Raw genomic sequence first — 56,670 nt, forward strand, 5'->3', positions numbered from 1 at the left:
AAGCTCCCTCAGATTCGCTCGACTTGCATGTATTAGGCACGCCGCCAGCGTTCGTCCTGAGCCAGGATCAAACTCTCCAATAAAGTGTTTGATTAGCTCGTTTGCACCTATGGTGCTTTGTTGCTGATAAATCAGCTTTTTTCAGAATTACGCTTGACGTTTTACGTTCGTTCAGTTTTCAAAGAACAATCTCGTTCGCTTCAGAAGCGACTTTATTAATTTAACATTTAAGCTCGTTTTTGTCAACAACTTTTTTGTTTTTTTATTAAAAACTTTTTTAATAGTTGATGTCACTAACGACTGCTTTAATATAATAACACCATATCTTTTAAAACGTCAATGACTTTTTTTTATTTTTTTATTCTTTTTTTCATTTAATTTATAATGAGCATATTCATCTGCTGGAACAACCCTTTTGAATAAGCTTAAAAGTATCTCATACTTCTCTTTCATTGCAACTTTAACAACATCTGCAATTCGCTCATCTTCTAAATCGAACAATATTTCATCCATCTCTCTCTTTAATAAGTATTCAATTTCTTGTTGCTCTTTTCCATTTAGTAATAACCCGATCAACGATTGTTCCACCCTCTCTTTGACAAGCTATCACTATATTACCCATCCCCACTCATTTTATAATGATAAATTCATCATGTTTTTAATTTTTTTGCATAGATATAGGACAAGGATGTATTTGGGACGAGGTGAATAAGAATGAAGTTCTTTTATGTATTTCATGCAAAGAGATTAAAACAAATGACTTTAATTTTGGTAGCTGCATTTTTTACAGCAATGTTTATGTTTATGGAAACAACGATTCATTTACCTGTTTTTTCTACAAAAGACGCACCGAAGGCATTATATAAAGGGGAGAAAGGAGTAGCTCTCACTTTTAATATTGGTTGGGGAGATGAAAAGGCGGAGCCTATTTTAGATTTATTAAAGAAAGAAAAAGTCACTTCTGCTACATTTTTCTTATCAGGTTCATGGGCTGAGAGCCACCCTGATATTGTCGAACGTATTGCTAAATCTGGATATGAAATCGGTATACTGGGTTATAATTACGAAGACTATACAGAGCTAGAAGAAGATAAAATCAGACAAGATTTAGCTAGAGCACAAACCGCGTTTGCTAAGTTAAATATTAAGGATATTAAATATGTTAGACCACCTACTGGTCACTTTGACAAAAAGACCTTAGCAGCAGCAAAACAATTAGGCTATACAGTTGTGCATTGGAGTTTAGATTCTAAAGACTGGACAAATCCAGGTACAGATAAAATTATTCAAAAAGTACTCGAAGCTGAAAATGGAGAAATCGTATTGATGCATGCATCTGATTCAGTGAAACAAACATCCAAAGCATTGCCTTCTATCATAAATGGGTTCAAAAAGGAACAGATTGAGTTAGTTACTATTTCAGAAATGATGGCCAATGCCAATGCAACGGCAGAAGAAATTAATTAAACAACAAAAAGTCGCCTGGTTAAACAGACGACTTTTTTGCTTCCAATCTTTCTCTTTGACGGGCAGATTCTGCATTATATTTTGGTAACACGAGTAATTGATAAGCATTACAAATGATTAAAGGTAGAACCATTAACCATAACCAACTTTCTTCGTTTACTCTTAATACCGGCACCCATTCAATCGTTGTCACGACCACCATAAAAAACAACGCTGGTACAAAAGCATGTTTATTCGTAGTGGATACTTTCAAGGCCGCAATTACTACACCGGCTATTAAAACAAAACCTGCAAGTCCTAAATAAGGAAGAATACTATCTCCTGCATCCGCAAAAGCTTTATAACGGAAGTACACTAAATCAAATAGCACAAATAAAACCAACACAATTTGCACAGCATTCCATAATTGATGAGACTTAAAAATACCCAACCCAAAACGATGCACTGTTAAATATGCGAAAAATCCCATTTGACTAATAATACTAAAAATTAAACCGACACCGAATAACCAAAAAAGAACAGATAGTATTTCCAACGCATCAAAATTGGTAAATAAATGAGAAAATTCATCCCAACGCACGACAAAACCAATAACCCCTGTTGCAACGCCACCGACAAGTAATGTGGTTATAAAAAATTTGATCCAAGCACGGCTAGTCAATTCCTTTTCCCCCATAACGTTATTATCACTTAATGATTGTACCAAATCTTTACTTGAAAAATCTAGGCAATCCGCAATTTACGCATAATATTGACAGATTTTCTTCATTCTATTAGTACGGGATATTTATTTTAGGAGGCAGTTTAACATGAAAAAAAGCCTTTTTATTATTCCATTGCTCCTCATTCTAACCTTAACAGCATGTTCGCAATCAGGTAGTGAGCACATGGACTATGATCAAACAAAGAAAATGATTGTAGATATACTAAAAACGGATGACGGAAAACAAGCATTACAAGACTTAATGGCTGATGAAAAAATAAAACAACAACTAGTAATGGACCAAAATATGGTGACAGAAACAATCGAGAGTACACTGACATCTGAAAAAGGCACAGAGTTTTGGAAAAAGTCATTTGAAGACCCAGCGTTTGCTGAAACAATGGCTAAAAGCATGAAGTCAGAGAATGAGGAGTTACTCAAGGACTTAATGAAGGATCCAGATTATCAAAAAATGATGATGGACATTCTAAAGGATCCTGAAATGGAGAAAAAATTAACAGAAGTGATGAAAAGTCAAGAATTTAGGGCGCATTTGCAAACAGTCATTACTGAAACCTTTGAAAGCCCGCTCTTTAAGGCAAAATTACAGGACGTTCTTATGAAGGCAGCCGAAGAATCACAATCAGGTAAAGAAGGTAAAGAAGGTGGCGGCAGTAGTAGCGAAGGTGGTGGCGGTGAACAAGGTGGTGAAGGTGGCGGTGAAGGAGAAAGCGGCCAAGAAGGTTCTGGAGAAGAATAAAAATATAAAAAAGCATTTGGATTTAACATCCAAATGCTTTCTTATTATGCTTTTTTAATTACTTGTTGTGCAATTTCTGTATAGATTTTTCCTAAACGATGATCTGCGTCGTAAATAGATGGTGCGAAATCTTCTTCGCTCCAATCAGGCTGCTGCAGTGGTAATTGACCAATTACCTCTGTTCTTAGTTCTTCTGCAAGTTTTTCTCCGCCACCATGACCGAAGACATACTCTTTTTCACCTGTAACTTTACTTTCAAAGAAAGCCATGTTTTCAATTACGCCTAAGATTTCATGTTCAGTACGAATAGCCATCGCACCAGCACGTGCAGCAACAAAAGCTGCCGTAGGGTGAGGAGTAGTTACGATGATTTCCTTACATGATGGAAGCATTGTATGAACATCTAGCGCCACATCACCTGTTCCTGGTGGTAAATCTAATAGAAGATAATCAAGATCTCCCCACTCTACTTCATTAAAGAAGCTATTGAGCATTTTACCAAGCATTGGACCTCTCCAAATAATTGGTGCATTATCTTCTACAAAGAAGCCCATAGAAATAACCTTAACACCAAAACGTTCTACAGGAATTATGCGCTCACCTCTTACTACAGGACGCTTCATAATACCCATCATATCAGGGACACTGAACCCATAAATATCTGCATCTACTAGACCGACTTTCTTTCCTTGCCTAGCAAGAGCGACAGCCATATTGACAGATACTGTTGATTTCCCAACGCCACCTTTACCACTAGCAATAGCAATAAATTTCGTTTTACTATTCGGTGATAGTAGACCCTTATCTTCTTCAGGCATTGCTTGTCTATGTTTTTCTAGTGTTTCAGCCGGTAGTTCATTAAAACGGATACCCACGGATTCTGCACCAGCTGCTTTAATTCGATTCACAATCTCAGTTTGCAATTGCAATTGTTCAGCTGTTGCAGTCTTGGCGATCAATATTTTTACACTGACATGAGCCTTCTCCTCTTTTACTTTAATCTCTTCAATCGCTTGAAGTTCCCCGAGTGTTTTATGTAAAAAAGGTTCTTGTAAGCCCTCAATGGCTTCTCTTACTTTTTGTTCATTAATCATCTATCCTACACCCCTTTAAAATCGTTTCTTCATTAGAATAACTCTAATTGTCATTCTAACACATATTAGAATATCAGTCTTTATACAATGCCTAAAATATCTTAAAGATCTATTTGTATAAATGTTTATATTTTCCACGAAGGGATTTTTAGAAAATAAAAACACGAACAAATCTTTTGTCCGCGTTTAATCTTCAATCACAATCTCTTTCTCATTAGAGTAATGGCGCATTATGCCATTGTAAATGGAGGCTGCTATTTTATTTTGATAATCGTCGCTTTGTAGTAAGGTCCGCTCGTTCTGATTAGATAGGAAGCCTACTTCTACAAGGACACCTGGTTTTTTTGAATGATCAAGAATATAGACATTTTCTAATTCCTTCGCCCGTCTTGTCGTATTTTCTAAGTTAGCGATGAGTTCATCTTGGATAAATTTAGCCGCTCGTGCATTTCCATCTATATGAGAAGCAAAAAAGGTTTGTGCTCCTCTCCATTTAGGAGAAGGGATTGAATTCAAATGTACACTCACGTAAAAATCAGCATCACTATGGTTAATCATATTTAAGCGCTTTTTCAAATCCTCTACTTTTCGCCTACTATAGCCTTTAGTATCTTCTGCAGCTAAGTCCTTATCATCTTCGCGTGTCATCATTACCACGGCTCCTTGTTCTTGAAGGTAATCACGCAGCTTCAAAGAAACTTCTAGGGCAATATCTTTCTCTAACACATTTCCATTATCTGCTCCACCATCCGGACCGCCATGACCAGGGTCAAGAAGGATAACCTTTCCGGATAAAGGAAGATTCCAAGCGTTCCAGGAATCATCTTCAGAAAAGTCATATTGCAAAATAAAGAATAAAATAGCCAGTCCAGTTATAAAACCAATTACTTTTAATTTCTTCTTCACCGATTACCACTCCCCGCTCGTCCTCAAAATATATATATGGGACAAGGAGAATGATTAGAACGATTTAATGCAGTCTTAATTTATGCCTTTTTCGACCATTTTCAAACCCTTCCATCCACCAACTATAGATATACTGTTCACAACTGTAGAATAGGGATTCACTATAAACCCCTTCTTCATTTTGCGCCCAATATAAGAAAAAATGATACAGAGTATTCGTAAAATGCGTAAGTTCCCCTTTACATCTATGTTGAACAGTAGTAGCCGTCTCACCGCTAGTACCAAAATGACTATAATGTGCGCCTAAAAGATACGCTTCGATTGCCATATCATAGCAAGCTTCCTCTATTCCCGCATGGTTCATTAAACCTGTTAATAAACGAGATGAACCGAATAAGTGCTTGACTTGTTCTTTCAGATCCTTTACTGAGATCTCCTTTAGCACTGATTTTTCATATTTTAACTGCTTCTCTCGCCGCTTATCTTCAAATGTAGTAATAAGTGTCACTTGTTTTCACCTCTATCTCTATTCTTTAACTTCCTGTATAGAGGCATACAAAAAGCAGCGGTGATTTCCGCTGCCAATTTTTCCACTATATTAATGTGCTACTTTTTCTAACTCTTCTCTAATTTCCTTCGAACGTGCAGCAGCTTGTTGAACAGCTTCGGAAATAGCTTCTCCGCCGTGATGAGCTTTTAGTGCTTCGACACCCGAATGAGTTGTACCATTAGGTGAGGTCACTCTCTCACGTAAAACAATCGGTGCTTCGCCTTTTTCTAAAACCATTTTTGCTGCTCCATATATCGTTTGAGCAATAATTTTCCGTGCTTTTTTGGCCTCTAATCCTTGTTCTACACCCACCTTCTCCATCTCTTCCATTAGATAGTAGAAGTAGGCAGGGCCACTTCCTGCAAGACCTGTGAAAACATCCATCTGCTCTTCTTCAATGATAAATACTTCTCCCATACAAGCAAGTAAATCTTTCACATCTCTCTCATGTCGCTTCTGTGTATAAGAACCGAGAGACATCGCTGTAGCCGATTCTTGAATCATGCTAGATGTATTTGGCATCACCCGAATAACTTGCTGCTCATCATTTAGCTTCTCTTCCATATATGAAGTAGAAATACCTGCTAATACAGAAACAACCACTTGATCAGGTCTGATTTTATCTTTTAAGAAAGCAAGGGCTTCTTCTGCGCCATAAGGTTTCATTGCCATAATAAAATAATCAACTTCTTCATACGGTAGATCCTTTTGTAGCATCGTATGAACACCGTATCTATCCTTTATTTCTGTCAACCGATCCCCATTGAATTTATTCGTTACATAAATTTGCTGTGCTGGTACCTTCTCCGCATGAATCATTCCTGAAATCATTGATTCCGCCATTGAACCTGCACCAAAAAAAGCTACTGTCTTATTCTCTAACATTTACACAAACACTCCTTAAAAGTTGTGTCTTCGTTTCCGTACCTTTTTCAACGTTATCTATCTTAACATGTCACTATTTAGAATCAAGGGTTAACGATTAAGTCATAAGCATATGAGCGAGATAGTGAAAGAAAGCGTTACCATTCAATTCCTGATGTCCTCTAACCTCGCTCAACGGTCTGTATGCAGGCTCAATCTTGAATATCGTGTTTTCATCTTTGTTGTAAAGTAAGGACAACCATCTGCACATACTTCAATAGTAGCTTCATGTTAAATTATTCTTTTATTCTGGGACACAAAGCAACAAATAATGGAAAAGACGAAGTAAAACGGATGAGGAGAACTATTCAGATTTTATGACGATGATAGGTATGAGCCACATCAACCGAAAAGAACTGCTAAACATTTACGCTTCCACTAAGGAACGTCACAAATCTGTTTTGCGCTACTTATCCCTTTGCTTTCCCTTGTAACTATGTACCACTTCACATTTTCAAACAGAGCGACTTGCCTAATTACCAACCTCGTAAAAAGATCTGCCCCCACTCCCTTTAAATTATCGCCACCAACAATCACTGTTCTGTAAATTAAATCACCGAAAAAATTTGATGTACATCATCAAAAAAAGCTTTTCGCCACGATAAGTGACAAAAAGCTCTATATTAATCAACTAATCGACTAGAACGAGATTTCTCCGCTGTCTTCTTTAACCAAGGCGTTAATGGTTTTTTTAGTACAAGCCCTAAGATTAAAGAGGCTACGAAAAAGAGAAATAAGTATAGAAAACTCATCCAGACGACATGAGGGACAATGCCTCCAACTGCTTCTCTCAGAATATTAATCGCATGTGTAAATGGTAAGAATGGATTAATCGCTTGGAAAAATGCTGGTGCAACTTGAATCGGGAAAGTACCGCCTGCACCTGATAACTGCAATACCATGAGTATAATCGCTAACGCCTTACCAATATTGCCAAAGATTGAGACAATCGTATAGACCATTGTCATAAACATCATCGCAATAATGACAGTAAATATCACAAACCAAACCGGATTTGCTGCGTAAGTTCCAAGAATCAGAAGATCACCAACACTAACAATTAACCCTTGTAGAAAGCCAACGATTAAAAATAGGACAAGCCTGCCAAGGTAAACATGACGAATAGAATACTCCTCTTTCATATCTTTTGGGTGGACATCTGTTTTTAATAAGTTCGCTAATAACAGTGCACCTACCCATAAACATAACACAGTATAAAAGGGTGTATTCGCTGAACCGTAATTTGGGATTGGATATAATTGATCCTCAACAAGCTTTACCGGCTCTTTAAAGAATTCACTTTCTTTTTGAATATCATTTTTTAATAACGCAATGATTTCTCCCAAATCATTATTTGCCTTAAAATCTCGAATATCATCGGCTGCTTTATGGACCGAATCTTCAAGCGCAGGAAGATTCCCTTGAATGAACGCGGTAACTTCAGAAAGTCCTTTTTCCACCTCAGGAAGGTTTTCATTCACTAAGCCCGCTATTCGCGAGAATTCTGACTCAATTTTAGGGAGGTCATTACGGACAAAGTTACTTGCTTGATGAACTTTTTCTTCCACACCTGGAAGGTCATTTCGTATAAAGTCGCTTGCCTTATGAACGGCATCAACTGCTTTCGGTAAATCCGTCTCAATCTTGGCAACAATCTCACCTATGCTCTCCTCGATTGCCGGTAAGTCAGCAATGATTTGATTGAGCTGTGCTTCACCTGTCTCAGCAATTCCTTCTGCATTTGTTAGCACTTCTTCTATATTAGGCATTTCTTGTTGAATTTTCTCTAAATCGCCCGCAGCTTTTTGTGCTGTATCATTCAATTGTTGCATGGCATTTAAGATCTCTTGCTTTCCACCATTGTTCATAAAACCAACAAGTCTTCCCGCTTGAGCAGCGGTATCTTGAGCCTGTTTCCTAAGTACTTGGATTTGCTCTTTTGATAACTCACCTGAGCCCGCTTGCGCTAGGGAATCATTAAGTGCTGTTAACTGCTGTGATAATTGTGTTAATGAATCAATCACCGTTGTAAATTGACCGTTTTGATTTAACGCCGTAAACATATCAATCGCATGATTAACTGATGTAATATTTGTTTGCAATTGTTGCTGTAAATCTTTAATCGATTGATTGACCGAATTGTTCATTTGGTCATTTTCGAGTTGTTTAAGTACTTGGTCAATGGAATTGGCCGTATTTTCAATGATAACTGCATTTTGAGTAATAACATCTAATATGGGCTCAATTGCCCCTTCATTTGCTGATAAAAAGCTATTTAGACTTTTAACATATTCTTCAGCATCAGCTGCCATTTGATTGGCTTTCGGTAAAGCTTCCTGCACACGCTCAATCACCTCTTGCGCTGTTTGAACACCTTTTAACGCTCGATTTAACTGATCTGATACTTCTCCAAACTGCTGACTTGCTTCTGTTAATCGCTCTGCTGCCTCTTCAATTTCTGGTAACCGCTCTTCTAATGTCAATACTTGATCACCTAATTGATTGATGAGCGGAAGCTTTTCTTCTAATGTGAGTATGTGCTGTGCTCCTTGATTTAATTCAGGAAATTTCTCTTCCAGGGCAATTACTTTTGTGATTGTTTCCTTCATCTCTGGCCAGTCTTCATTTAACGTGACAATCTTTTCACCTAGTTCATTTAACTCCGGAAAACGTTCTTCTAATGCAAATATATTATTCTCCACTTTAAGAATGGTCGGTAGTTCTTCCTCTAACTTAATACCGATATTGTTAAATTCCGTGAATAGGGCTTTTGATGCTTCGGCTAAGAAATTCTCACTAATCTGTTCAACTAATGCGGAAGCGCCTGCAGATGTCATCTTTGGTGCAATCGCATTTAATTTTTCATTTACCTCATACCTGACTTCCGGTGCCTCTGGTTCACCATCCACCACACTTGTTAATTGTTTCGAAAAATCCTCGTCAATATAGACCGCAGCATAATAATCTCCATCTCTTACTCCTTCTTCAGCTACCTGCCTATTCACAAAGGTCCAACCCATTTGATCATTATCTTTTAATTGATCAACGAGCTCTTGCCCTATATTCATTTCTTTCCCTTCAAGCTCTGTGCCACTATCTTCATTGACAATTGCTACCTTAATTTGACTCGTCTCGCTATATGGATCCCACGATGCAGCAATATTAAACCATGCATACAATGACGGCAAAAAGGCTAAACCGATTAGTAGTAACGCAACTAACGGTACCCTGCGTAAATTCCTAAAATCCTGCCTGACAATGCTGAAAATCTGCTTCAATCTTCCACCTTCCTTATTCATGATGGGCCTTCTAATAACAGAAAACCCCAATTCAATACCTATAAGAATACAACATCCTTTTGGAAGTTTCCATTTAAAAGTCACTGGAAATTTTAAATTACAAATTAATGGTTGCTTATCGAGAAGACGTCGCTTTAAAAAGGGGCAATAATTGGTACATTGTAAACATTTTAAAAGCATATAAAGACTTTTTATCAACGCCAGATGAAAGCATATGGCATTTAAGAAACCACATCATTTACTGTTAGGTTTAAATAAAGCTCCTAACAAGTTAATGATACGATTGAAATTGGATTTAAAAAATAGAGAGTTGGGTTCCTTTTTGTAAATGTCACATCAATCAGTGGTTGGGATAATGATATCAGATGCATCCGAATGATTAGGGTTCTTTACCTTCTATTAGTTTGGATTATTTTATATGGTTTTTATACTCATTTTAAAAGAATAGTGGAATGAACCCTATTAATAAGTAGATATTATCCAATGTTGCATGTTGAGCAGTAAAATATACACAAGTCGTACCCTTGCCCTATAAACATCACTTGCTTTGGACTCTGTTAAGCCACGGAATCCTTCGGCTCATATTTTAAAAAATATATTCAAGGAATAAAGTAAAAGTGGAACTGAATGGACTATATCTATCTAATCGCATATTCGAAAAGTATGCCAATGTAATACAGGCATTTTGGGGAATCTATTTAAAATGAGGAGGGTGGATAGGTCATATCTCGTGTCAATTTACCGGTAAATCACGCTTAACCGCCTTATATTTGGGCTAAGGCGGCTAATTTTTATATCCCATTCTTATTAAATACTTATTGGGATAAATCTTTCTTTATTCTTCATCTTTTACTTTATTAAATATTGCTTCTGGAATCATTTCAAAGCCTTCAATCACTGTGTTCTCTTCCACTTCAATCATTAGACAAAGCTTACCATCCACATGCATTTGACGGACATAGCGCAAATCCTGCGGACAAACAGAAATATCTGCTACTTTTGTTTTGATTTTAATTGACTTAGACGTATACTTTGGCACAATACTGGTTGCTTTCAGCTCATAATTTTCATCGTCAATTACCTTTTTGAAAGCTGATTCTACCTTTTGGCGATCGACATCCTGCACACCGCTAGTTGTTAGAACCTTCTCCACATCGCGATAGTCCAGTTTCGGGGCATCAGGCTCTTCATTCTCTTCCACCACTCGTTGGATTTCATCGAATACATTGGCAAGTATCGACGTATTAATCTGGTTGCCTGCAACATCCTTTACAATTTCCTCAAACACAATCTTATCGTCTTGTGCTGTCATAGCTTCTTCAGCATTTAATACTTCTTCAATGAAATGATAATCCAGCTCATATGCCTTTCCTGCTGAATAGAGTACATGATTCACATCTGCAGCATGATCAGTAAAGCTAGGAAATAGAAATCCGCCAACTGGTACTTTCAAATTGATAACAGGATCAACGACAAAGTGATACTTGAATTCTTTCTCCACATAGTCAAACAGTAGCTCTTTTTTGGGATCTATCGTCTTGTTGATACTGCATAAGATAAAAGGATTGGCATAAACCGCATCTCGGCTGCTTTCTTCGGTCTCTTCGTTACTCCGTTTCGTAGGCTTTAAATATTCACCATGTATAAACGTAACGACAATATCCATTTCGTACTGTTTATCCTTCAACATCTTTTCCACAAGATCCAACATATGCCCTTTCCATTCATCCGTATCATTCGTAAGTATCGCTTGATGAAGTATCAGTTGGCTACTATTCTCTATATTTCGCTGGAATTTCAATTCAAACAACTTCTGATCCAACTGGCCTGTCAGTACTTTTTTGAAGTTGGTTAAGAAAAGTTCCTGCTGTTCTTGTTCAAGCATTTCAAATGGCGTGCTTTGATGGTGATAAACTTCACTAGATTCTTTCATTATATAAACATTAAAAATATCTTTAATCTTTAATAAATCATTATTCATCTTAAATTGTTTTTTAAAGTCAGCTATATCTTTTTTATTCAAAAATGGATTCTCCCTTAATTCATTATGCAAACCATGGATCAATCAACTGAATTTTATCTTTTCATTTTAACATAATTAAATGGGCTAATGGATGACTTAACTCCATAGATTGTTTCCAAACGAATATCAATTAAAATTAGTTTGTGAAAATGTGCACAAGCGGTTATACTAGAACTATAACCCGATTGTGAATCATTGAACATGATGAAGAATTAAAAAGTGGTCCATGAGGAAAATAGTCCGAACAAGCTTGTAATAGCGGAGCCTACTTTTTTGCCACTTTTAATGTTTATCTATATATTTGACCGAAGCCATATGCGCCTGAGATAGTATGATAATTTCTTTAATCAATTCTTCTTTTGATATCTGGAAGCCTGTATTAATCCAATTGGCTAATAAACCGTAAAATCCATATGCTGTGTATCGCTTAAAGTAATCCATATTAACCGGGAGATCATTAATTGTTTTAAATTCAAACTTCTCCTGATATATCGTAAGTATTGTTTGTGGAAACCTCGTATGCAGTTCGGGAATGGTGTCGACATAATTGATTAAATCATAAAATTCCCGATTGTTATAAATGGATGAGATAATATGAAAATACCTATTATCCAATAGGTTTGTACTAACCTCTCTCTTAAGTTTAAACGGCCTTTCAAAAGATTCTTCTAACGCCGCTAGATTGGTGGACAAGAGGTCATCGGCTAATTCAAATTTATCTTTATAGTGAACATAGAACGTACTTCGATTATACTTTGCATACTGCACGATATCTTTGACAGAAACAGAATGGAAGCCCTTTTCTTTCGTTAAGGCAATCAGAGCCTGTTGAAGGTGCATCTTCGTCCGATCTCTTCTTGGGGTAGACCAATTGTTTTGCATTCGCTCCTTCTCCTTATGCAACAAAATTTTGCTGGTTTATAGACAATTATACCTAATATGTCTAATGAATACACAATTACAATTTTATTGCTGATTGAACCTATCTATCATCGTATTATAATTTATTTGTAAACACTTTCAATTAAGTGTATTGACACATTCATTATAATAGGGGGAAGAAACATGAGCAAACTACAAGATAAAGTAGCTGTTATTACTGGGGGAGTATCTGGTATTGGTGCTGCAACTGCAAAATTATTTGCTTCAGAAGGGGCAAAATTAGTCCTTGTTGATATGAACGAAGAAAAAGGTGCTAGTTTTGAAGCTGAATTAAAATCACAAGGTGCAGAAGCGGTTTTCCTTAAAGCTGATGTAACAAGTGAAGTAGAAGTTAAAAATATCTTTACTACAGCATTAGATACTTTCGGTAAAGTAGATATTTTATTTAATAATGCGGGAATTGGCGCAGTAAAACCAACTGAAGAGCTAAGCTATGCAGAGTGGAGAAAAACAGTAGAAGTGGACTTAGATGGGGTATTCTTAGTTGCCCAAGCTGCTATTAAAGAATTCTTAAAAACAGGAAGCGGTGTTATTGTCAATACAGCTTCTATGTATGGTTGGGTTGGCTCACCTGGAAGTGCGGCATATAACGCTGCCAAAGCAGGTGTCGTGAACTTAACTCGTTCGCTTGGCTTAGAGTATGCAGCACGCAATATCCGTGTAAATGCGCTTTGCCCAGGATTTATCGATACACCAATTCTTGGAGAAGCAGATAGACAAGGTTTAACTGCTGCTACACCAATGAATCGTTTAGGTAAACCAGAAGAAATGGCAAAAGCAGTATTATTTATGGCTAGCGATGATTCTTCTTTCATGACTGGTAACAGCCTAATCATTGATGGTGGATACACAGCACAATAATTACAAATTAAGTAAGAAACCCATTTTGACTTATGGTCAGAATGGGTTCTTTTAAGATGATGCAGCATATTTTAAGCAGTCATCTACTTTAACAGCTATGAACAATCAATTTTACCTAGGCTTGTTTATTCCCAATAACATTTTTTTATCTCAATTTGCTTGAGTCAATGTTTCAAGCACAATCTCGGTTGCTTCTCCAATCAATTGATCATCATATTCGGCTTCTTTTTCCTGCTTATTCGACAATATGGCAATCACAATTGGTTCATCATTAGGCGGCCATACAATCGCGATATCATTTCTTGTACCATAAGATGCGGCACCACTTTTATCACCAACGATCCAATCTGTTGGTACTCCTGATTTAATTAAGGTATCGCCAGTTGTATTTCCTTTGAACCACTCCTGAAAAATTTCTCTTTTTTCTTCCGATAATTCATCCGTTAATCCAACTATTCTTAAATTTGTTGCCAATGCTTTAGGTGTACTAGTATCTCTCGTATCCCCAGGAGTGGCTTCATTTAATTCTGTCTCCAACCGGTCCATCTCTGTCACATCATCACCGATCGCTCTTAGTGCTTCCTCAAGCTGATCTGGTCCACCTAATTCTGCAAACAATAAATTTCCCGCTGTATTATCGCTATACTGCATAGCTGCTTTCGCAATCTCCCTTAATGTCATTCCTTCATCGACATATTTTTCTGTAATCGGTGAATAGGTAACAAGGTCTTCTTTTGTGTACATTCTTTTTTCATCTAAGATTGATATCGGGTTTTCCTTTAATAAAACCGCCCCCGCTAACGCCTTAAATGTCGAGGCATACGCAAACCGTTCGTCTTCTTGATAGGCAACCGTTTCTTCATTACCTGTATCAATAGCGTATACACCTAATTTAGCACCATACTTTTCTTCTAACTGAGCAAACTTGCCAGACGACACATCCTCTGCCTTCACTTCCCCACCATTCACTTCATTTTCTTTAGAACAACCGACGAGTAATAACATAGCAACAAATAAACCAACAATCATTTTTTTCATCCAAAAACCACTCCCTAAAATTTAATACCAGATTACATTTGTAGTCTGATTACATCTGTAGTACAATATTACATATGTAATCCTAATTGTCAAATTTTTTTTAAAAAAGGAGGTGGGCGAGATCTTTATAAGTTTCTTTCTCAACGGGTTGATCATTTCCACTTTTTCAATCCTTACCATCCTACTTATACGTAATTGGATGAAAAACCAAATAAAAGCACAATCACTTAACCACTTGTGGATAATGCTTTTCCTAACACTGCTCATTCCTTTATGCCCTATACCATTACCTTCTTTGTTTTCCGCACAACCGCAAATTCCGGAATTACAAAAGGAAGGTACAACAGTGGCAATTGAAGAAAACCAAGGTGTAATGACAAACGAATTCATTAAAGATTTCTCTGTTTCGGTTCAAAGGATTGATTTCTCTTTCTTAAATGTACCGCTCATGATTCTATGGCTACTCGGTGTGTTTGTGTTACTATCTTTACTTTTGATTAGCTTTTTCGCACTTAAAAGGTTGAAGGCCCAAACACAACCAGTTGAAGACCCAAATATTAAGGCTCTTTTTCTATCATGTAAAAAAAGACTAGGGATTAAAAGAACTATCGACGTCCGCTATTCAACCGAGACTCACTCACCACTCATTTTTGGCCTTTTTCATAGTGTCGTTGTCATCCCAAAAAAAGAGCAAAGCTGGTTAACCATGACGGACTATGAAAATATCTTTCTACATGAGTTAAGTCATTATAAAAATAAAGATTTACTTACAAACTATGTGATGATTTTCTTCCAGGTCATTTACTGGTTCAACCCGCTCATCTGGATTGCCTCAAAAAGAATGAAAGCCGATAGAGAAATGGCTTGTGATGAGGCAGTTTTACAGTTACTCTACCATGACAAAGCTGTCGTTCGTTATGGGCATACAATGATTAATTTCGCATCTACTATGCAAAGGAAGCTGCCACTAACCGCAGAATTCACAAGTGGCAAACGACAAATGAAAGAACGAATCGAGCGTATTGCTGCTTTTCGTACAAAAAAAGCATACTCATTTAAAAAAACAGTATGCTTCTATACTTTAACTCTCTTTATCTTAATTGCTCAGCTACCTTTCGTATCTGCACTCGAAATCGGAGCAGAAGAGACATATGACTTTCAAAACGAGAGCATCATTGAGCGAAATCTCTCACCTTTCTTTCAAGGGTTTGAAGGAAGTTTCATCCTTTATGATGAAGCGAAAAATCAATACGTCATTCATAACCGCGAGAATGGCATGAAGCGGATCTCACCTGATTCTACTTATAAAATCTATAGTGCTTTATTTGCATTAGATGCAGGGTACATTATGGAGGAAGCTTCCACCCTTTCATGGGATGGCAGAAACCAACCTTTTGCGGCTTGGAATCAAGATCACAACTTAACTTCTGCTCTACAAAACTCAGTTAATTGGTATTTCCAACGCTTAGATACGATGGCTGGTGAGGAAGCGTTACAAACAAATCTTCAACGTATACATTATGGCAACACCGATACTTCAGGAGGCGTAAAAGACTTTTGGAATGAATCATCCTTGAAGATTTCACCAGTTGAACAAGTCGAGCTCTTGCAATCTTTTTATCATCATCAATTAGGATTTAAAAAGGAGCATACAGCCAAGGTGCAAGATGCACTATTAATTGAAAGCCACACAGGTTACCGCTTATATGGAAAAACAGGCACAGGAACCATTAATGGTATAAACAAAAACGGTTGGTTTATAGGTTACATCGAAACAAAGCAAACTACCTACTTCTTTGCCACAAATATTCAAGACGAAGGAGAACCAGATGGGCAAAAGGCAATACAAATCACGAGAAATATTTTGAAAGAATTAGGGATTTACGAAAGCAAGGAGGCACAATAAATGGGGGAAACATTACCGAATATCTCAGAATCCGAATGGGCCATCATGAATGTCCTTTGGGATCACTCACCACGAACAGCTAACGATATCATCCAATCTTTACAAAAAAATACTGATTGGAAACCAAAGACCATCAGAACATTGCTCGACCGTCTCGTCCAAAAGTCAGTCGTAGCTGTCGACAAGAGCCAGAAAGTGTACACCTTTTCCCCACTCTACTCCCAAGAAGAGTGCCAAAAGGCAGAAACACAATCATTCATCCAACGCATCTACGGCGGCACACTCAAATCCATGCTCGTCCACTTTATCCAAGACGATAAATTATCAGACAAAGACATCAAAGAACTGCGTTCGATATTGAATGAGAAACCTGAAGGGAAGGAATAGGGAAGTATGAAGACACTAGAAACGCGTCCTACAATTTTGGGGTTTCTGGTGTCTTTTATTTTCAAATACACCATGATAATAAAAGGGTCTGAATGATTATTAGCGCCATAGCAATGTTGAGATTATGGAAAAGGAGAATTACTGTTTTGGAAGCAAAGTGTATTAAGTTCTATGAATTTGGTAATCCCGAAGACGTACTAAAAATTGAATATAAAAGTATCCACACTCCTAAGGATAATGAAGTGCTTGTACGTATGATAGCAAGACCAATGAACCCTTCTGATTTAATTCCCATTAAAGGTGCATATTCTCACCGTATTCCGTTACCTAATATTCCTGGTTATGAGGGCGTAGGTATTGTAGAAGAGGTTGGTCCATTAGTATCTCAAAACCTTATTGGTAAGCGTGTCTTACCTTTACGAGGTGAAGGTACTTGGCAAGAGTTTGTGAAAACAACAGCAGACTTTACCGTGCCGATACCGGATTCTATTGATGACTTTACAGCTGCTCAGATGTATATAAACCCAATAACAGCCTGGGTGATATGTGTGGAAGAATTAAAATTAAGGCCAAATGATGTCTTATTGGTAAACGCATGTGGTTCTTCGATTGGGCATATTTTTGCTCAATTATCTAAAGTAATAGGCTTCCGATTAATAGCTGTAACAAGAAATGAGAAATACTCAAAAGATTTACTAAGACTCGGTGCTTCTTATGTTATAAACACCTCTGTCAGCCCATTGCATGAAACAGTGATGGAATTAACCAATGGACTCGGGGCCAAAGCAGCCATTGATTCAATAGGAGGTCCTGCAGGCACTAATTTAGCATTTAGCGTTCACCCAACTGGAACCTTTTTAACTATAGGACTATTATCAGGAATTCAAGTAGACTGGGCACAAATCATAAATAAGGCAAAAGTAAACGCCAAAATATTTCATTTACGACATTGGAATAATAGAGTTTCGATAAGTACTTGGCAAGAAACATTTAATCACCTGATAGCCTTAATCACTAATAAAAAGTTAAAACTCCAGAATGCAGATGCTCAATTCGACTTGATAAAAGTAAAAGAAGCAGTCAATTTTGTAGAGTCTTATCGAAATCGTAAAGGAAAGGTTTTTCTAATCAACTGATAAGTATTGAATCTAAAAAAGGGTCGAATGAACAACAACGTTCATTCGACTCTTTTCATTATGACAATGCACTTGAAGGACTACTTGTATTTTTTATTATTTCTCATATGTTGAATAAGACCCAATATAATCAATACGACAAAGCCACTAATAGATACCAATAAATTGACCTAAAAAGAAGGAAATAGTTATTTGGATAAATAATACTGTCTAGAGTAACCATGTAAAGAGAGGGGCTATAATAAGTGCTTAAAACTAAGAAAGTAATCGTAACAGGAGCGGCTTCTGGAATAGGGAAAGAAATTGTTAAACAATGCTTACATGAGGGAGTTTCAGTAATTGCATGCGATATTAATGAACATTCTTTATATGAATTAAAAGAATCCATGGCTAATCACTATGTTCTACATACATATCAGTTAGATGTAAGTAACTATGAAGAGGTCGCTAAATTCTTTGAACATGTTGAAGAAGCACATACAGATGTAGATGGATTAGTAAATAATGCAGGGGTGTATTTGGCGAAAAACATACTGGATTATCAAGTAGATGAAATGGATAAAGTCTTGGATATAAACGTTAAAGGGTTTATTTATTTCTCACAAATGTTCGGTAAAAAGTTGCTTCAAAGCAAGCGCCCGGGAGTTATTGTTAATATGTCTTCCGTATCTGGAATGGAAGGCAGTTCAGATGCAATTTATGGGTTATCAAAAGCTGCTATATTAGGTTTAACTAAAAGCTGTGCATTAAATTTCTCACCATATATCCGAGTAAATGCTGTTGCTCCTACTATGGTTACTACTCCAATGATGGATACGATTCCTGATTGGAGAAAAGAGAATTATCTAAAACAGCAACTCATTCATACACCTGTCCTCCCTGTAGATGTGGCTGATACTGTTGTCTTCTTATTATCAGATAGAGCAAAGCATTATACGGGGGCAACTTTCGATATAAATAATGGTGGATATCTAAGGTAGTTACACTTCTTGATGAGAAATGCGTTTGTTAAAGAAGGTCCTATCGTCATGTTTGTAATTTTCTCTATGAACTAATAGTAACTTCATAGAGCCTCTTTTGTCTGACTGAATTGCTCAACCCCGTTTGTGAAGGAAAAAGTTTATCTCACCAAGCATGAAACAACTTTTGGCTTTACTACATTTTTTACAGCGTTTATTTTCCACAAAAAAACAAAGGGGCTGCATAAGCTACCTCTTTGTTTCCACTTGATGCCGACTTTCTTAGGAAGAGCCTTTCCTTCTACACCAGTTTCCTTTAAGGGTTTATATCGCTTCATGCAAATATAAACATTTTTTTATGTCATTTATAGCTTGCAAATGTATTCCCTCGTGAAAGATGGTCCGAATTAACACTTGTTCAATCGTTCGCATCCCCATTTCAGTGGGAGAAAATAATTCTTCTAAACGATGTCCATAGCTCTCCTTCAACCTCTTAGGTTGTTCCTCCAACAATTTTTTTAGTTCGATATAAGAAGGTGTCTCCATAGAAAAATTATCCGGTGTTGTACCATATCCAAACCATTTTCGGAAAGATTCTGGAGCCTCCGTTTTCTCCTTTGTTAAAGTCTCAATCCATAAATACTGATCTAGATATACGTGTCCCATATTCCATCTAATATTATTATTAAAATGGTTGGGTACAATCTCAGCTGCCTCTGCACTTACCCCACTTATACTATCCAATAAATCTTGTCGATAAGCTTCTAACTGATTAAAAAGTACCAATTGACCTTCTTTCATGACTCTTCTCCTTTTTGTGTATTATTTAATATAATTAGTTCGGCATTTAATATATTTTTCCTCCTAAAACTAACTTGACATTAAAAAAAGGAAACATAGGGCGATTCCTTTTATCATTCAAGTGAGAAAATGAATATTGAATCCTGTTACGTTTCCCCTTTGTTTCATCTAACACCTACTCCAAATTTTTTAGTTACAAGCTGCCATAACAGTAATTAGGGGTAACATCCCTCACTCATTTCGCAACAGCATGACCTTGATCACCTAATTTAGCAAGATAATCAATTAAGAAGTGTAAAATAATTAGTGGAATAATTGATCCTAAAACAATATATAGGCAAGAAAATAAAAAACCTATAATAGTAGTTCTTACAACTCCTACCCAAACCCCTTGATAGGTATGTGCTAATCCAAATATAAAAGATGCGGCAATAATGACTCCCCATATTGATAAATCAGGAAATAAATAGGATAGTGCAAAAATTAAGAAACCTCTATAAAGAACTTCTTCGGTTATCCCCGCACTCAATGATACAAAATTCCACACTTTTTTCTCTTTATCATTAACTGGCAATATCGGAGTAAACTCATAATTCTCCATTTCCCCCGCTTTTTTTATGGATAGTTCACGCCTAATCTTAGAACTTAAATAATAACCAATTATATAGTACAAAACTAAACAAAGATAAAATACTCCTAAGGTTAAAATGATGTAACTGAAAACAGTACCTAAAACAGAAGTATTAAGTTTCAGTGATGTGAATCCTATTTGCCCTAAAGACAGTTCTGTCAGTAAAACCAGGCCAAGCATGAAAATGATGGGTATCCATAATCCATATATTATTTTGTAGTAGTACTTTAATCTTGCATGCTCTTTTATCCGTACATCCTTTTTAAATTTCTGAAAGTCTAAGTATCCAACAATCGGATCATAAAGCAATAAGGTAATTAAAATAAGCCAAAATCCAATTTCCATAATTTATCCTCCTTGATAGATTGTGAATTAATATTAACAACTCACGTTACGTGAGATACAAGAGGAAATTTAATATTAGGTAAATGAATTGTACTTAGATTGGATGATTTAAAAATGACATTAATACCCTCCTTGCTCCTCCCCTGTTGTTACATGCTCTTGCAAGATTGCACAATATAATTATTTACCCTTGATTCTAGAGCCCTTCAAATCCTTAATTAGACTTAAAAAAACTCCTTGCTCATTAAGAACAAAGAGGGTTAACATTGATATAACAAGTTTATACCATTTTGCGAAGTGTTATATGGATAAAAATGTATGAAAAAGGATTTTTTATTCCAATAAGTCTTTTCGCTTAAATATTTGTACAGATGCGATGAGTACGACGATAATAATAGCAATAGTTGTAATAAAAGCTAACAAGAAACTAGAATCTAGTTTTCCTGACAGCAAGACCTGTCCTGTGTGCTCAGTCATCGTGGCCGGACTCCATTTCATATACTTTCCTAGAAGGGATGTAACTGTCGAAATGGCAAAGACCACAAATATTGTAACAAAAGCAACTCCTCCATTTCCTTTCATTATCGTACTAAAAAAAAGCGTCAATGTAACAACAAAAACTAACCATATGCTATAGATCACTACACTTTGAAAAACGCGCTCAAAAGCGACTGTTTCAATGAGTAAACTCGTATAATACCAAGAAGCTACATATCCAATAAGCAATGAAACGAATGTAATTGTAAGTAACCCAGCCCATTTAGATAATATATATGAGGAATAAGAAACTGGTTTAATCATGACCATAGCTGCTACTCCACTTTGTTTTTCTTCGGAAACGATACCCATTGCACTCAAAACAAGAATAAGTACACCGAGCATCCCATAATTAGATAGAACATTCATTAATACTTCTGCCCCTGTTGGAGTAGGCATTTCAAGGATTGTACCTTCTGGAAGACCCCCAAAAGTGTCCAAAATCTCCGGCATATAATACGAACTAACCGGCTGCATAACACCTAGCAAAATAAACACAATTGGAATCCATAAAATTTTATAATTCCGCACCATTTCCGTTATTTCTTTTTGATAAAGAACAGTCCATTGCGTCATGCCTTCACCACCTTGACAAATAAATCTTCTAATGTTGTTTGAGAAATCTCGAACTTACGAATCGGAAGTTTTCTATCCACGATATCTTTTAATAATGTTTGCTTTCCATTTACCATATCTTTTAATACGATGCTGGTTTTATTACCTTGAATGTCTACTTCAGATACAAAGCTATAACTCGCTATGCTCTTTAGCCAATCAACAGCCGGTGATTCGAATTCGATTTGTAAAATAGGTTGCCGATATTCCTCCATTACCCTTCCCAGGCTACCTGATATCGCAATTTCCCCAGCATGCATGATAAGAATGTCATCACTTATTTCTTCTGCATCGTGAAGGACATGAGTTGAGAAAAGAATAGTTGTTTCCTCTTTAATCTCTCTCATCATGTCCAACACTTCCCGTCTCCCAAGTGGGTCGAGTGCAGAAACAGGCTCATCTAAAATAAGTAATTTCGGACGATGAATGAGTGCCTGTGCCAATCCGAGGCGCTGCTTCATTCCACCAGAATAACCCCCTATTTTCCTTTTCTTTGCATTCGTTAGACCCACTCGTTCAAGTAATTCCTCACTCCGTTTTTCTGCTTCCTTACGATTCATTTTTGCCAATTGTCCTGCGAAAACAAGAAACTCCTTTCCGCTCATCCAATTATAGAAAGCAGGATATTGAGGTAAATACCCAATATACGGCCTTAAATCCTTTGGTTTTCCCCCTTTAAAATCAATACTACCTGAAGTCGGTGCCAACAATCCGGATAGCATTTTTAATGTTGTTGTTTTTCCTGCTCCATTTGGTCCAAGTAATGAAACGCACCTGCCTTCTTCAATATGAAAATTGATTCCTTTAACAGCATTCGTATTTCCAAAACTTTTTACTAAATCGCTTGCCTTTAATAATTCCATTAATCATTTCTCCTTCCAACAACGAAATAAAGCACTGGCCCTATTATGCCGATAAAGAGAATAACAAGAATCCACAACCATTTTGGTCCGTTCGTTTTTTCTTCTTTAATACAAGAAACTAATGCGATAATCATAAGAATTAATTGTAAGACAATAATTGGCGCAAACGCTCCCCATGGGATTCCATTTAACAGTTCATTCATTTTTTCTCCTCCAAACTGTTTATTTATCCTTAATACGATTACGTTTGCCTATTCGTTCACTCACGAAAAAAAAATCTCAGGAATTTGATCCTGAGACCTTTCTTTTAAATATTTTCCTTGCAAAAATAAGATAGATAATAAGATACGTTGGAAATTGAATAAGACCTAAGAATCCCCATAGCCAAGCATTGTGTCCTCTCTTTCGCGCGTCCCAAAACATCCACGAGCTCTGGCAAATCAGAATGAACGCAATCACGAGCCATAACCAAAGCGATATGCTACTTAGTTCATTTGAGTTCATTCATTACTGACCTTCTTTCTAGTTTTGTTAAGAGCGACGGGCAGTAAGATAATCCCCACAAGCTGAAAATAAAGAAAAAGAATTGGCTGGCGATAAACGACAGCAATCACAACTGAAAGCACTAATACTGCAACAGAGATAAACGTGAGAAGGTCTTTCCATTGTTTTTTTCGTATTCTTTTTTTCTCTAATTCAACATTCTGTTGAAACCATTGTAAGTTTGGAGTAGATACTGGATTCCATTGGTCCAGTTTTTCTAAACCATCTGTTAATTGCTTAACCGTTAATTCATCTTCATCATCCAACATAGAATTACTATTTTTAGAATCATTCTCCTTCAAGATCAGCCAACTCCTTTCGTACATTTTTTAGACCATTTGACACTCGAGATTTTACTGTTCCTTCTGCTAGACCCATCATTTTCCCAATTTCCCCATATGAATATCCGTAATAATGCTTTAATACGATTGGCATACGTATTTCTTCATCAATTTGGGCAAGTATATCAAGTACATCTGCCCATTCTTCATTCATATTTGCTACATTCCATTTCATTTTTCGGAGCGCTTGTTCGTGCTCTAGCCAGTTTTTCTCCAGCTTCTTTCTCCGCTGTTGATCGATGAAAAGGTTCGTTGCGATCGTGATGAGCCATGAGGAAAACTTGGATTCACCATTATACAGTTGGATTTTTTCAATACACTTCACCATCGTCTCTTGCGTTAAATCTTCTGCGACTTGTGGATGAAGGGTAACTTTCATTAAATACTTTACGAGAAACGAATAATTCTGTTGTAGCAGTTTCGAAAGCGCCAATGTATCTCCTTTTTTCGCCTTTTGAATTAAATCCTTTTCATCCATGAGATCTACTCCATACAATAATAATCTATATGTAATACGATTAACTGGGAGAAATCGTTCATTTTTAAAATAAAGAATTACAAAAAACATTTAGCCACAGTATTTGTCAAATGACTTGAAAGTATATATTAGACCATAAACCAAAGTATTGTTGCTCATTCAACGAGTTTAGATAATTGTTCAATTATTATAGTGTGATTAAACTACTCACATACTTTGCTTAAGTATGTCCCTCTTTAACTAACCTTCCCCCCTAGTTGAATAAGCCTTAGAATTTCATTGAATTAAAATAACTCAATTTGCAATGAGTTCATATTCCAATAATAGATTAACTCTAATAATCATACCTTTAAACAACAGATACAAAAGCTACCTTGAAGAAAAAGGGAGTTGTTTCTCCCTTTAAAATATAACCCCTTTCAGGCTAGTAAACCTGTTGTCACTATTTACTATTAAGCACTTTGATACCTTTTCATTTCCATCTTCAACTAATCTCTTTATAACGTTAATATCTTCCATCAAGTATGTTATCACACCACTTGAATGCTAATTTGAACACCTCGCGTCGATAAAGGAGTGATAAGTACTATATTTCCGAGTACTATTATTCTACCAAAGGTTAGTTATAGAGAAATATGGTCACACCCCTTCAATAAGGTAGTGTTTTCCCCCTAACGCAAAAACATTTGATAAATAAAAATAAGTGTGTCTTTCGCATTAAGGTACGCATGTAAAGGGGAGGAATGTCTTTCAAATTATAGAATAAAAATATAAGTTACCTTTTATAACATTGAAAACACTTGTAAGTTAGTAAGGAGGATAAGATGCCATACCGTATATTACTTATTGATGATGACCCTTCTATCAGTGAAATGTTAGAGAAATTTCTATCAAAGGAAGGATATTTTGTTTTAACAGCTTTTAACGGAGAAGAGGGATTAGCCCTTTTTTTAAGTGAAGATATTGATTTAATCGTCATTGATATTATGATGCCAAAATTAGATGGTATTGAAGCGATAAAGTTGATTCGAGAGAGGAGCACTATACCAATATTAATCATTTCAGCGAAAGACACTGATGTTGATAAGGCATTGGGCTTGGGATTTGGAGCTGATGATTATTTATCTAAACCATTTTCACTTGTAGAATTTTCAGCAAGAATTAAAGCAAGTATTAGAAGGGTAACTAAATATGCAAATGATACCGAACCAATACTCCATCAAATCTTTACTTTTGGTCAACTTACTGTGGACTTACATAATTATTCTGTAAATAAGGAAAATGAAGAAATTAAACTAACATCAAAGGAATTTGAATTGCTGAAGTTATTTATCACCAATCAAAACCGGGTTTTTACAAAGGATGATTTGTATAACCTTGTTTGGCAACAACATTATTTCGGAAATGACAACGTTATTAATGGTCATATTCGCAGGTTAAGAGAAAAGATTGAAGATGAACCATCCAACCCCAAATATATAAAAACATTATGGGGAATTGGCTACAAATGGGTGAGTAACTAACATGACTATTTTATACATCGGCACAACTGTCATTTTGGTAGCTATCATTTACGCTCAATATCAAATGAGTAGAACAAGAACAAAACATTTGCGTGAAATTCATAATAAGTTACATCGAATCGTCAACCAATCATCAGATGAAGTTATATTGTTATTTACAGATGACAAAGAATTGATTGATATTACAGTGGATTTGAACCGGCTTTTAGAAAAGCATAAAAAAGCTTTAGCAAATTATACAAACACTAAATGGTCAATGAAGAAAATGATTTCAAATATTTCACATGATATAAAAACTCCCTTAACAGTCACATTAGGTTATGTAGAAATGATTCAGATGGATTCTGAGTTGGATCCTGAAGAAAGACATTTAATCCTCACCAAAATTCATGACAAATCTGTAGAAGTGATTACTCTAATTGACAAATTTTTCAATTTGGCAAAATTAGAGTCAGGGGATAAGGAGGTCCCGCTTACGCGCATAAGAATAAATGATATCTGCCGCAAAAGTCTCCTGGAATACTATGATATTTTCAACAAAAAAGGCATTGATGTCCACATCGACATTCCAGATAAACCCATTTATGTGTTAGGGAACATTGAAGCACTTAAACGCATTTTAACTAATCTCATATCAAATGCAATCGTGCATGGTGGGGATGGGAAGATGATTGGCTTGAAGATTAGAATAAATGAAGACGACATTTACATCGATGTGTGGGATAAAGGAAAGGGCATAGATGAGCCATACCAGGACCGAGTCTTTGAAAGGCTGTATACGCTAGAGGATTCACGGAATAAATCTTATCAGGGCAGCGGTCTTGGACTTACAATAACAAAGCGACTTGTAGAAAAATTAGGAGGTACGATACAAATTAACAGTAAACCTTGGCAAAAAACCGTTTTTTCCTTCTCGTTAAAACGCTCGAATGAACAAAATTAACTTGATTGATCATTAAGACATTACTTTCCTTTATGGTAAAAACTATATTGTTTTTTCATTTATTTTCCAACTTAAGAAATTCTTAAGGATTAATTAATGGAAAACGAAACTTTGCTCCTTAGACTGTAAGTAAGATACAAAGAAAGGAGCAGTTTGGATGTCTAGAAATGCACAGAGAAAACTAGTTATTTTGATGGTTAATATGTTCATTGCGAATGCAAGTTTTGGCATTATTATTCCGATCTTACCAGAATACCTCCAATCTATTAATCAAGGAGGAACAGCTGCGGGATTATTAATCGCCTTTTTTGCTGGTGCACAATTATTCTTTTCTCCAATTGCGGGAAAGTGGGCTGATCAATATGGAAGAAGAAAAATTATCATCTATGGATTGGGTACATTGTCCATTTCCATGTTTGTGTTTTATGTGACAGATATTATTTGGATTCACTATTTTTCCCGTGTCATTGGCGGTCTTGGAGCTGCTATGCTCATTCCAGCGATTTTTGCGTATATAGCAGACATTACAACAATGGAACAACGTGCCAAAGGTCATAGTTTTCTATCAGCTGCCATGTCACTTGGCATCGTTATTGGACCTGGAATCGGTGGCTTTCTTGCACATGCCGGCCTCAAAATTCCATTTTTAGTCGCAGCCATTAGCTCTATAACAGCAGTCATTTTTTCCTTTTTATTATTGGAAGAAAGTAAGAAACAAGAATATGAATCTCCAAAAGACATAAAGTCAAAGGAGTCAATTGGAACAAAATTAGCTCAATCGGTTAAATTACCCTACTTCATCCCTCTTCTCATCTCATTAGTTATGAGCTTTGGATTAGTCGGATATGAATCGATTCTCTCTCTCTTTATGGAGGATCAGTTTGATGCATCTCCACAGCAAATTGCAATTATGATTACTTCAACAGGATTAGTTAGTGTCCTCGTGCAATTACTCTTCGTAGAAAAAATCGTTCGAAAATTAGGGGAATTAAAGACCATTCATTTATTTTTAGGTCTAGCGGCAGTTGGTTTCTTCCTATCATTAATAGTAAATCAATTTTATCTATTTTTTGGAATTACATTAATCATTTTCCTTGCGACATCGATTTTGAGACCAGTAGTTAATGCACTTATTTCAAGACTTGCAGGAGAAAATCAAGGATTTGCGATGGGATTGAACAATGCATATATGAGTTTTGGCAACATATTAGGTCCAACAATTGCAGGAGTTGTTTATGATGTGAATGTTTTTTATCCATTTATATTAAGTACTGTTTTCATTGTAGTGACAATTATTATTACAGGCGGTTGGCAAAAATACATGACCAGTAAACAAACCGAATTCGTTAAGGAATGAAGGGAGGAACAGATTCATGAATAGAATTATAGAAACCCGTGAATTAACAAAGGTTTTTAATGAAAAAGAGATCATCTCTAATGTGAATATTACGGTTAATAAAGGAGAAATTTATGGTTTTTTAGGACCAAACGGTGCCGGGAAAACGACAGTGATGAAGATGGTCGCAAATTTAATCAAACCGACTCGTGGGGAAATAGATTTATTTGAAAAGGCATTATCATCTAATTCCTATCAAGTTTTAGGCAAGATAGGGGCAATTATTGAACAACCGGTCTTTTATGAGAAGCTAAGTGCAAGAAAAAATTTAGAACTTCACTGCGAATATATGGGATATCATAATAAGAATGCTGTTGACGAATCATTAGAGATGGTCAAGTTGACAAACACTGGAGCTAAGCCAGTAAAGGAATTTTCAATGGGAATGAAGCAAAGATTGGCAATCGCACGAGCAATCATGACAAAACCTGAATTACTTATACTAGATGAACCGATTAATGGATTAGATCCTGTTGGCATTAAAGAGATAAGGAAATTGTTTAAAAAGCTAAATAAAGAATATGGAATAACCATTTTTATCTCAAGTCATATTCTAGCAGAAATTGAACATATTGCTGATAAGATTGGCGTTATAATACAGGGAAAGCTAATGGAAGAAATTCCGATGGAAAAAGTCAGAGAAAATAATAAAGACTATATAGAAATCGTGACCAAAGATTCCGCAAAAGTAGCTTTGATACTAGAACACCATTTAAAGATTACAAATACTAAGATGCTAGATTCACTAACCATACGCGTTTATGATTTGGGAGTACCCCAAGGTGTCATTTCAGAAGTCCTATTTAAACACGGAGTAGTGATTGAATCTATTTATCATAAAAGCAGTTCATTAGAGGATTACTTCTTTACCTTATTGAATGGTGGTGGAGTCAGTGCTTAAGCTTATGAAATTAGAAATGCAAAAATTTGAAATAACAAAGTATGTGAAAGGTGCGCTAATTGCCAATATTGTCATCCTTTTTCTAATATGTCTAATCGCTTATGTTGAAACGAATCAAGGAATTCAGGTCATGACAAGTCATTATATGGCTATGGAGATAATAGAAACAATCATAAGAGTCACATTTATCATTTTTGCGGCTGTACTTTTGTCTCAAATTGTTATAAGTGAGTATAAAAATAAGACCATTAATGTCCTTTTTATGTATCCTATTAAACGAAGAACCATTCTAATAGCAAAGTTACTTGTAACGGTTTTGTTTACTTTCTTTGCTATTATCTTCTCTTTTATTATAGTGGGAAGCGGATTTTACTTGTTTAATTCTTTTACAAATGTTATTCCTGAACCGTTAAGTGCCACAATCATTATCAATTCCTTTGGAAAGGTAGTATTCAATGCATTGGCTGCGAGCTTAATTAGCTTAATTCCACTTTACTTTGGATTAAAAAAATATTCAGTCCCAGCTACAATCGTTTCAGCCTTCTTTGTCTCTCTAATCATAAGTCAAAATATAAATGGCTTTTCATTATATTCAATTATTATCATACCTATTACTCTCTCGTTAATAGGATTAGCAACTGCTATTATTGTCATTAAAAATATAGATAATGGAGATATTATCACTTAATAAGGGACCCGAAGCTTGGGAGGATACGTCCTTAAGGATAGATGAACCTATTCAATTTACCCAGTTTTAAGGTACCCCAATGAAATATAAAGTAAATTTGACGGGCTCCTTCTCTGATATCGAGAACCTAACTTTCCAATAATTCAAATAAAAAAGCTATTTATAAGAGATAAAACACTATATCGAGTTCAGAGTTTTCTTTTGCCTCTCTTCCTAACAACACTCCAAGCTAATAAAACTCATTGATAATTTGATGTGAGTTACTTCGATAAGGTCACGATATTTAAATATGCTTCACCTCTAATTATACTAATTTTTATACTGGCTCTGCATTAAAAGAAAAATCTCTTAAAAAATTCCTTTTCTACTAAACCTCTCCGTTAGTAGAATTAGGATTAATATATGCCTTTGCCATAACCATCCTTTTTTACTATGTATGAGTTTCAATATAAAGGATATGATGAGCAGCATAATTATTTTAATCCAAGGATTAGGAATAAATGTGAGTATTTGTTGGATTTTTATCTAAAAGGACTTTAGAACTTTAACATAGTAATATTATAGTTAGAAATGGGGTAATTATATTTTAAATTTGAGCCTTTAGGTTTTATTGAAAGTGGTGTTACTTATCATATTTCTGCAACTGAGAATAAGGTCACAGTTGTTGCTAAAACAGGAGATTTAAGTATTAAGTGTACCGGAAAAACCTTTAAAGGTACTATCTCAGAAGCAAAGAAAAAAATTAATGAAGAAAACTATTTGAAATCGTAATCCTATCTCATTTGAGAAGAGTTATTTTTTAAAATCATGAAGAAGGAATTTTCACCTCACAAAAGAAGTATATAGTATTATAACTTTTCATATTACAATTTGAGGTGACATCATGATTCTTTCCATAGTAATTAAACTAAATGTAATTGATTGGACATCTATTGCAGCAATATCGACATTTCTAGCTGTTCTTGTTTCTTTATATTTATCTAAGGTAGAGAGAAGAGAACGTATTACTTTGATTGACAGTACTATCGGTGGGGATTATTACGAGAAGTATGGTATTGTGAGGACTATCAAGATACAAAATACGGGTCATAGGGATGTATTAATCGAAGATTTATTTTTTCCCAAGAGATACATTATCAGATTTAATACAACTAATTATTATTAATAAAAGGAACATCTACTATCCGTCTAAATTATTCATTTTGGTTAAATGCCTATTCAGTAAGGAAGGAAGTATACTCTTTACTCCATATGAATTTACCCATTCTGAAGAATATTTAAAAGAAAGTACCAAACTACCAATAGTTTTAAAAAGTTTTCATTCAGCGCAAATTATCATACCTAATACATACTTTAAACATCTTATAAAGAATGATGAAGAAGAAAATACTGTTCCTTTCTTTGTTTTAACTGGGACAGGAAAAAATTCAGAGGAAAAATAACTATCTATAATGGTTAAAGATATTTAAAACTATAAAAGCCCTCAATGAAAGGGCTTTTAACTACATAAAGATATGTTCTAAGAAAAAATTATCCATTTCATCATTATTCTTCGAAAAAACTTCGTGCTCGGCAGAAATTAATTGTCTTAGAATCTCATCTAACTTTGTAGAGTAAGAAATAAGTTCCTGATCATTACTTTTTATACTCGATCCATGTATAATCGTGGACCTAAAACCATAAACTTTCTTTATAAACTTATATAATTCAATTTTTTCATCTTGAGAAGTGCCTATCATAATCCCGACTCTTTCCGATATTCTATGTGTTAAATCAGTTGTTGAAGTACTAAATAAACATTCGAGTGCTGTGCAATAGAAAACTATCTTCATAGGTAAAGCAAAACTTGTTCTAGCTACAAGTGTAAAATAAAAAGCTTTCACTAACCTTCCTGGATCACCACTTTTATAGAAAAGAGATGTATCAGGCAATTTCCCGCCAAAACTTTCCTCATCTACCTCATCTAAAGAAAAAGGAGTATATGTATGAATGGCCTCTTCAATTTCTTTCATTGTGAAAATATCATCAATTTGTTTGCCATCAGCACGCTTGAAAGTCTCTGTTAAAGATGCTTTATAAGTTCGTCCATCTTGGATCTCTTTTTCATATGCAATTAAAAAACCATCCCTTACATAAACCCCATTATCCTTTATCCTCCATAGACTGTTTACAAATTCTTGTGCATCTCTCAAAAATGTAAATGTCATATTTGAGCCCTTATTGTCCATTTCATCGAAAGTTTTTATATCCTTACATACACCATACTTATAAAAATAAACTGTATCATTAAATTCATCAACTGAATGTGACCCTGCAGTCCACCTTAAAAGATCACTATTTAAAATATCATTCCTTTCCTTTTCACCATTTGATATTCTTGTTCCTGGAATGAGTTCCTTACCCTTATTAAGTATGTTTTCTAATTTTAATCTATGAAGAATAGTAATAAATTTGTATTTCAACTTTTTACCCCCAAAATATTTTATATATATTACTATTCTTCAAAGTAAGTTATCCTTCCTTCAATAGTCACGTTTTTTTGTAAAATCCTTACTACTTCCTTAATTCGCTAAGTAATTCAGTATTTTGTCCCGTGTTCCCTTATAATTCTTAATTCCGTATTTAGAAGCAAGCTTTTTTCGATTTGCAAATGAAGAATCAACATTAATTGACTTCAAATAATCAACCACGCTAGTTGTTTTCATATCGCCTTTTTTGGCTGATTTACTCGTTTGAGTTGTACCTTTTTTCTTCATTTTTTCAAGCAATGTTAAGTTTTGTGCTGGAGTGCCTGAATAATTCTTGATGCCGTGCTGAGAAGCAAGTTTCTTTCGATTGTTAAATGAGGAATTGATTCCTTTTGATTTTAGGTAATCAACAATACTACTTCCTTTATATTCCCCTGACGGCTTGGCTGCTGGCTTCGAAACAGGCTTGGAATGCACGGGTTTTGCAACTACTGATTTATTAGCCAAAACAGCCTTGTAATCAAACACTGGGCACTCTTTCCAAGCATATCCACTGAATTCATTGTGTCCTTTAACATATTTAATATGAGGGTATTTTTTTGTAACGTAGCAACTAAGTTGCGCAAGCTTTCCTCTTGTTTTTTTGTAGGTTTTTCACTTCTGAAATCCCCTGTTAAACAGATGCCAATCGCATAATTATTGTGATCACCTACATGATAAGTCCTTAATTCAATGTCATTACAAAATTTGATTGTCCCATCAGGCTCAATTACATAGCTATAACCAATGCTTGGCCAACCGTGTGTATCTACATGATATCTCGCATAGCCTTCAGCATTAGAACCCCCAAGCCCTTGCTTAGTTAAACTATGATGAATGGCTAATGTTGTTTTACCTTTTAAACTCAATACAGGAAATTTTAATCTCGGGTGCCTTTTTACTTCGTTTCTAAAGTCCACAAATTTTGGTATATCTAATAATCCTGCCATTTTATTAACACTCCTTTTATTTTTATGTGGAAATAAAAAAGACTGCCCTATTGGACAGCCTTATAATTTATCTCCTTTTTCTAACCAAGCCTTTTGTTGTTTAGCCTTTCAATAATGAATGTATATACTCATGTCTCAAAAACAATGTCTCAAAAAACCGCTGAAAACTTCCTTAAATTTATGGAATTAGAATAAATTAGGTCAAAATTAGGTCAAAAGCTATTTTTCTCATCAAAAAAGACCCTTGAACAAAACTGTTCGAGGGTCTTGAAACGTTGGTATATTAACGTTTTGAGAACTGAGGTGCACGACGAGCGCCTTTAAGACCGTATTTTTTACGTTCTTTCATACGAGCGTCACGTGTTAATAGTCCAGCGCGTTTTAGTGTTGGACGGTATTCTGGATCAGCTAGAAGTAACGCACGAGCGATACCGTGGCGGATTGCGCCAGCTTGACCAGTGTATCCACCACCTTTAACATTTACAAGAATGTCGTAGCTTCCTACTGTTTCAGTAGCTACTAGTGGTTGTTTAACAACTTCACGTAAAGCTGCAAACGGGATATATTCATTGATTTCACGACCATTGATAACGATTTTACCGTCGCCAGGGACTAAACGTACGCGAGCTACTGAGCTCTTACGGCGACCAGTACCAGTATATTGAACCTGTGCCAAGTTAATAACCTCCCCTAATTAATTATCCACGAAGTTCGTAAACTTCTGGTTGTTGTGCTTGGTGCGCATGTTCGCTACCAGCGTAAACATGTAATTTTTTAAACATTTGACGACCAAGAGAGTTCTTTGGAAGCATGCCTTTAATAGCAAGCTCTAACATGCTCTCAGGGTAGTTTGTACGCATTTCATTAGCAGTTCTAGTTTTTAAACCACCAGGGTGCATGCTGTGGCGGTAGTAAATTTTATCAGTAAGCTTCTTACCAGTTAATTCGATCTTAGAAGCGTTCAAGATAATTACATGATCACCAGTATCCACATGTGGTGTATAAGTTGGTTTATGTTTACCACGTAGAATTGATGCTACTTCACTAGCAAGACGTCCAAGAGTTTTGCCTTCAGCATCAACTACGTACCATTTACGTTCGATATTGTTTGCATTCGCCATAAACGTTGTACGCATCGGTTTTCCCTCCTAAATTAAATCCATTATAATCATTTTTGGTTTCATATATTCTTACACAATAAGATTCCGGGGCTTATCGTGGTTTTAATAATAATACCATATGCTATAATATAACTTTACCAGCTGATTGTCAAGTCGATGTTACACCTGGATTAGTTGTTTTAAGAATTTTTTCTCGCAAATCCAGCAAATGACGCTCTTTACTTATCATTAGCAATATTTTCATCGTAATAGACTTGCCATAAATACAGGCCATGACCAGGTGCCGTTTTCCCAGCAAAGATACGGTTTTTCTTCGCTAAAATCTTCTCTATTTCATGTGGCTCTCGCTCGCCCTTACCAACCTCAAGTAAGGTCCCCATTAAGATGCGAATCATATTATAAAGAAACCCGTTACCAACAAAACGGAACAGTAGCTCATCATCATGTTCCTCAATATAAATCCCATAGATGTTCCGCACGCGATCTTCCACTTCAGACCTTGCTGAACAAAAGCTTGTAAAGTCATGTTCTCCTAATAAATACGGGATGGCTTTGCGCATACATTCCACATCTATTGGAAAGGAATACTGATAAGCATAATGCCGCAAAAAAGGGTTGCTTTTCTTCGTGCGTATTAATCGGTAGCGATACTCCTTACCTATAGCATGATATCGCGCATGGAAGTCCTCTGCTACATAGGCCGCTTCCTCTACTACAACATCATTCGGCAGAATAGAATTCAATGCAGCTGGCCACCGCTCCTCAGGCAACTGCAAAGGACTATCGAAGTGAATTACTTGACCCACCGCATGAACACCAGCGTCCGTGCGGCCAGAAGCAACAACTTTCACTTCACTGCCCTTATGCAGCTTCGTAAGTGCTGTTTCTAGCTCCCTCTGGACAGTCCGTTTATTCGGTTGTACTTGATAGCCCGCAAAGCCTGTGCCATCGTAAGCGATAATACATTTGATTCTCATGATTTGCCCTCTTTATGTTCTAAATATAATTAACAATATCGTTAAAGCCAAAAGCAATAACAACATCAATGTATCAATTCCGCTCCACACAAGCTTACGATACCTTGTCCGTCCATCGCCTCCACGATAACCACGTGCCTCCATTGCTGTGGCAAGCTCCTCTGCTCGTTTAAATGAACTCACAAACAGCGGAATCAGTAGTGGAATAATGGCCATCACACGGTCTTTTACAGGGCCTGAGGAGAACTCCACGCCTCTTGCTGATTGTGCCTTCATAATTTTATCTGTTTCCTCCATGAGCGTCGGAATAAACCTTAAGGCGATAGACATCATTAGGGCGAGCTCATGCACCGGAAACTTCAACTTCTTAAGTGGGCCTAACAAACTCTCTAAACCGTCTGTAATCGCAATAGGGGCTGTTGTTAACGTTAGGATCGATGTGATTAAGATTAATAGGAAAAAGCGTAAAGAGATAAAAATCCCTTGTCTCAAGCCTTCCTCGTAAACTTTAAACCATCCTAATTCAAAAATAATCGGTCCTTCTCTTGTTAAAAAGATATGCATCAAGAACGTAAAAATAATCAAAATGAAGACGAGTTTTAAGCCGCCAAATACAAAGCGCATCGGCACTTTCGACATCGCTAGCATTAATAAGGTATAGACAACAAGGGCACCATACGTAATCGCATTATTAGCGATAAAAACAACACATACGAATAAAAGAACGATAATGAGTTTGGAACGCGGGTCCATTCGGTGAATCACTGAATCAGCTGGAACATAGCGTCCAAAAATCATTTTTTCCATCATTAGGCTTCACCTCTCTTTAAAAAGCGAGGCATTTCTTGACTGATTTCCTCTATTGTTAAGCATGTTTTAGCAAACTTATAGCCGAATGTTTTCTCTAGCTTTTGCTGGAACTTCACAACCTCTGGTACGTCTAAGCCCATTTTTATCAATTGCTCCGGGTCAGAGAAAATCTCGAGTGGTGTGCCCACTTTATAGACTTCACCTTTATGCATAATAGCAATCTTATCCGCATAGCGTGAGGCATCCTCCATACTATGCGTTACAAGAATCGTAGATAAATTCCGCTCTTTATGAAGCTGATAAAACATATCCATAATTTCTTTGCGCCCACGAGGATCTAAGCCAGCTGTTGGTTCATCAAGCACAATGACATCAGGATGCATCGCTAATACACCAGCAATGGCAACTCGGCGCATTTGTCCACCAGAAAGATCGAACGGCGATTTTTGTAAAATCGACTCATCTAGGCCCACTTGTTTAATTGCTTCATGCGCTCGCCTTTTTGCTTCTTCTTCATTCACACCGAAATTCATCGGACCAAAACAAATATCCTTCTCTACAGTTTCTTCAAATAGTTGATGCTCAGGAAATTGAAACACAATCGCTACTTTTTGGCGTATCGCTTTTAAGCCCTTCTGTTTCTTTTCAGAAGTAATCGTTCTCTCACCAATAACAACTTCGCCCGCTGTAGGTTTCAGTAATGCATTTAAATGTTGTAGGACGGTCGATTTCCCAGAACCAGTATGTCCTATTAAAGCGAGAAATGTGCCTGATGGAATATCTATAGACACATCTTGAATCGCTAATCTTTCAAACGGCGTATTGACCTGATAGCGATATTCTACATTTTTGAGTGAGATGTCCATAATTCTTCCACCAATTCTTCTTCAGATAAATGATGCTTAGATACTGGGATATTTAAGCCTTTTAACATTTTGCTCATTTTCACAGGGAATGGAATATCAAGTCCTAACGAAATCAACTCTTCATCTAATTGGAAAATATCTTCCGGACTACCTTCCCGATAAAGCTGTCCTTTATTCATCACAATCATGCGATCAGCCTTTGCTGCTTCTTCTAAATCATGTGTGATGGAAATAACAGTCATTTCTTGCGATGCTTTTAACTGCCTAATCGTCTCTAACACCTCTTCACGACCACGCGGGTCTAACATAGAGGTCGCTTCGTCCAAGACAATGATATTTGGCCTAAGCGCTAGAACCCCTGCAATGGCCACACGCTGCTTTTGGCCACCTGATAAATGGTGCGGCTCTTGATCAAGAAACTGTTCCATTTTCACACTCTCCAGCGCGTTATGGACACGCTTAATCATTTCCTCTCTCTCGATGCCGTGATTTTCTAAACCAAAAGCCACATCATCCTGTACAGTCGTACCAACAAACTGGTTATCGGGATTTTGAAAAACCATCCCAATTTTATCTCGTATGTCCCAAACCGTTTCTTCTGATAGCAGCAAACCATCTACCGTAATACTGCCTTCCTTGGGGAAATTCAAGCCATTTAAAAGCTTAGCCATCGTTGACTTGCCTGATCCATTATGACCAACAATCGCCAACCATTCCCCTTCATATATATCAAACGTCACATCTTTCAACGCATAATCCGCATTCTCATCATATTTAAAAGAAAGATTCCTTATCTGTACGAGGGAATTCTTCATACTCATCTACTCCTCTCCAACCTCTGCTGCTCTCAACTCTACTAAAAACAAACCTAAAAATCTAACGTCTAAATTTTATTAGAAAACTGTGCGATTGGCAAGCCTTTAAGGCGACGACAGAGACCTAGTTGCTCTTATACTTCGTTCTTTCTTTTGACAGGCCTCATAGCTATTATTCTTCTCTGCTTGTCAAAAGATAATTGCTCTGAAGTGATTGAAAAATGGGCGATTGGCAAGCCCGTTAAGACGATGACAGAGTCTTAGTTGCTCTTATACTTCACTCTTTCTTCTAACTCACTTCATCGCTATTCTTCAATGCTATCAATAGGTCACGGCTCTGAAGTGATAGAAAACCAATTCTTAATCGTACTAATATCACTGGCTTGCATTCAGAATGGTGAATGTGTTTATTTATTCTTTATGCACAAGTCTTGCTTCTTTACTAGTTTTTGCGCAATTCCAATGTTTACGCGTAATTCCTTGGTTTTCTTTGCCACCTTTTGCGCGATTCCACCCTTTACGCGCAATTCCTTGGTTTTCTTTACTACCTTTTGCGTGATTCCATCATTTACGCGCAATTCTTTAGCTTTCTTTACTACTTTTTGCGCGCTTTCACCCTTTACGCGCAATTCTTTAGCTTTCTTTACTACTTTTTGCGCGCTTCCATCGTTTACGCGCAGTTCCTTAGCTTTCTTTACTACTTTTTGCGCGCTTTCACCCTTTACGCGCAATTCCTTAGCTTTCTTTACTACTTTTTGCGCGCTTTCACCCTTTACGCGCAATTCCTTAGCTTTCTTTACTACTTTTTGCGCGTTTCCATCGTTTACGCGCAATTCCTTAGCTTTCTTTACTACCTTTTGCGCGTTTCCACCTTTTACGCGCAGTTCTTTGTCTTTCTTTACTACTTTTTGCGCGTTTCCATCGTTTACGCGCAATTCCTTAGCTTTCTTTCCTACCTTTTGCGCGCTTTCACCCTTTACGCGCAATTCCTTAGCTTTCTTTCCTACCTTTTGCGCGCTTTCACCCTTTACGCGCAATTCTTTAGTTTTCTTTACTACCTTTTGCGCGTTTCCACCTTTTACGCGCAGTTCTTTGTCTTTCTTTACTACCTTTTGCGCGATTCCACCCTTTACGCGCAATTCTTTGCCTTTCTTTCCTACCTTTTGCGCGATTCCACCCTTTACGCACAATTCTTTGCCTTTCTTTCCTACCTTTTGCGCGCTTTCACCCTGTGCATGCAGTTCTTCACTTTCCCCATATCTTTTACGCGTTTTCACGTATATAAGTAATTCTTCTTTTTTCCCTTACCTGTATGCGCACCGACCATACATACCCACGTACTCTGCCACTAATTATGCTATTGAATAAGGAGTTACAAAAATTCTATTAACTAAAACTTAGGGGCAAAACAAAAATTTCTCTTTATATAATAAAAAAGCCGCCATTATTGATGGCGAGCTACTATGTATATGGAGTTCTATCCTATCTGCAACTATCTCCATAACAAAGGCTCATTAATAATTGCCTTGGCAATGGTTGTTTTTAAAAAAGCCTGCATCCTCATCCTAGTAATACAGGCATTCCTGTATGGACGAGTAAAGCAAATGGATGAAGATGCAAAGAGCTAGACGTAACACCTCAATATTACGGATGTCCATCGTAACACTCAAAATGGTTTTGCTCATTGGCTTTAGGGGTATCCCTATTTAAAGAAAGAGGGCATTGAATAAGTTCCAATGAAACCATTCAGGCGCCCTCAATCTGCACATGAATCCCAAAGGTTAGGTTATCCTAATCTAAGAAGATACGTTTATTATACTAATTCGATGATTACCATTGGTGCTGCGTCGCCACGACGAGGACCGATTTTCATAATACGAGTGTAACCACCTTGACGCTCTTCATAACGAGGAGCAATATCACTGAACAATTTTTGAACAGCATCTTGGTTTTTCTCAGCATCAGCTACTTCATGACGAACATATGCAGCTGCTTGGCGACGAGCGTGAAGATCTCCACGTTTACCAAGAGTGATCAATTTTTCAACTACTGAACGAAGTTCTTTAGCACGAGCTTCAGTTGTTTCAATACGCTCATTGATGATTAAATCTGTTGATAAGTCACGTAGCATCGCTTTACGTTGAGCGCTAGTGCGTCCTAACTTTCTGTATCCCATGAAAGTTTCCCTCCTTTGTTGAAGTCATTAAAGGCTAGATTTCAAAAGACAATCAGTCGTCTTTACGCAAACCTAATCCAAGCTCTTCTAGTTTATGTTTTACTTCCTCTAGAGACTTCCTACCTAAGTTACGTACTTTCATCATATCCTCTTCAGTTTTATTAGCTAACTCCTGAACAGTGTTAATGCCTGCACGTTTTAAGCAGTTGTATGAACGAACAGATAAATCTAGTTCTTCAATTGTCATTTCAAGGACTTTTTCTTTTTGGTCTTCTTCTTTTTCAACCATAATTTCAGCATTTTGAGCTTCATCAGTTAAACCAACAAAGATATTCAAATGCTCAGTTAAGATCTTCGCTCCAAGTGCAACTGCATCTTGAGGGCCAGTACTTCCGTCAGTCCAAACATCAAAAGTCAATTTATCAAAATTACTCAATTGACCAACACGAGTATTCTCAACTTGATATTGTACGCGTGAAACTGGCGTATAAATAGAATCAATAGGAATTACACCGATTGGTTGATCTTCTTTTTTGTTTTGAACAGCTGGTGTATAACCACGACCACGTTTAGCAGTTAGACGCATATGCAAATGACCATTTGAACCAAGAGTAGCAATATGAAGATCCGGATTAAGAATCTCTACATCACTATCATGTGTTACATCTGCAGCAGTAACTACACCTTCGCTTTGAACGTCAATTTCTAATGTTTTTTCTTCATCAGAATAGATTTTCAATGCGAGCTTTTTAATGTTTAAAATGATAGATGTTACATCTTCTACGACGCCTTCAATTGTTGAGAACTCATGAAGTACCCCATCAATTTGGATCGAAGTGACAGCGGCACCTGGGAGTGAGGATAATAGGATACGACGTAAGGAGTTACCCAAAGTTGTTCCATATCCACGCTCAAGTGGTTCTACGACGAACTTACCATACTTAGCATCATCGCTGATCTCAACCGTTTCGATTTTTGGTTTTTCTATTTCGATCATCAAAATACACCCTCCTTCAAAACGTCGAAACCCCGGTTTATTAACCGAAATTCCCCCATGTATACGTTCCCGTTTTGTGCACAACAACTGGAATAATAAATACTGTATAATTCATTTACTTTGTATCATATCCCATTATAGACAGGGATTCAAAAGTTTATACAGATTAATTATACACGGCGGCGTTTTGGTGGACGACATCCGTTATGTGGTACTGGAGTAACGTCTCTGATAGCAGTAACTTCTAGACCAGCAGCTTGTAATGCACGAATAGCAGCTTCACGACCTGCACCAGGTCCTTTAACTGTTACTTCTAAAGTTTTCATACCATGTTCCATAGATGCTTTCGCAGCTGTTTCAGCAGCCATTTGCGCAGCGAAAGGAGTCGATTTACGAGAACCTCTGAATCCTAGCGCACCAGCACTTGACCAAGAAAGAGCATTACCATGAGAATCAGTGATAGTTACGATTGTATTATTGAATGTTGAACGAATATGTGCAATTCCGCTTTCAATATTCTTTTTGACACGACGTTTACGTGTATTAGTTTTACGAGCCATTTTAAGAACCCTCCTTTACCGATTATTTCTTTTTGTTCGCTACAGTCTTACGAGGACCTTTACGTGTACGAGCATTGTTTTTAGTATTTTGTCCGCGAACAGGTAAGCCACGACGGTGACGAAGACCGCGGTAGGATCCGATTTCCATTAGACGTTTGATGTTAAGTGATACTTCACGACGAAGGTCACCTTCAACTTTTAATGAATCGATTTGCTCACGAATTTTGTTTAATTCATCTTCAGTAAGATCGCGTACACGAGTATTCTCGTTTACACCAGCTTCTGCTAGAACTTTTTGAGCAGTTGTTTTACCAATACCATAGATATAAGTTAATGAGATTACTACACGTTTTTCACGTGGTACATCTACACCTGCAATACGTGCCACTATATGCGCACCTCCTTCAAATTAGCCTTGTTTTTGTTTATGTTTAGGGTTTTCACAGATAACCATTACTTTACCTTTTCTGCGGATGACTTTGCACTTTTCGCAGATCGGTTTAACTGATGGTCTTACTTTCATTATCCTAACCTCCTTAGTAGTACGGAGTGCAATGATTATTTAAAACGATAAGTGATTCTTCCGCGAGTTAAGTCATAAGGAGAAAGCTCAACTGTTACTTTATCCCCTGGTAAAATACGAATGAAGTGCATGCGGATTTTACCGGAAACATGAGCTAAAACTGTATGACCGTTTTCTAATTCTACCTTAAACATTGCATTTGGCAAAGTGTCTATGACTGTGCCTTCTACTTCAATTACATCATCTTTCGCCACTAAACAAGTCTCCCTTCCATAAAATCATATACGAAATATATCAAATGCTTTCCCAAGCATGTAGATATTCTTTGCTAAAAGGTTCGCAGAATAACACATTCGGACATTCCGATACATAATCTCATAGGTCGCGTAATCAATGCAAGCTTTATGAGCTAATAATCATCTTACTCAAAACAAATGATTTTAAACATATACACAACAACCTTCTGATTATAACATAAAAAGAGTTTGACGTCTCCTTATAGTAAAAAGAAAAATGAGTTAGAAACGGAGTATTTTAGAAAAGCCTACTGTTATTTTACAGTAAGTATTTCATAACCAGTTTCAGTAATGGCTATTGTATGTTCGAAATGGGCACAACGCTTACCATCGACTGTTACGACTGTCCATTGATCGGATAGCGTTGATACATATCTACTACCGATATTTACCATCGGTTCGATAGCTAATACCATACCTGGTTTTAATAGAGGCCCTTTATTCGGGGGACCAAAATGTGGAATCTGTGGTTCCTCATGTAAGTCTTGCCCTACCCCATGTCCGACATATTCTCGTACAATGGAAAAGCCTTTGCTTTCCGCATATGTTTGGATTGCATGAGAGATGTTCGATAAGCGTACACCTGGCTTTGCTTGTTTTAAGCCTTCATATAATGACTGCTCAGTAACTTCAAGCAATGCTTTTGATTGTTCATCAATTGCCCCTACTGCGTAGGTCCAGGCAGAATCACCGTGATAACCGTTATATTTTGCACCTATATCAATACTGATGATATCACCATCGTTTAAGCTGTTATCATCAGGAATCCCGTGAACTAGCTTTTCGTTCACAGATGTACATATACTACCTGGAAAACCGTTATATCCTTTAAAAGATGGGACGGCCCCACATTTGAGAATAAAAGCCTCAGCAAGACGATCTAATTCTCTTGTCGTTATTCCCGGAGTGATATGCTTTTGTAATTCCTCATGTGTTAAAGCGACAATTCTACCAGCTTCTCGCATAATATCGATTTCACGTTGAGTTTTGCTTATGATCATTATTGTAAGCCTCTTAAAAGACTATCTAGATCAGTAAATACTTTACCAATTTCTTGTTGACCGTTAATGTTACGTAAATAGCCTTTATTTTCATAGAAATCAAGCAAAGGTTTTGTTTGCTTAATGTTTACGTCAAGTCTATTTTTAACAGTTGCTTCATTATCATCTTCACGTTGATATAATTCACCACCACAGCGGTCACATTCGCCCTCTTTAGTTGGAGGATTAAATACAAGATGATATGTTGCCCCACAAGATTTACATATTCTGCGGCCAGTTAGCCTTTCCATCAAAATCTCTTGATCTACATCAATGTTAATAACGTAATCAATTTTTCTTGATAGATCAGAAAGAATATTTTCTAAAGCATCCGCTTGAGCAACGGTTCTAGGGAAACCATCTAAAAGAAAACCTTTTTCGCAATCGGGTTTACCAAGACGTTCTCTAACAATACCAATTGTTACTTCGTCTGGCACAAGTTCACCTTTATCCATAAAAGACTTTGCTTCTAAACCTAGAGCAGTTTCTTCTTTGATCGCTGCACGGAACATGTCTCCAGTAGAGATATGCGGAATACCGTACTTTTCAACAATTCTTTCTGCTTGTGTACCTTTACCGGCACCAGGGAGCCCCATTAATACAAGATTCAAGTGAATTCCCCCCTATTCTATTAGGTTTGAGGGAACAATCGTCCCCTTAAACCTTTCTATTTGATAAAACCTTTATAATGACGTTTAACTAGCTGAGACTCTAACTGTTTGTAAGTATCAAGAGCAACACCAATCACGATTAGTAAGCTCGTTCCACCGATTTGAGCAGTTTCTGGTAGCCCTGCAACATTAATGAAGAACATTGGAATGATTGCAATCGCTGTTAAGAAAAGAGCACCAACAAAAGTTAAACGATATAAGACTTTAGTTAAATATTCCTGCGTGTTTTTACCAGGACGGATGCCCGGTACATAACCACCTTGATTCTTCAAGTTCTCAGAGACTTTCTCTGGGTTTACTTGAATGAATGCATAGAAATATGTGAAAGCAATTATTAATGCAGCATAGATGACCATACCAATTGGCTCAGTATAATCAAATATCTTCTGGATCCAACTCGTTACACTATTCGATTCAAAAAAGCCTGCAATCGTTCGTGGTGTAATGATAAATGAAATCGCAAAGATAACAGGGATAACACCTGCAGCATTTACTTTTAAAGGTAAATGAGTGTTTTGAACACCTACTGGCGTCTTACCTGCTGATGCACGTTTTGCATATTGTACTGGAATTTTTCTTAATGCCTGTTGGATAAAGATTGTTCCAACTACAATAGCAATAACCGCAAGCACGATAAGTACAAGGGTTACGATACGTAGGAATAATTGATCTCCAGCACCTTCAATTTGCTGCGCATAAATTTGGTTAGCGATGGAAGGAATACCGGCAACGATTCCAGCGAAGATAATAATAGAAATACCATTACCAACACCTTTTTCCGTAATTTGCTCCCCTAACCACATTAAAAAAGCAGTTCCTGCAGTTAATACTGTAGCAATTAATAAATAAGAGCCAATACCCGTATTTTCAATTAACATGCCACCAGCAAGATTATTAAACCCATAAGACATACCAAGAGCTTGGATAAAACCAAGCACGATAGTAAAGTATCGTGTAAACTGAGCTAGTTTACGACGACCTGCCTCACCTTGCTTAGCCCATTCCGTAAATTTCGGCACAACGTCCATTTGTAGTAACTGAACAATGATTGATGCTGTAATATACGGCATGATTCCCATCGCAAGAATTGAGAAGTTTAATAACGCACCGCCACCAAATACATTCAAGACACCAAATACACTCATTTGATCCTGTGATTGTAAAATTTGTGCATTCACCCCTGGAACGGGGATAAATGTGCCGATGCGAAATACAATTAACATTAATAGGGTGAAAATAATCTTTCTTCTTATGTCACCCACGCGCATAAAATTGGAGATTGTCTGAAGCATTAGATCACCTCGGCTTTACCGCCGGCAGCTTCGATTGCTTCTTTAGCCGCAGCAGAGAATTTATGAGCTTTAACTGTAAGCTTTTTCTCTACGTTGCCTTTAGCAAGAACTTTAATTCCTGCTTTTTCGTTACTTACAACACCCGTTTCAATAAGAAGCTCTGGAGTAACTTCCGCTCCATCTTCAAAACGATTAAGTGCGTCAAGATTAACTACCGCATATTCTTTACGGTTAATGTTAGTGAATCCGCGTTTTGGTAAGCGTCTGAATAAAGGTGTTTGACCACCTTCGAATCCAGGACGTACGCCGCCGCCAGAACGAGCATTTTGACCTTTATGTCCCTTACCAGCAGTTTTACCGTTACCTGAACCAATACCGCGACCTTTGCGTTTACGTTCTTGACGTGAACCTTCTGCAGGTTTTAATTCATGAAGTTTCATGTTGGCACCTCCTTATTTTGTAGAAGATCGAAAATTATTTTTCAGTTACCGTTACAAGATGAGCAACTTTATTAATCATACCACGGATGGCAGGATTGTCTTGGTGCTCAACTGTTTGGTGCATTTTGCGTAATCCAAGAGCTGTGACTGTTTGGCGTTGGTCCTCAGGGCGACCAATCACACTGCGAGTGAGGGTAACTTCTAGTTTATTCGCCATTTGATTTCCCTCCTTATCCTAACAGTTCTTCTACTGATAAACCACGTAACTTAGCTACGTCTTCAGCACGTTTTAATTGTTGTAAACCATCTAGTGTTGCGCGAACCATGTTAATTGGTGTGTTTGTACCCAATGATTTAGAAAGGATATCGCCTACACCCGCTAACTCTAGTACCGCACGAACTGGTCCACCAGCGATAACTCCTGTACCTTCATATGCAGGTTTTAGAAGAATTTCGCCAGCTCCGAAGTGACCGATTACTTCGTGAGGAATTGTTGTTCCAACCATAGGAACTTCAATTAAGTTTTTCTTCGCATCTTCAATTGCTTTGCGAATAGCTTCTGGTACCTCTTGAGCTTTACCTGTACCAAAGCCAACGTTACCGTTTTTATCTCCAACTACTACAAGAGCAGAGAATCTGAAACGACGTCCACCTTTAACAACCTTAGCTACACGGTTTACCGTAACTACGCGCTCTTCAAGTTCAAGTTTGTTTGGATCAATACGACGCATTCTATATGTCCCTCCTTTGTCTATTAAAATTCTAACCCGTTTTCGCGAGCAGCATCTGCTAACGCTTTAACACGACCATGATATAAGTATCCTCCACGGTCAAATACGATTGATTTCAATCCTTTTGCTTCCGCACGTTTAGCGATTAATTCGCCGACTTTAACAGCCGCATCAACGTTGCCTGTAGCTTCAATACTAGCTTCTTTGTCTTGTGTAGACGCGCTAGCAAGAGTTACTCCGTTCACATCGTCAATTAATTGTGCATAAATGTGTTTATTTGAGCGATACACATTTAGACGAGGACGAGCCGCAGTGCCAGAAAGTTTAGATCTTACGCGAGCGTGTCTTTTCTTACGCACTGCATTTTTATCAGCCTTCGTAATCATTTCGGTCACTCCTTTCGTTTAGCTATGCAGCATTACTTACCTGTTTTACCTTCTTTACGACGAACATATTCTCCTTCATACCTAATACCTTTTCCTTTGTAAGGTTCTGGAGGACGAACGTCACGAATGTTAGCCGCTAAAGCGCCTACACGTTCTTTACTTGCACCTTTTACTACTACTTTCGTATTAGCTGGTACTTCGATTTCGATACCTTCTTCAGGTTCGATTTCAACTGGGTGAGAGTATCCAACGTTCAATACAAGCTTTTTACCTTGTTTTTGGGCACGGTAACCGACACCGATAAGTTCTAAGCCTTTTTCGAAGCCTTTAGATACACCTTCAACCATGTTAGCGATCAATGCACGAGTTGTACCATGAAGCGCACGGTGCTCTTTTTGATCAGAAGGACGCACGATGTTGATTACGTTCTCTTCGATGTTAATTGCGATATCTTTATTAAAAGTGTGAGAAAGCTCACCTTTAGGACCCTTTACGATAACGTGATGATTTTCATCAAGCGTTACTGTTACTCCACTAGGGATTTCAATTGGTTTTTTACCTATACGGGACATTTATTGCACCTCCATTCTTTCTGAAACTATATTACCAAACGTACGCTAGTACTTCTCCGCCTACTTGTTTCGCGCGAGCTTCTTTGTCTGTAAGAACGCCTTGAGAAGTAGAAACGAGTGCGATACCAAGACCGTTAAGAACGCGTGGTACCTCATCAGCTTTAGCATAAACACGAAGACCAGGTTTACTGATACGTTTTAAGCCTGTGATTACACGTTCATTTTTTGCACCGTATTTTAAGAAAATGCGGATAATGCCTTGCTTGTTATCTTCGATAAACTCTACATCACGTACGAAGCCTTCACGCTTAAGGATTTCAGCAACTTCTTTTTTAATATTAGAAGCAGGAACTTCTAATTTTTCGTGACGAACCATGTTCGCATTACGGATGCGAGTTAGCAAATCTGCAATTGGATCTGTCATGACCATTGTTTTTACCTCCTTCCCTAACTTTGGGTTTACCAGCTAGCTTTTTTAACGCCAGGAATTTGTCCTTTATATGCTAATTCACGGAAACAAATACGGCAAAGCTTAAATTTACGGTATACAGAATGTGGACGTCCACAACGTTCGCAACGTGTATATTCTTGTACCTTGTATTTAGGCGTGCGTTTTTGTTTCGCAATCATTGACTTTTTAGCCACGTTTTCGCCTCCCTCTAATTAACGATTACTTTTGGAATGGCATTCCAAATTGTGTTAAAAGTTCACGAGCTTCTTCATCAGTATTGGCAGTTGTTACGATAACGATATCCATACCACGAACTTTGCTTACTTTATCGTAATCGATCTCAGGGAAGATCAATTGCTCTTTAATACCAAGTGTGTAGTTTCCGCGTCCGTCGAAAGACTTTTTAGAAATACCACGGAAGTCACGTACACGTGGAAGAGAAACAGATACTAATTTATCGAAGAATTCGTACATGCGTTCTCCACGTAAAGTAACTTTCGCTCCGATTGGCATACCTTCACGTAAACGGAAGCCAGCGATTGATTTTTTCGCGCGAGTGATAACAGGTTTTTGACCTGCGATTTGTGTTAATTCCTCAACAGCATTATCTAATGCTTTAGAGTTTTGCACAGCATCACCCACACCCATGTTGATAACGATTTTTTCAAGTTTTGGTACTTGCATTACTGATTTATAGTTAAACTTGCTCACAAGAGCAGGAGTAATTTCTTTTACATGTTTTTCTTTTAGGCGGTTCATCGATTGTACCTCCCTTCTTCATTGATCTATTTATCTAAAGATTCACCTGATTTTTTTGCTACACGCACTTTTTTCCCATCAACCGTTTGATAGCCTACGCGAGTTGGTTCACCAGATTTAGGGTCAACCGGCATAACGTTTGATACATGAATAGGTGCTTCTTGGCTAAGGATTCCACCTTGAGGATTCAAGTTAGATGGTTTAGCGTGTTTCTTTACGATATTAACACCTTCTACAAGAACGCGTTCTTGTTTTGGGTAAGCAGCAAGAATAACGCCTGATTTGCCTTTATCCTTACCAGAGATGACCATTACTTTATCACCTTTTTTTACATGCATCTGTGTGCACCTCCTTAAAGGCATTTTGTTTAATTTTTATAGTACTTCTGGAGCTAATGATACGATTTTCATGAAGTTGTTCTCGCGTAGTTCACGAGCAACTGGTCCAAAGATACGTGTACCACGAGGACCTTTATCGTCACGAATAATTACACATGCGTTTTCATCAAAACGGATGTATGTGCCATCTTTACGACGAACGCCGCTCTTTGTACGAACGACAACAGCTTTAACAACATCACCTTTTTTAACAACGCCACCTGGTGTTGCTTGTTTCACTGTGCAAACAATTACATCACCGATGTTGGCAGTTTTACGGCCTGATCCACCTAAAACTTTAATTGTAAGTACTTCACGAGCACCAGAGTTATCAGCAACTTTTAAACGTGATTCTTGTTGAATCATCTGTGTAACCTCCCTTCGGGATCAAACATATTTCCGAACAATTAGATAATAACTGCTTTCTCAACAACTTCAACTAGACGGAAGCGTTTAGTCGCAGATAATGGGCGAGTTTCCATGATACGAACGATATCGCCGATTTTTGCTTCATTTTGCTCATCATGAGCTTTAAACTTTTTAGAGTACTTTACGCGTTTGCCGTATAATGGATGCTTTTTGTATGTTTCGACTAAAACAGTAACAGTTTTATCCATTTTGTCTGAAACAACGCGTCCAGAGTATACTTTGCGTTGGTTACGTTCACTCATTGTGCGAACCTCCTCTCAATATCACTTGCTAAAACCAATTTCTCTTTCACGGATAACAGTTTTCATACGAGCAATTGCTTTACGCACTTCACGGATGCGAGCTGTGTTTTCCAGTTGTCCAGTCGCCAATTGAAAGCGTAGATTAAAAAGCTCTTCTTTTAATGATTTAACTTTTTGTTCTATTTCGGCAGTGGTAAGGTCACGAATTTCATTAGCTTTCATTTGATTCACCACCAATTTCTTCTCGTTTTACAAACTTACATTTAACTGGAAGTTTGTGTGCTGCAAGACGTAGAGCTTCACGAGCGATCTCTTCAGATACACCTGCAATTTCGAACATTACTTTACCAGGCTTAACAACTGCAACCCATCCTTCAGGAGCACCCTTACCAGAACCCATTCGGACTTCAAGAGGCTTAGCAGTGTATGGCTTATGCGGGAATATTTTAATCCAAACTTTACCGCCACGTTTCATGTAACGAGTCATTGCAATACGGGCAGATTCGATTTGACGGTTAGTGATCCAAGAAGCATCTTGAGCTTGTAGACCATATTCACCGAATGTTACTTCAGTACCACCTTTTGCTTGACCGCGCATTTTTCCACGGTGTACACGACGATATTTTACGCGTTTTGGCAATAGCATATTATTTGCCTCCTTCCCCATTATTCTTCTTTGTAGGAAGCACCTCTCCACGATAGATCCATACTTTTACGCCTAACTTACCGTAAGTCGTATCTGCTTCTGCTGTAGCATAATCAATGTCAGCACGAAGAGTATGAAGTGGTACAGTTCCTTCGCTATAAGATTCAGAACGAGCGATATCAGCACCGCCAAGACGTCCAGATACCATTGTTTTGATACCTTTAGCTCCTGCGCGCATAGCACGTTGAATAGTTTGTTTTTGAGCACGACGGAATGATACACGGTTTTCCAATTGACGAGCAATGTTTTCCGCTACTAATTTCGCGTCGATGTCAGCTTTTTTGATTTCAAGAATATTGATGTGAACACGTTTGCCAGTAAGTGCGTTAAGTGCTTTACGCAACGCCTCTACCTCAGTACCACCTTTACCGATAACCATTCCTGGTTTTGCAGTATGGACTGTGATATTTAAGCGATTAGCTGCACGTTCGATTTCTACTTTAGAAACAGATGCATCGCTTAAGCGTTTTGTGATGTACTCACGAACTTTCAGGTCTTCGTGTAAAAGATCAGCGTAGTCTTTACCTGCGTACCATTTTGACTCCCAATCACGGATGACACCGATACGCAAACCGACTGGATTTACTTTTTGACCCACAGATTATCCCTCCTTCTTTTCTGATACAACGATTGTGATGTGACTTGTGCGTTTGTTGATTGCGCTAGCACGACCTTGTGCGCGTGGACGGAAACGTTTTAAAGTTGGTCCTTCGTCAACAAATGCTTGCTCAACTACTAAATTATTAACATCCATTTCGTAGTTGTGCTCTGCGTTAGCTAGTGCAGATTTTAATACTTTTTCTACGATTGGAGAAGCAGCTTTTGGAGTTAAATTTAAAATCGCTACCGCTTCACCTACTTGCTTACCTCGAATTAAATCTACGACTAAACGAGCTTTACGAGGAGCAATACGAACTGTTCTTGCAACAGCTTTAGCTTGCATTATAATGCCCTCCTCTCATTAACGTCTTGTTTTCTTATCATCATTACCATGGCCTTTGTATGCACGTGTTGGAGCAAATTCTCCAAGCTTGTGGCCTACCATATCTTCAGTAACATAAACAGGCACATGTTTGCGACCATCATACACTGCGATAGTGTGTCCGATGAATTGTGGGAAGATCGTAGAACGGCGAGACCAAGTCTTCACTACTTGCTTGCCATCAGTTTCATTTAACTTTTCGATCTTTGTCATTAAATGTTCGTCAACAAAAGGTCCTTTTTTTAAGCTGCGACCCATGATTGAACCTCCCTTCGTGATTGTTCTACGGCCCGTCTTTGGAACCGTAGTTCAATCCCGTTATTTTTTACGACGACGTACGATAAATTTATCAGATTGATTGTTTTTCTTACGTGTTTTGTATCCAAGAGTTGGTTTACCCCAAGGAGACATAGGTGATTTACGACCGATAGGAGCTTTACCTTCACCACCACCGTGTGGGTGATCGTTAGGGTTCATAACAGATCCACGTACAGTTGGGCGTTTACCTAACCAACGAGAACGACCGGCTTTACCGATGTTAATCAATTCGTGTTGTTCGTTACCAACTTGACCTACAGTAGCGCGGCAAGTAGCAAGAATCATACGAACTTCACCAGAGTTTAAACGTACTAATACGTATTTACCTTCTTTACCAAGTACTTGTGCACTTGTTCCAGCAGAACGTACCAACTGTCCACCTTTACCAGGTTTAAGTTCGATGTTGTGGATTACAGTACCCACAGGAATGTTTGTAAGTGGTAATGCATTACCTACTTTGATATCTGCTTCAGGACCAGACATTACTTCTGCGCCTACTTTAAGAGTCTTAGGAGCTAGGATGTAACGCTTTTCTCCATCTACATAATTAATTAGTGCAATGTTAGCTGAGCGGTTTGGATCATACTCGACTGTAGCAACGCGACCTGGTATTCCATCTTTGTCACGTTTAAAGTCGATGATACGATATTGACGTTTATGACCGCCGCCTTGATGACGAACTGTCAACTTACCTTGGTTGTTACGGCCACCTTTGCGCTTTACTGGAGCAAGCAAAGATTTTTCTGGTTTGTCTGTAGTGATTTCTGCGAAATCAGATACCGTCATGCCGCGACGACCATTAGAGGTAGGTTTGTATTTTTTAATCGCCATTTCATTTCCCTCCTCTTCTTGTTAGAAATTAAGCTTCAAAGATTTCGATTTCTTTGCTGTCAGCAGTTAGTTTAACAATCGCTTTACGGCGTTTGTTTGTATAACCACCGAATTTACCCATGCGCTTGAATTTACCTTTGTAGTTCATGATGTTCACTTTTTCAACTTTTACATCAAAGATTTCTTGAACAGCATCTTTAACTTGAGTTTTATTAGCTCTTACATCAACTTCAAAAGTATATTTTTTGTCAGCCATGATGTCAGTAGAACGTTCAGTGATAACGGGGCGCTTAATGATATCGCGTGCATCCATTATGCAAGCACCTCCTCTACTTTTTCGACCGCTTGCTTAGTCATGATCAATTTATCATGATTTAAAACGTCTAATACACTGATTCCGTTAGCAGTAACAACTGTTACTCCAGGGATGTTACGAGCAGATAATGCTACGTTTTCATCGATGTCTGCAGTTACGATTAATGCTTTAGAATCTACAGAAAGACCTTTAAGTAGACCTTTAAAGTCTTTTGTTTTTGGAGCTTCGAAAGATAGTGTTTCTAATACTAGAATGTTCTCTTCCGCAACTTTAGTAGATAACGCTGATTTGATAGCTAAGCGACGAACTTTTTTAGGTAATTTATAGCTATAGCTGCGTGGTACAGGACCAAATACAGTACCGCCTCCGCGCCATTGTGGTGAACGAATTGAACCTTGACGAGCACGACCTGTGCCTTTTTGACGCCATGGTTTACGTCCTCCGCCAGCTACTTCAGAACGAATTTTAGTTTTATGAGTTCCTTGACGTAGAGAAGCTCTTTGCATAATAACAGCTTCAAACATCACGTGGTTGTTTGGCTCGATACCAAAGATTGAGTCGTTCAGCTCAATATCGCCAACTTGTGAACCACTTTGGTTTAATAATGCAACTTTAGGCATTCTTACTTCCTCCTTTCCGGGTTATTACTTTGCTTTAACCGCACTTACTAGTTTTAGAAGCGCTTTTTTAGAGCCAGGTACATTACCTTTTACTAATAGAAGATTGCGTTCTGCATCTACTTTTACGATTTCAAGGTTTTGTACTGTGATTTGTTCTCCGCCCATGCGACCAGGTAATAATTTACCTTTAAATACGCGGTTTGGAGCAACAGGACCCATTGAACCTGGGCGACGGTGGTAACGTGAACCGTGTGCCATTGGTCCGCGAGATTGTCCGTGGCGTTTAATTGCACCTTGGAAACCTTTACCTTTTGAAATTCCTGTTACATCAATTTTTTCACCTTCAGCGAAAATATCAACTTTGACTTCCTGACCAACTTCATACTCAGCTAAGTCAGCTCCGCGTAATTCGCGAACGAAGCGCTTAGGAGTAGTATCAGCTTTAGCAGCGTGTCCTTTTTCCGGTTTGTTTGAAAGCTTTTCACGTTTATCTTCAAAACCGATTTGGATTGCTTCGTATCCATCAGTATCAACTGATTTCTTTTGAAGAACAACGTTTGGAGTAGCTTCAACCACTGTTACCGGGATAAGATCACCGTTTTCAGCAAATACTTGAGTCATACCAATCTTTCTTCCTAAGATTCCTTTGGTCATTTCAGTCACACCTCCTAGATTGTTTTAATGTATTAATTAAAGTTTAATTTCGATATCAACACCAGATGGTAAGTCTAAACGCATTAATGAATCGACTGTTTGTGGTGTTGGATTAATGATGTCGATTAAACGTTTGTGTGTACGCATTTCGAATTGCTCACGAGAATCTTTATATTTATGCACCGCACGAAGAATTGTGTAAACTGACTTTTCAGTTGGCAATGGGATCGGACCAGATACAGCCGCACCAGAGCGTTTTGCAGTTTCAACGATTTTTTCAGCAGATTGATCAAGAATTCTGTGATCATAAGCTTTTAAACGAATACGAATTTTTTGTTTTGCCATTATTTTCCCTCCTTTTCGCCTATTTTCATATAGACATTCTCCGTGAAAATTTCCCACACACTCGCCATGGCAAAGCGGCCGGGTGTGTCAGCAACCTTTCACTTCATCGCAGTCAAAGACCAACATTGTCTATTATACAGAAAAGACATAACAAATGCAACTATTGATTGCGTTTCTCTCTGTTCTGCACACTTTTAACATTATAACTGCTGTTAATAGTGTTTTCAAGTATATCTTCCTCTTTACATCATTTTCTAAAAAAACGCTTATTTAATTACTTATTTTTAAATTTTCTAAATTTTTATTTGACAAACATAGACTCATTCATGTAAATTTTAGTCAATAAAATATTTTTTATTTCTTATCATGAGAGGTTGAGGGATAGGCCCGATGACACCTCAGCAACCATCAATAGTGAACATTATTGAAAAGGTGCTAATTCCTACAAGCTATACGCTTGAAAGATGAGAAGATGACTATGATAATAATAGGCCTTCTTCTTGAGGGCCTTTTTTATTTTCTCTTTGGCTTCTCATCCATTGAATTCAACAAAATATGAATTGAAGGAGTGAGACCTTTGAACTTCCTTGAAAAAATAAAGAACCAAGTATTAATTGCTGACGGTGCGATAGGAACACTTCTTTATTCTTATGGTACGGATACATGTTTTGAAGAGTTAAACCTCTCAGCACCGGAACAAATTCAGCACATTCATCAAGCCTATCTCCATGCAGGTGCTGATTTAATTCAAACAAATTCCTACGCTGCGAATTATTTAAAATTGAAACGGTATGGCCTAGAGGATTCAGTCAAAGAGATTAATAGTGCGGCTGTAAAACTGGCACGATCTAGTATTCAACAGCACCAGGCATATGTGCTTGGCACAATTGGAGGTGTACGAGGATTAAACCCCCTCTCTATTCCTCTAGATGAAATTAAACGTAACTTTCGTGAACAGCTATACTGCTTATTGTTAGAAGGCGTAGATGGGCTCCTTCTTGAAACATATTATGATTTAGAAGAATTAGAAACGGTTCTCTCTATTGCCCGGAAAGAAACGGATATACCTATAATTGCCCAAGTGTCTTTACAAGAAATCGCTATATTACAAAATGGGACGTTAATTAATGACGCCTTAAAAAGGTTAGAAGCTAAAGGGGCAGATGTTGTCGGGGTAAACTGCCGTTTAGGTCCACATCATATGTTAGAGACACTCTCCTCCGTTGAATTACCTCAGCACGCGTTTCTCTCTGCATATCCTAACGCGAGTCTACCGGCCTATATCGATGGTACGATTCAATATAAGGAGAGTGAAGACTATTTTAGAAAATCAGCGAAGTCCTTCCTTAAGCAAGGTGTTCGACTGCTTGGTGGTTGCTGCGGAACGACACCTGGCCATATTAAAGCATTTGCAGACGAAGTTAGGCATGCTGTACCGATTATTGAAAAACAAGTAACAAATAAAAGGAAACCTAAAATAGAGAGAATTACAATCGAACGCACCAATACCCCGTTAGAGACACTTGTACAAGAAAAACGCACCATCATCGTCGAACTAGACCCACCTAAGAAGCTATCAACTGCTAAATTTTTTGAAGGTGCCAGAGCCTTAAAAGATGCTGGGGTTGATGCAATCACACTCGCAGATAACTCTCTTGCGACACCACGAATCGCAAATGAAGCCCTAGCACATATCATCCAAAAGGATACAAACGTTCGACCACTTGTCCACCTCTCCTGTAGAGATCGAAACTTAATCGGCTTACAATCACATCTCATGGGTCTTCATACATTGGGGTTGCATGATATTTTAGCCATTACAGGGGATCCGGCAAGAGTTGGTAATTTCCCAGGCGCTTCATCTGTGTTTGATTTATCTTCCTTTGAATTAATAGAAATGATTAAACAATTTAATGAAGGAATTTCCCCTTCAGGTTCTGAACTTGGTGAAAATGCCGTCTTTTCTGTCGGGGCAGCATTTAATCCTCATGTCAAATCCTTAGACAAAGCTGTTGCCCGACTTGAAAGGAAGATAAAAGCAGGCGCTGATTATTTCGTGTCACAGCCAGTGTTTTCAGTAACACAACTATTAGAGATTCATGAGGCAACAAAGCATCTGTCCGCACCTATTTTCATCGGAATGATGCCACTGATTAGCAGCAAAAATGCAGAGTATCTTCATAACGAAGTGCCTGGTATCAAGATTACTCAAACGACCCGCGACAGAATGGCTAAAGCGGTTAACCCTGTTCTAGCTGAGAAAGAAGGCTTATTAATTACAAAAGAGTTGATCGATGCAGCCTTAGAACTCTTTCAAGGCATCTACCTTGTTACCCCCTTCCTTAGATAT

The 56,670-nt window shown here is 37.5% G+C and carries 70 protein-coding genes, 1 rRNA gene and 1 riboswitch (1 of these 72 only partly in view); of the genes, 13 read left to right on the plus strand and 58 right to left on the minus strand.

Annotated features, from left to right (window positions below):
- Both U9M49_RS21445 and U9M49_RS21450 read right to left on the minus strand, forming a co-directional pair.
- Positions 1 to 83, minus strand: a 16S ribosomal RNA gene (locus U9M49_RS21445); the annotation flags it as partial.
- 253 nt (positions 84 to 336) lie between these two features.
- Positions 337 to 576 carry a hypothetical protein gene (locus tag U9M49_RS21450; RefSeq protein ID WP_095371075.1) on the minus strand — a complete coding sequence of 80 codons (240 nt, stop codon included), beginning with the start codon at positions 574 to 576 and terminating at the stop codon, positions 337 to 339.
- Positions 577 to 714: 138 nt separating this feature from the next.
- Between U9M49_RS21450 and pdaB the strand changes: the two genes are divergently transcribed.
- Positions 715 to 1,467, plus strand: a complete 753-nt coding sequence (gene pdaB, locus U9M49_RS21455; protein WP_322910584.1) for a polysaccharide deacetylase family sporulation protein PdaB — start codon at positions 715 to 717, stop codon at positions 1,465 to 1,467.
- Between the two features lie 19 nt (positions 1,468 to 1,486).
- Here pdaB and U9M49_RS21460 read toward each other — a convergent pair whose 3' ends face one another.
- Positions 1,487 to 2,128, minus strand: coding sequence for a KinB-signaling pathway activation protein (locus U9M49_RS21460; RefSeq protein ID WP_095371077.1), 642 nt, complete (start codon positions 2,126 to 2,128; stop codon positions 1,487 to 1,489).
- A 148-nt stretch (positions 2,129 to 2,276) separates the two neighbouring features.
- Here U9M49_RS21460 and gerD point away from each other — a divergent pair, with 148 nt between their 5' ends.
- Positions 2,277 to 2,930, plus strand: coding sequence for a spore germination lipoprotein GerD (gerD, locus tag U9M49_RS21465; protein ID WP_307316849.1), 654 nt, complete (start codon positions 2,277 to 2,279; stop codon positions 2,928 to 2,930).
- A gap of 44 nt (positions 2,931 to 2,974) precedes the next feature.
- On the opposite strand, the gene U9M49_RS21470 is transcribed toward gerD, so the two are convergent.
- The 7 genes from U9M49_RS21470 to U9M49_RS21500 form a co-directional block, all read right to left on the minus strand.
- The gene (locus U9M49_RS21470; RefSeq protein WP_095371079.1) at positions 2,975 to 4,024 is read right to left on the minus strand and encodes an Mrp/NBP35 family ATP-binding protein; all 1,050 of its coding nucleotides are present in this window, start codon (positions 4,022 to 4,024) and stop codon (positions 2,975 to 2,977) included.
- 186 nt (positions 4,025 to 4,210) lie between these two features.
- Positions 4,211 to 4,930, minus strand: a complete 720-nt coding sequence (gene cwlD, locus U9M49_RS21475) for an N-acetylmuramoyl-L-alanine amidase CwlD (RefSeq protein WP_095371080.1) — start codon at positions 4,928 to 4,930, stop codon at positions 4,211 to 4,213.
- A gap of 64 nt (positions 4,931 to 4,994) precedes the next feature.
- Entirely contained in the window at positions 4,995 to 5,438 is a 444-nt protein-coding gene (locus U9M49_RS21480; RefSeq protein WP_322910585.1) for a DUF2521 family protein, read from the minus strand.
- A gap of 90 nt (positions 5,439 to 5,528) precedes the next feature.
- Positions 5,529 to 6,365 (minus strand): pyrroline-5-carboxylate reductase, encoded by an 837-nt coding sequence (gene proC / locus U9M49_RS21485; protein ID WP_322910586.1) that lies wholly within the window; start codon positions 6,363 to 6,365, stop codon positions 5,529 to 5,531.
- A gap of 662 nt (positions 6,366 to 7,027) precedes the next feature.
- Positions 7,028 to 9,703, minus strand: a complete 2,676-nt coding sequence (locus U9M49_RS21490) for a YhgE/Pip domain-containing protein (protein ID WP_322910587.1) — start codon at positions 9,701 to 9,703, stop codon at positions 7,028 to 7,030.
- Between the two features lie 835 nt (positions 9,704 to 10,538).
- Positions 10,539 to 11,726: a DUF4317 domain-containing protein gene (locus tag U9M49_RS21495; protein ID WP_095371085.1), complete on the minus strand. Its 1,188-nt coding sequence runs from the start codon at positions 11,724 to 11,726 to the stop codon at positions 10,539 to 10,541.
- A 282-nt stretch (positions 11,727 to 12,008) separates the two neighbouring features.
- Positions 12,009 to 12,608 carry a TetR/AcrR family transcriptional regulator gene (locus tag U9M49_RS21500; RefSeq protein ID WP_095371086.1) on the minus strand — a complete coding sequence of 200 codons (600 nt, stop codon included), beginning with the start codon at positions 12,606 to 12,608 and terminating at the stop codon, positions 12,009 to 12,011.
- Positions 12,609 to 12,791: 183 nt separating this feature from the next.
- Here U9M49_RS21500 and U9M49_RS21505 point away from each other — a divergent pair, with 183 nt between their 5' ends.
- Positions 12,792 to 13,529 (plus strand): SDR family NAD(P)-dependent oxidoreductase, encoded by a 738-nt coding sequence (locus U9M49_RS21505; protein ID WP_095371087.1) that lies wholly within the window; start codon positions 12,792 to 12,794, stop codon positions 13,527 to 13,529.
- Between the two features lie 150 nt (positions 13,530 to 13,679).
- Here U9M49_RS21505 and bla read toward each other — a convergent pair whose 3' ends face one another.
- Entirely contained in the window at positions 13,680 to 14,534 is an 855-nt protein-coding gene (gene bla, locus U9M49_RS21510) for a class A beta-lactamase (RefSeq protein ID WP_411675020.1), read from the minus strand.
- A gap of 145 nt (positions 14,535 to 14,679) precedes the next feature.
- On the opposite strand from bla, the gene U9M49_RS21515 reads away from it, so the two are divergent.
- The 4 genes from U9M49_RS21515 to U9M49_RS21530 all read left to right on the plus strand — a co-directional run bounded on the left by U9M49_RS21515 (position 14,680) and on the right by U9M49_RS21530 (position 18,976).
- Positions 14,680 to 16,473 carry a BlaR1 family beta-lactam sensor/signal transducer gene (locus U9M49_RS21515; protein WP_322910588.1) on the plus strand — a complete coding sequence of 598 codons (1,794 nt, stop codon included), beginning with the start codon at positions 14,680 to 14,682 and terminating at the stop codon, positions 16,471 to 16,473.
- Entirely contained in the window at positions 16,474 to 16,860 is a 387-nt protein-coding gene (gene blaI, locus U9M49_RS21520) for a penicillinase repressor BlaI (protein ID WP_095371090.1), read from the plus strand. It abuts the gene before it with no gap.
- A gap of 113 nt (positions 16,861 to 16,973) precedes the next feature.
- On the plus strand, positions 16,974 to 17,996 hold the full coding sequence (locus U9M49_RS21525; RefSeq protein WP_416337115.1) for a zinc-dependent alcohol dehydrogenase family protein: 1,023 nt from the start codon (positions 16,974 to 16,976) through the stop codon (positions 17,994 to 17,996).
- Between the two features lie 245 nt (positions 17,997 to 18,241).
- A complete protein-coding gene (locus U9M49_RS21530) occupies positions 18,242 to 18,976 on the plus strand; it encodes an SDR family NAD(P)-dependent oxidoreductase (protein ID WP_095371091.1) in 735 nt (244 codons plus the stop codon).
- 303 nt (positions 18,977 to 19,279) lie between these two features.
- On the opposite strand, the gene U9M49_RS21535 is transcribed toward U9M49_RS21530, so the two are convergent.
- The 7 genes from U9M49_RS21535 to sigY form a co-directional block, all read right to left on the minus strand.
- Positions 19,280 to 19,756, minus strand: a complete 477-nt coding sequence (locus U9M49_RS21535; RefSeq protein WP_322910590.1) for a DinB family protein — start codon at positions 19,754 to 19,756, stop codon at positions 19,280 to 19,282.
- Between the two features lie 235 nt (positions 19,757 to 19,991).
- Complete coding sequence (locus U9M49_RS21540; protein WP_322910591.1) at positions 19,992 to 20,732, minus strand: type II CAAX endopeptidase family protein; 741 nt, start codon at positions 20,730 to 20,732, stop codon at positions 19,992 to 19,994.
- Between the two features lie 333 nt (positions 20,733 to 21,065).
- Positions 21,066 to 21,845: an ABC transporter permease gene (locus tag U9M49_RS21545; protein ID WP_322910592.1), complete on the minus strand. Its 780-nt coding sequence runs from the start codon at positions 21,843 to 21,845 to the stop codon at positions 21,066 to 21,068.
- Positions 21,842 to 22,747: an ABC transporter ATP-binding protein gene (locus tag U9M49_RS21550; RefSeq protein ID WP_095371096.1), complete on the minus strand. Its 906-nt coding sequence runs from the start codon at positions 22,745 to 22,747 to the stop codon at positions 21,842 to 21,844. The genes U9M49_RS21545 and U9M49_RS21550 overlap by 4 nt, the downstream gene beginning before the upstream one ends.
- Positions 22,747 to 22,950 (minus strand): PLD nuclease N-terminal domain-containing protein, encoded by a 204-nt coding sequence (locus tag U9M49_RS21555; RefSeq protein WP_095371097.1) that lies wholly within the window; start codon positions 22,948 to 22,950, stop codon positions 22,747 to 22,749. The genes U9M49_RS21550 and U9M49_RS21555 overlap by 1 nt, the downstream gene beginning before the upstream one ends.
- Before the next feature lie 297 nt (positions 22,951 to 23,247).
- Positions 23,248 to 23,592, minus strand: coding sequence for a YxlC family protein (locus tag U9M49_RS21560; RefSeq protein ID WP_322910593.1), 345 nt, complete (start codon positions 23,590 to 23,592; stop codon positions 23,248 to 23,250).
- Entirely contained in the window at positions 23,579 to 24,109 is a 531-nt protein-coding gene (gene sigY, locus U9M49_RS21565; RefSeq protein ID WP_095371100.1) for an RNA polymerase sigma factor SigY, read from the minus strand. The genes U9M49_RS21560 and sigY overlap by 14 nt, the downstream gene beginning before the upstream one ends.
- An 824-nt stretch (positions 24,110 to 24,933) precedes the next feature.
- Between sigY and U9M49_RS21570 the strand changes: the two genes are divergently transcribed.
- The 5 genes from U9M49_RS21570 (at position 24,934) to U9M49_RS21590 (ending at position 29,560) form a co-directional block, all read left to right on the plus strand.
- Positions 24,934 to 25,632 (plus strand): response regulator transcription factor, encoded by a 699-nt coding sequence (locus U9M49_RS21570; protein WP_095371101.1) that lies wholly within the window; start codon positions 24,934 to 24,936, stop codon positions 25,630 to 25,632.
- A 1-nt stretch (position 25,633) separates the two neighbouring features.
- On the plus strand, positions 25,634 to 26,575 hold the full coding sequence (locus U9M49_RS21575; protein ID WP_322910594.1) for a sensor histidine kinase: 942 nt from the start codon (positions 25,634 to 25,636) through the stop codon (positions 26,573 to 26,575).
- Between the two features lie 157 nt (positions 26,576 to 26,732).
- Positions 26,733 to 27,932, plus strand: coding sequence for an MFS transporter (locus U9M49_RS21580; RefSeq protein ID WP_322910595.1), 1,200 nt, complete (start codon positions 26,733 to 26,735; stop codon positions 27,930 to 27,932).
- 16 nt (positions 27,933 to 27,948) lie between these two features.
- Entirely contained in the window at positions 27,949 to 28,872 is a 924-nt protein-coding gene (locus U9M49_RS21585) for an ATP-binding cassette domain-containing protein (protein WP_322910596.1), read from the plus strand.
- On the plus strand, positions 28,865 to 29,560 hold the full coding sequence (locus U9M49_RS21590; RefSeq protein WP_095371105.1) for an ABC transporter permease: 696 nt from the start codon (positions 28,865 to 28,867) through the stop codon (positions 29,558 to 29,560). Before U9M49_RS21585 ends, U9M49_RS21590 begins: the two co-directional genes overlap by 8 nt.
- Before the next feature lie 1,502 nt (positions 29,561 to 31,062).
- Here the strand turns inward: U9M49_RS21590 and U9M49_RS21595 are convergent.
- The 40 genes from U9M49_RS21595 to rpsJ all read right to left on the minus strand — a co-directional run bounded on the left by U9M49_RS21595 (position 31,063) and on the right by rpsJ (position 54,320).
- Positions 31,063 to 32,022, minus strand: coding sequence for a hypothetical protein (locus U9M49_RS21595; protein WP_322910597.1), 960 nt, complete (start codon positions 32,020 to 32,022; stop codon positions 31,063 to 31,065).
- 99 nt (positions 32,023 to 32,121) lie between these two features.
- Entirely contained in the window at positions 32,122 to 32,556 is a 435-nt protein-coding gene (locus tag U9M49_RS21600; RefSeq protein ID WP_322910598.1) for a hypothetical protein, read from the minus strand.
- Positions 32,517 to 33,017, minus strand: a complete 501-nt coding sequence (locus tag U9M49_RS21605; protein ID WP_322910599.1) for a peptidoglycan recognition family protein — start codon at positions 33,015 to 33,017, stop codon at positions 32,517 to 32,519. The genes U9M49_RS21600 and U9M49_RS21605 overlap by 40 nt, the downstream gene beginning before the upstream one ends.
- A gap of 283 nt (positions 33,018 to 33,300) precedes the next feature.
- Complete coding sequence (rpsI, locus tag U9M49_RS21610; protein ID WP_095371191.1) at positions 33,301 to 33,693, minus strand: 30S ribosomal protein S9; 393 nt, start codon at positions 33,691 to 33,693, stop codon at positions 33,301 to 33,303.
- Positions 33,694 to 33,715: 22 nt separating this feature from the next.
- Positions 33,716 to 34,153, minus strand: coding sequence for a 50S ribosomal protein L13 (gene rplM, locus U9M49_RS21615; protein WP_095371192.1), 438 nt, complete (start codon positions 34,151 to 34,153; stop codon positions 33,716 to 33,718).
- A 203-nt stretch (positions 34,154 to 34,356) separates the two neighbouring features.
- Entirely contained in the window at positions 34,357 to 35,118 is a 762-nt protein-coding gene (gene truA / locus U9M49_RS21620; RefSeq protein WP_322910607.1) for a tRNA pseudouridine(38-40) synthase TruA, read from the minus strand.
- 9 nt (positions 35,119 to 35,127) lie between these two features.
- A complete protein-coding gene (locus tag U9M49_RS21625; protein ID WP_095371194.1) occupies positions 35,128 to 35,925 on the minus strand; it encodes an energy-coupling factor transporter transmembrane component T family protein in 798 nt (265 codons plus the stop codon).
- On the minus strand, positions 35,925 to 36,791 hold the full coding sequence (locus U9M49_RS21630) for an energy-coupling factor ABC transporter ATP-binding protein (RefSeq protein WP_095371195.1): 867 nt from the start codon (positions 36,789 to 36,791) through the stop codon (positions 35,925 to 35,927). The genes U9M49_RS21625 and U9M49_RS21630 overlap by 1 nt, the downstream gene beginning before the upstream one ends.
- Entirely contained in the window at positions 36,767 to 37,606 is an 840-nt protein-coding gene (locus U9M49_RS21635; RefSeq protein WP_289435098.1) for an energy-coupling factor ABC transporter ATP-binding protein, read from the minus strand. The genes U9M49_RS21630 and U9M49_RS21635 overlap by 25 nt, the downstream gene beginning before the upstream one ends.
- A 407-nt stretch (positions 37,607 to 38,013) precedes the next feature.
- Entirely contained in the window at positions 38,014 to 38,883 is an 870-nt protein-coding gene (locus U9M49_RS21640; RefSeq protein WP_322910600.1) for a hypothetical protein, read from the minus strand.
- A gap of 536 nt (positions 38,884 to 39,419) precedes the next feature.
- Positions 39,420 to 39,782, minus strand: coding sequence for a 50S ribosomal protein L17 (gene rplQ, locus U9M49_RS21645; protein WP_095371198.1), 363 nt, complete (start codon positions 39,780 to 39,782; stop codon positions 39,420 to 39,422).
- A 52-nt stretch (positions 39,783 to 39,834) separates the two neighbouring features.
- Complete coding sequence (locus tag U9M49_RS21650; protein WP_095371199.1) at positions 39,835 to 40,779, minus strand: DNA-directed RNA polymerase subunit alpha; 945 nt, start codon at positions 40,777 to 40,779, stop codon at positions 39,835 to 39,837.
- Between the two features lie 170 nt (positions 40,780 to 40,949).
- Complete coding sequence (rpsK, locus tag U9M49_RS21655) at positions 40,950 to 41,339, minus strand: 30S ribosomal protein S11 (RefSeq protein ID WP_095371200.1); 390 nt, start codon at positions 41,337 to 41,339, stop codon at positions 40,950 to 40,952.
- Positions 41,340 to 41,361: 22 nt separating this feature from the next.
- Positions 41,362 to 41,727, minus strand: coding sequence for a 30S ribosomal protein S13 (rpsM, locus tag U9M49_RS21660; protein ID WP_095371201.1), 366 nt, complete (start codon positions 41,725 to 41,727; stop codon positions 41,362 to 41,364).
- Positions 41,728 to 41,748: 21 nt separating this feature from the next.
- Positions 41,749 to 41,862, minus strand: a complete 114-nt coding sequence (gene rpmJ / locus U9M49_RS21665) for a 50S ribosomal protein L36 (RefSeq protein ID WP_003156543.1) — start codon at positions 41,860 to 41,862, stop codon at positions 41,749 to 41,751.
- A 35-nt stretch (positions 41,863 to 41,897) separates the two neighbouring features.
- The gene (gene infA, locus U9M49_RS21670; RefSeq protein WP_095371202.1) at positions 41,898 to 42,116 is read right to left on the minus strand and encodes a translation initiation factor IF-1; all 219 of its coding nucleotides are present in this window, start codon (positions 42,114 to 42,116) and stop codon (positions 41,898 to 41,900) included.
- A gap of 296 nt (positions 42,117 to 42,412) precedes the next feature.
- The gene (map, locus tag U9M49_RS21675) at positions 42,413 to 43,159 is read right to left on the minus strand and encodes a type I methionyl aminopeptidase (protein ID WP_251163144.1); all 747 of its coding nucleotides are present in this window, start codon (positions 43,157 to 43,159) and stop codon (positions 42,413 to 42,415) included.
- Positions 43,159 to 43,809, minus strand: a complete 651-nt coding sequence (locus tag U9M49_RS21680) for an adenylate kinase (protein ID WP_095371204.1) — start codon at positions 43,807 to 43,809, stop codon at positions 43,159 to 43,161. The genes map and U9M49_RS21680 overlap by 1 nt, the downstream gene beginning before the upstream one ends.
- Positions 43,810 to 43,865: 56 nt before the next feature.
- Complete coding sequence (gene secY, locus U9M49_RS21685; protein WP_095371205.1) at positions 43,866 to 45,161, minus strand: preprotein translocase subunit SecY; 1,296 nt, start codon at positions 45,159 to 45,161, stop codon at positions 43,866 to 43,868.
- Positions 45,161 to 45,601, minus strand: a complete 441-nt coding sequence (gene rplO, locus U9M49_RS21690; protein WP_095371206.1) for a 50S ribosomal protein L15 — start codon at positions 45,599 to 45,601, stop codon at positions 45,161 to 45,163. The genes secY and rplO overlap by 1 nt, the downstream gene beginning before the upstream one ends.
- Positions 45,602 to 45,635: 34 nt before the next feature.
- Positions 45,636 to 45,818: a 50S ribosomal protein L30 gene (rpmD, locus tag U9M49_RS21695; protein ID WP_095371207.1), complete on the minus strand. Its 183-nt coding sequence runs from the start codon at positions 45,816 to 45,818 to the stop codon at positions 45,636 to 45,638.
- 13 nt (positions 45,819 to 45,831) lie between these two features.
- Positions 45,832 to 46,332 carry a 30S ribosomal protein S5 gene (gene rpsE / locus U9M49_RS21700; protein WP_095371208.1) on the minus strand — a complete coding sequence of 167 codons (501 nt, stop codon included), beginning with the start codon at positions 46,330 to 46,332 and terminating at the stop codon, positions 45,832 to 45,834.
- Positions 46,333 to 46,355: 23 nt separating this feature from the next.
- The gene (rplR, locus tag U9M49_RS21705; protein WP_095371209.1) at positions 46,356 to 46,718 is read right to left on the minus strand and encodes a 50S ribosomal protein L18; all 363 of its coding nucleotides are present in this window, start codon (positions 46,716 to 46,718) and stop codon (positions 46,356 to 46,358) included.
- A 32-nt stretch (positions 46,719 to 46,750) separates the two neighbouring features.
- Positions 46,751 to 47,290 carry a 50S ribosomal protein L6 gene (rplF, locus tag U9M49_RS21710; RefSeq protein ID WP_095371210.1) on the minus strand — a complete coding sequence of 180 codons (540 nt, stop codon included), beginning with the start codon at positions 47,288 to 47,290 and terminating at the stop codon, positions 46,751 to 46,753.
- Positions 47,291 to 47,321: 31 nt separating this feature from the next.
- The gene (rpsH, locus tag U9M49_RS21715; protein ID WP_095371211.1) at positions 47,322 to 47,720 is read right to left on the minus strand and encodes a 30S ribosomal protein S8; all 399 of its coding nucleotides are present in this window, start codon (positions 47,718 to 47,720) and stop codon (positions 47,322 to 47,324) included.
- Positions 47,721 to 47,749: 29 nt separating this feature from the next.
- Complete coding sequence (gene rpsN, locus U9M49_RS21720) at positions 47,750 to 47,935, minus strand: 30S ribosomal protein S14 (protein WP_009499044.1); 186 nt, start codon at positions 47,933 to 47,935, stop codon at positions 47,750 to 47,752.
- A gap of 25 nt (positions 47,936 to 47,960) precedes the next feature.
- On the minus strand, positions 47,961 to 48,500 hold the full coding sequence (gene rplE, locus U9M49_RS21725; protein WP_095371212.1) for a 50S ribosomal protein L5: 540 nt from the start codon (positions 48,498 to 48,500) through the stop codon (positions 47,961 to 47,963).
- Between the two features lie 26 nt (positions 48,501 to 48,526).
- Positions 48,527 to 48,838 carry a 50S ribosomal protein L24 gene (gene rplX / locus U9M49_RS21730; RefSeq protein WP_095371213.1) on the minus strand — a complete coding sequence of 104 codons (312 nt, stop codon included), beginning with the start codon at positions 48,836 to 48,838 and terminating at the stop codon, positions 48,527 to 48,529.
- Positions 48,839 to 48,874: 36 nt separating this feature from the next.
- Positions 48,875 to 49,243, minus strand: coding sequence for a 50S ribosomal protein L14 (gene rplN / locus U9M49_RS21735; protein WP_095371214.1), 369 nt, complete (start codon positions 49,241 to 49,243; stop codon positions 48,875 to 48,877).
- Between the two features lie 41 nt (positions 49,244 to 49,284).
- Positions 49,285 to 49,548: a 30S ribosomal protein S17 gene (gene rpsQ, locus U9M49_RS21740; protein ID WP_095371215.1), complete on the minus strand. Its 264-nt coding sequence runs from the start codon at positions 49,546 to 49,548 to the stop codon at positions 49,285 to 49,287.
- Between the two features lie 21 nt (positions 49,549 to 49,569).
- On the minus strand, positions 49,570 to 49,770 hold the full coding sequence (gene rpmC, locus U9M49_RS21745; protein ID WP_009336588.1) for a 50S ribosomal protein L29: 201 nt from the start codon (positions 49,768 to 49,770) through the stop codon (positions 49,570 to 49,572).
- Positions 49,760 to 50,194 carry a 50S ribosomal protein L16 gene (gene rplP / locus U9M49_RS21750; RefSeq protein ID WP_095371216.1) on the minus strand — a complete coding sequence of 145 codons (435 nt, stop codon included), beginning with the start codon at positions 50,192 to 50,194 and terminating at the stop codon, positions 49,760 to 49,762. The genes rpmC and rplP overlap by 11 nt, the downstream gene beginning before the upstream one ends.
- A 1-nt stretch (position 50,195) precedes the next feature.
- Positions 50,196 to 50,852 carry a 30S ribosomal protein S3 gene (gene rpsC, locus U9M49_RS21755; protein ID WP_095371217.1) on the minus strand — a complete coding sequence of 219 codons (657 nt, stop codon included), beginning with the start codon at positions 50,850 to 50,852 and terminating at the stop codon, positions 50,196 to 50,198.
- A 3-nt stretch (positions 50,853 to 50,855) separates the two neighbouring features.
- Positions 50,856 to 51,197, minus strand: a complete 342-nt coding sequence (gene rplV, locus U9M49_RS21760; RefSeq protein ID WP_095371218.1) for a 50S ribosomal protein L22 — start codon at positions 51,195 to 51,197, stop codon at positions 50,856 to 50,858.
- 18 nt (positions 51,198 to 51,215) lie between these two features.
- Positions 51,216 to 51,494 carry a 30S ribosomal protein S19 gene (gene rpsS, locus U9M49_RS21765; RefSeq protein ID WP_095371219.1) on the minus strand — a complete coding sequence of 93 codons (279 nt, stop codon included), beginning with the start codon at positions 51,492 to 51,494 and terminating at the stop codon, positions 51,216 to 51,218.
- 60 nt (positions 51,495 to 51,554) lie between these two features.
- Positions 51,555 to 52,385: a 50S ribosomal protein L2 gene (gene rplB, locus U9M49_RS21770; RefSeq protein ID WP_095371220.1), complete on the minus strand. Its 831-nt coding sequence runs from the start codon at positions 52,383 to 52,385 to the stop codon at positions 51,555 to 51,557.
- A gap of 28 nt (positions 52,386 to 52,413) precedes the next feature.
- Positions 52,414 to 52,698 carry a 50S ribosomal protein L23 gene (rplW, locus tag U9M49_RS21775; protein WP_095371221.1) on the minus strand — a complete coding sequence of 95 codons (285 nt, stop codon included), beginning with the start codon at positions 52,696 to 52,698 and terminating at the stop codon, positions 52,414 to 52,416.
- Positions 52,698 to 53,321, minus strand: coding sequence for a 50S ribosomal protein L4 (gene rplD / locus U9M49_RS21780; protein WP_095371222.1), 624 nt, complete (start codon positions 53,319 to 53,321; stop codon positions 52,698 to 52,700). The genes rplW and rplD overlap by 1 nt, the downstream gene beginning before the upstream one ends.
- 24 nt (positions 53,322 to 53,345) lie before the next feature.
- Entirely contained in the window at positions 53,346 to 53,975 is a 630-nt protein-coding gene (gene rplC / locus U9M49_RS21785; protein WP_095371223.1) for a 50S ribosomal protein L3, read from the minus strand.
- Positions 53,976 to 54,011: 36 nt separating this feature from the next.
- On the minus strand, positions 54,012 to 54,320 hold the full coding sequence (gene rpsJ, locus U9M49_RS21790; RefSeq protein ID WP_003348621.1) for a 30S ribosomal protein S10: 309 nt from the start codon (positions 54,318 to 54,320) through the stop codon (positions 54,012 to 54,014).
- Positions 54,321 to 54,678: 358 nt separating this feature from the next.
- A riboswitch (SAM riboswitch) is annotated at positions 54,679 to 54,791 on the plus strand.
- 106 nt (positions 54,792 to 54,897) lie between these two features.
- Between rpsJ and U9M49_RS21795 the strand changes: the two genes are divergently transcribed.
- Positions 54,898 to 56,670, plus strand: partial view of a bifunctional homocysteine S-methyltransferase/methylenetetrahydrofolate reductase gene (locus U9M49_RS21795; protein ID WP_322910601.1) — the 5' portion only. It continues 87 nt past the right edge of the window; 1,773 of the gene's 1,860 nt are visible here — the first part of the coding sequence; its start codon is at positions 54,898 to 54,900; its stop codon lies off the right edge, out of view.

Origin of the sequence: Cytobacillus sp. OWB-43 (assembly GCF_034651445.1) — a bacterium.
Taxonomy (GTDB): Bacteria; Bacillota; Bacilli; order Bacillales; family Cytobacillaceae; genus Cytobacillus; species Cytobacillus kochii.

What these genes read in the sequence shown, in the direction of transcription:
- pdaB (WP_322910584.1), top strand. Translation starts at nt 715, where the DNA reads ATGAAGTTCTTTTATGTATTTCATGCAAAGAGATTAAAACAAATGACT.
- gerD (WP_307316849.1), top strand. Translation starts at nt 2,277, where the DNA reads ATGAAAAAAAGCCTTTTTATTATTCCATTGCTCCTCATTCTAACCTTA.
- U9M49_RS21470 (WP_095371079.1), bottom strand. Translation starts at nt 4,024, where the DNA reads ATGATTAATGAACAAAAAGTAAGAGAAGCCATTGAGGGCTTACAAGAA.
- proC (WP_322910586.1), bottom strand. Translation starts at nt 6,365, where the DNA reads ATGTTAGAGAATAAGACAGTAGCTTTTTTTGGTGCAGGTTCAATGGCG.
- U9M49_RS21490 (WP_322910587.1), bottom strand. Translation starts at nt 9,703, where the DNA reads ATGAATAAGGAAGGTGGAAGATTGAAGCAGATTTTCAGCATTGTCAGG.
- U9M49_RS21500 (WP_095371086.1), bottom strand. Translation starts at nt 12,608, where the DNA reads ATGCAAAACAATTGGTCTACCCCAAGAAGAGATCGGACGAAGATGCAC.
- U9M49_RS21505 (WP_095371087.1), top strand. Translation starts at nt 12,792, where the DNA reads ATGAGCAAACTACAAGATAAAGTAGCTGTTATTACTGGGGGAGTATCT.
- bla (WP_411675020.1), bottom strand. Translation starts at nt 14,534, where the DNA reads ATGTTATTACTCGTCGGTTGTTCTAAAGAAAATGAAGTGAATGGTGGG.
- blaI (WP_095371090.1), top strand. Translation starts at nt 16,474, where the DNA reads ATGGGGGAAACATTACCGAATATCTCAGAATCCGAATGGGCCATCATG.
- U9M49_RS21525 (WP_416337115.1), top strand. Translation starts at nt 16,974, where the DNA reads ATGTTGAGATTATGGAAAAGGAGAATTACTGTTTTGGAAGCAAAGTGT.
- U9M49_RS21535 (WP_322910590.1), bottom strand. Translation starts at nt 19,756, where the DNA reads ATGAAAGAAGGTCAATTGGTACTTTTTAATCAGTTAGAAGCTTATCGA.
- U9M49_RS21540 (WP_322910591.1), bottom strand. Translation starts at nt 20,732, where the DNA reads ATGGAAATTGGATTTTGGCTTATTTTAATTACCTTATTGCTTTATGAT.
- U9M49_RS21545 (WP_322910592.1), bottom strand. Translation starts at nt 21,845, where the DNA reads ATGACGCAATGGACTGTTCTTTATCAAAAAGAAATAACGGAAATGGTG.
- U9M49_RS21550 (WP_095371096.1), bottom strand. Translation starts at nt 22,747, where the DNA reads ATGGAATTATTAAAGGCAAGCGATTTAGTAAAAAGTTTTGGAAATACG.
- U9M49_RS21555 (WP_095371097.1), bottom strand. Translation starts at nt 22,950, where the DNA reads ATGAATGAACTGTTAAATGGAATCCCATGGGGAGCGTTTGCGCCAATT.
- sigY (WP_095371100.1), bottom strand. Translation starts at nt 24,109, where the DNA reads ATGGATGAAAAGGATTTAATTCAAAAGGCGAAAAAAGGAGATACATTG.
- U9M49_RS21570 (WP_095371101.1), top strand. Translation starts at nt 24,934, where the DNA reads ATGCCATACCGTATATTACTTATTGATGATGACCCTTCTATCAGTGAA.
- U9M49_RS21575 (WP_322910594.1), top strand. Translation starts at nt 25,634, where the DNA reads ATGACTATTTTATACATCGGCACAACTGTCATTTTGGTAGCTATCATT.
- U9M49_RS21580 (WP_322910595.1), top strand. Translation starts at nt 26,733, where the DNA reads ATGTCTAGAAATGCACAGAGAAAACTAGTTATTTTGATGGTTAATATG.
- U9M49_RS21585 (WP_322910596.1), top strand. Translation starts at nt 27,949, where the DNA reads ATGAATAGAATTATAGAAACCCGTGAATTAACAAAGGTTTTTAATGAA.
- U9M49_RS21605 (WP_322910599.1), bottom strand. Translation starts at nt 33,017, where the DNA reads ATGGCAGGATTATTAGATATACCAAAATTTGTGGACTTTAGAAACGAA.
- rplM (WP_095371192.1), bottom strand. Translation starts at nt 34,153, where the DNA reads ATGCGTACAACGTTTATGGCGAATGCAAACAATATCGAACGTAAATGG.
- U9M49_RS21625 (WP_095371194.1), bottom strand. Translation starts at nt 35,925, where the DNA reads ATGATGGAAAAAATGATTTTTGGACGCTATGTTCCAGCTGATTCAGTG.
- U9M49_RS21630 (WP_095371195.1), bottom strand. Translation starts at nt 36,791, where the DNA reads ATGGACATCTCACTCAAAAATGTAGAATATCGCTATCAGGTCAATACG.
- U9M49_RS21635 (WP_289435098.1), bottom strand. Translation starts at nt 37,606, where the DNA reads ATGAAGAATTCCCTCGTACAGATAAGGAATCTTTCTTTTAAATATGAT.
- rplQ (WP_095371198.1), bottom strand. Translation starts at nt 39,782, where the DNA reads ATGGGATACAGAAAGTTAGGACGCACTAGCGCTCAACGTAAAGCGATG.
- U9M49_RS21650 (WP_095371199.1), bottom strand. Translation starts at nt 40,779, where the DNA reads ATGATCGAAATAGAAAAACCAAAAATCGAAACGGTTGAGATCAGCGAT.
- rpsK (WP_095371200.1), bottom strand. Translation starts at nt 41,339, where the DNA reads ATGGCTCGTAAAACTAATACACGTAAACGTCGTGTCAAAAAGAATATT.
- rpmJ (WP_003156543.1), bottom strand. Translation starts at nt 41,862, where the DNA reads ATGAAAGTAAGACCATCAGTTAAACCGATCTGCGAAAAGTGCAAAGTC.
- map (WP_251163144.1), bottom strand. Translation starts at nt 43,159, where the DNA reads ATGATCATAAGCAAAACTCAACGTGAAATCGATATTATGCGAGAAGCT.
- secY (WP_095371205.1), bottom strand. Translation starts at nt 45,161, where the DNA reads ATGCTTCAGACAATCTCCAATTTTATGCGCGTGGGTGACATAAGAAGA.
- rplO (WP_095371206.1), bottom strand. Translation starts at nt 45,601, where the DNA reads ATGAAACTTCATGAATTAAAACCTGCAGAAGGTTCACGTCAAGAACGT.
- rpmD (WP_095371207.1), bottom strand. Translation starts at nt 45,818, where the DNA reads ATGGCGAATAAACTAGAAGTTACCCTCACTCGCAGTGTGATTGGTCGC.
- rpsE (WP_095371208.1), bottom strand. Translation starts at nt 46,332, where the DNA reads ATGCGTCGTATTGATCCAAACAAACTTGAACTTGAAGAGCGCGTAGTT.
- rplR (WP_095371209.1), bottom strand. Translation starts at nt 46,718, where the DNA reads ATGATTACGAAGGCTGATAAAAATGCAGTGCGTAAGAAAAGACACGCT.
- rplF (WP_095371210.1), bottom strand. Translation starts at nt 47,290, where the DNA reads ATGTCCCGTATAGGTAAAAAACCAATTGAAATCCCTAGTGGAGTAACA.
- rpsH (WP_095371211.1), bottom strand. Translation starts at nt 47,720, where the DNA reads ATGGTCATGACAGATCCAATTGCAGATTTGCTAACTCGCATCCGTAAT.
- rplE (WP_095371212.1), bottom strand. Translation starts at nt 48,500, where the DNA reads ATGAACCGCCTAAAAGAAAAACATGTAAAAGAAATTACTCCTGCTCTT.
- rplX (WP_095371213.1), bottom strand. Translation starts at nt 48,838, where the DNA reads ATGCATGTAAAAAAAGGTGATAAAGTAATGGTCATCTCTGGTAAGGAT.
- rplN (WP_095371214.1), bottom strand. Translation starts at nt 49,243, where the DNA reads ATGATTCAACAAGAATCACGTTTAAAAGTTGCTGATAACTCTGGTGCT.
- rpsQ (WP_095371215.1), bottom strand. Translation starts at nt 49,548, where the DNA reads ATGAGTGAACGTAACCAACGCAAAGTATACTCTGGACGCGTTGTTTCA.
- rpmC (WP_009336588.1), bottom strand. Translation starts at nt 49,770, where the DNA reads ATGAAAGCTAATGAAATTCGTGACCTTACCACTGCCGAAATAGAACAA.
- rplP (WP_095371216.1), bottom strand. Translation starts at nt 50,194, where the DNA reads ATGCTATTGCCAAAACGCGTAAAATATCGTCGTGTACACCGTGGAAAA.
- rplV (WP_095371218.1), bottom strand. Translation starts at nt 51,197, where the DNA reads ATGCAAGCTAAAGCTGTTGCAAGAACAGTTCGTATTGCTCCTCGTAAA.
- rpsS (WP_095371219.1), bottom strand. Translation starts at nt 51,494, where the DNA reads ATGGGTCGCAGCTTAAAAAAAGGACCTTTTGTTGACGAACATTTAATG.
- rplB (WP_095371220.1), bottom strand. Translation starts at nt 52,385, where the DNA reads ATGGCGATTAAAAAATACAAACCTACCTCTAATGGTCGTCGCGGCATG.
- rplW (WP_095371221.1), bottom strand. Translation starts at nt 52,698, where the DNA reads ATGGATGCACGCGATATCATTAAGCGCCCCGTTATCACTGAACGTTCT.
- rplD (WP_095371222.1), bottom strand. Translation starts at nt 53,321, where the DNA reads ATGCCTAAAGTTGCATTATTAAACCAAAGTGGTTCACAAGTTGGCGAT.
- rplC (WP_095371223.1), bottom strand. Translation starts at nt 53,975, where the DNA reads ATGACCAAAGGAATCTTAGGAAGAAAGATTGGTATGACTCAAGTATTT.
- rpsJ (WP_003348621.1), bottom strand. Translation starts at nt 54,320, where the DNA reads ATGGCAAAACAAAAAATTCGTATTCGTTTAAAAGCTTATGATCACAGA.